The organism is Vibrio coralliilyticus ATCC BAA-450 (assembly GCF_000176135.1).
GTDB lineage: Bacteria > Pseudomonadota > Gammaproteobacteria > Enterobacterales > Vibrionaceae > Vibrio > Vibrio coralliilyticus.
In genome coordinates this window covers 1-56,131 of record NZ_ACZN01000020.1, presented here as the reverse complement: position 1 = coordinate 56,131, position 56,131 = coordinate 1, and the positions used below count along the sequence as shown (strand labels likewise).

Sequence of the window (56,131 nt, the reverse complement as noted above, 5' to 3'; positions counted from 1 at the left end):
AACCAATCTCGCCGGAGTCAGTTGGCAAACCAGCTTAGTCATCGGTATGGGGCTGGCGCTGTCATCGACCGCCATTGCGCTGAAAGTGATTGAAGAGCGAGGTCTGGCAGGGAGCGAAGCGGGTCAGTCAGGGTTTGCCGTGTTGCTTTTCCAAGATATTGCGGTGATTCCGATGCTGGCGATTTTGCCTGTGCTGGCAGGGAATACGGCAGGCGATTGGCTCGATGCGATGTGGATGCTTGGTGGTGTGATTGGCCTTCTGGTCGGCGGTCACTTTTTACTTCGCCCACTGTTTCGCTATGTAGTCCTTAGCGGTGTTCGCGAGCTGTTTACCGTTGCTGCGTTGTTATTGGTCATTGGAATTGCGCTGCTAATGCAGCAACTTGGTCTCTCTATGGCACTAGGGACTTTCCTTGCTGGTGTCCTCCTTGCAGAGAGTGAGTATCGTCATGAGCTGGAAATTGCCATCGAGCCGTTCAAAGGGCTACTCCTAGGTTTATTCTTTATTGCGGTCGGTATGGCGGTGAACTTAGGCTTGCTCGCACTGGAGCCATGGAATGTACTGATGGCGGTGTTCGGGCTAGTGGCTGTCAAGGCGGTCATTCTTTACTTCTTAGCCCGCTTGGCAGGCAGTAAACCCAAAGCTCGTAGTAAGATGGCGGCCATTCTTAGTCAGGGTGGTGAGTTCGCGTTTGTAATTTTTACCGCCGCAAGCGCGGAAGGTTTATTGGCACAGGAACAAACCGCTTTCCTACTGGTTGTGGTGAGTTTGTCTATGGTCACCACTCCGCTGTTATTGATGGCGCAAAGTAAGTGGTATGCCCGTGGTTTGAACTTTGATGAATCAGGAGCGTTACGCACTGATGTGGTTAACCGTGAACCAAGAGTGATTATTGCCGGATTTGGTCGTTTTGGTCAGATTGTTGGCCGACTGATGTACGCCAACAAAATTCGCGTGACGGTACTTGAAAGTGACGCCAGTCAAATCCAATTACTTAGGAAGTATGGTTACAAGGTATTTTATGGTGATGCCACGCAGCTAGACTTACTGCGCGCTGCTGGAGCGGATAAAGCGGAAGCTATGGTGATCTGTACCGACTCGCCGGATGAGATCATGAAGATCGTCGATTTGTGTCAGTACCATTTCCCGCATCTTAAATTACTGGCGCGGGCACGAAGTCGGGTTGAAGCCTATCAGCTTCTGAGCCACGGGGTAGATAACTACTCAAGGGAAACTTTCCTTGGGGCGTTGGACCTAGGCCGTCAAGCGTTAACCGAGCTCGGTATGCACCCATATCAGGCCAAGCGAGCCGAAGCGCACTTTAGAAAATTAGATAACGCGATGTTGAAAGAACTATTGCCTCAGCATCACGAAGACAAGCAATTGGCCATGAGAGCCAAAGAAGCCCGAAAAGAACTGGAAGAAATTTTTGGTCGCGAGATGGAAAAAGATCAGCAATCAAAGAACTTCTGGGATTAAATCCAAACCTTCCCAGAGCATGGTAAACATTCGATGCTGGTGAAGGTTTATGTTGTGGAATGAACAAATGAAAAAAAGATTTATCGCTGGAGCGAGCTGCCCAAAATGTTCTCAGCAAGACACCTTACGCTGGTGGATAGAAAATAATATTGAGTTAGTCGAGTGTGTTGAGTGCGAATATCAGGATCAGCGTAAACCGCAGTCTGTGGAGAAAACTGAACACTCGCAACAAGAGATGATCGGTATTTTTAAGCCGGATTGATTGAGTTTCTTTATTTGATCCCCATAATACCCTACATAGAAAATTGTTATTCGGAGCAATTCAATTGCTCCGTTTCTTTATCTCCTTGGAGTCATTATGAAAATTGAAAAGAACGTAGTAGTAAGCCTTGCTTACCAGGTGAAACTGGAAGATGGCGCAGTGGTTGATCAGTCAACAGCAGAAGCACCACTGGATTACCTACACGGCAACAACAACCTGATCACAGGTCTTGAAACTGCACTGGAAGGTAAAGAAGCGGGCGCTCAGTTTTCAGTAACAGTGTCTCCAGAAGAAGCGTACGGCGATCATAACGACGCGCTTGTTCAACGTGTACCAGCGAATGTTTTCCAGGGTGTTGACCAGATTGAAGTGGGCATGCGTTTTCTAGCGGATACAGACCAAGGTCCAATCCCAGTAGAAGTGACAGAAGTTGACGGTGATGAAGTTGTGGTTGACGGCAACCACATGCTTGCAGGCCAAACGCTGACATTTGACGTTGAAGTTGTTGCAACACGTGAAGCGACAGCAGACGAAATCGAACATGGTCATGTTCACCAAGCTGGTGCACACGATCACGAAGGTGGCTGTTGTGGCGGTGACCATGACCACGCTGAAGAGAAGAAAGATGGCTGCTGTGGTGGCGGTAGCTGCGGTTCTCACTAACAGAGAGCAGGCCACCTGAGTACTGTGCTCAGGTGTTGATTTTAAAGCGCAAGCTAAGTGATTAGCTTGCGCTTTTTGTTTATCTAAGGTGTGATGAGAGCAAAGCACACTGCAAAGGAGTAAGACGTGAGCAAACCATTTTCAATCGCGATTCATGGCGGCGCAGGAACAATTTTACGTGAGCAGATGAGTGACGAGTTAAAGGCGGACATTCTCAACGATTTAGAAAAGTCCGTTCGTGCTGGTCATGATGTTCTTGCTCTTGGTGGTGATGCGATAGATGCGGTCGTTGCTGCGGTGAAGGTGCTGGAGGACTCAGTCAACTTTAACGCTGGCCGAGGTTCAGTGTTAACGCACAAGGAAATCGTCGAAATGGATGCTTCTGTTATGCACGGCAGAGAGGCTAATGCAGGTGCTGTTGCAGGCGTGCGCCATATTCGTAACCCGATTGAGCTCGCTCGTGACGTGATGACAGACAGTAACCATGTACTGTTGATCGGAGATGGGGCCGAAGAGTTTGCCTTTGAGCAGGGCCATCAATACACCGAACAAGATTACTTCGTCACTGACCGACGCTATGACCAACTGCAGTCGATGAAAGAGAAAGGCCTATTTGCCTTATCCGAGTCGAAATACCCGGATGACAAGAAATACGGCACAGTCGGTGCTGTTGCGCTGGATAAGCAAGGCAATTTAGCGGCAGCCACCAGTACTGGTGGTGTGACCAACAAAAAGTACGGTCGAGTGGGGGATTCTTCCATCATTGGCGCGGGTACGTTTGCCGAAAATGGTAACGTGGCGGTATCGACCACCGGAATGGGGGAATACTTTATTCGCAAGACTGTCGCGAGTGATGTGGCAGCACGGATGCGTTATCTCAAGGAAGATGTTCATACGGCCTGCGAGACTGTGATCCAAGGCGAGTTGAAGACCATGGGCGGCGAAGGGGGGCTGATCGCCATTGACGGTGATGGACGTGTTCACTTTGCAATGAACAGCAGTGGTATGTACCGAGCGAGCATTGGCGCAGATGGCAGCCTGCTAGTGAAGATTTATGCCGATGAGTAGGGTCAAAACGACCCCTAATAGTAGCACTAACAAAGGGTTAGTGCTTCATTACACTTCTATGATTAAAAAATGACTGCAAGAAGTGTGATTCAGTGCTAGAATCCATTTTTAACTAGCAATCAGACTTGGAAAGATGGGAAATAACGTAGTCGTTCTGGGCACCCAATGGGGTGACGAAGGTAAAGGTAAAATCGTAGACCTTTTAACTGAAGATGCAAAATACGTGGTTCGCTACCAAGGCGGTCACAACGCAGGTCACACTCTAGTCATTGACGGTGAAAAAACCGTTCTTCACTTAATTCCATCAGGTATTCTTCGCGATAACGTAAAATGTGTTATCGGTAATGGCGTAGTACTATCGCCTGAAGCTCTCCTTAAAGAAATGAAGCCTCTTGAAGAGCGCGGTATTCCAGTACGCGAGCGTCTTTTCGTTTCTGAAGCTTGTCCTCTAATTCTTCCGTACCACATCGCTATCGACAACGCACGTGAAATCGCTCGTGGCGCGAAAGCTATCGGTACAACGGGTCGTGGTATCGGTCCAGCTTACGAAGATAAAGTGGCTCGTCGCGGTCTACGCGTTGGTGATCTTTTCGATAAAGAAATGTTCGCTGAGAAACTAAAAGAAGTGATGGAATTCCATAACTTCCAGCTGGAGCACTTCTACAAAGCAGAAACAGTAAGCTACGAAGAAGTACTTGAGCAGTGCATGGGTTACGCAGACCTTCTTACTTCAATGGTAATGGACGTAACCGACGAACTAGACGCAGCACGTAAGCGCGGCGACAAGATCATGTTCGAAGGCGCTCAAGGTACACTACTTGATATCGACCACGGTACTTATCCATACGTAACGTCTTCTAACACGACGGCTGGTGGTGTTGCTGCAGGTTCTGGTTTTGGCCCTCGTCATATCGGTTACATCCTTGGTATCACTAAAGCGTATTGTACTCGTGTTGGTTCAGGTCCTTTCCCAACAGAGCTTTACGATGGTCAAGACAAGCAAGATCCAGTTGGTAAACACCTAGGTGATGTTGGCCACGAGTTTGGCGCAACAACTGGTCGTCTACGTCGTACTGGTTGGTTTGATGCAGTGGCAATGCGCCGTGCAATCCAAATCAACTCACTAACAGGCATGTGTCTGACTAAACTTGACGTTCTTGATGGTCTGAAAGAGATCAAGATCTGTACTGGTTACAAGATGAAAGATGGCGCTATCCTAGAAGTTTCTCCAATGGCAGCTGAGTCATTCGAAGAAGCAACGCCAATCTACGAAACAATGCCAGGTTGGTCTGAGACAACATTTGGTGCTAAGTCTATCGACGCGCTTCCACAAGCAGCTCTAGACTACATCAAACGTATCGAAGAGCTAACGGGTGTTCCAGTGGATATTATCTCTACTGGCCCAGACCGTAACGAAACAATCATCAAGGTTCACCCTTACGAAGCTTAATTCTGATTGTTATCAATGATTGCAAAAACCAGCGCATTAGCGCTGGTTTTTTTATGCTCAATTTTCATGCATTATCTATACTGACAGTGGCAAGTTTTTGCCAGTCGTCGGCAATTTTGATTAAAGAGTTAGCAGCCGTTGCCGATACAGGTATCAAGATTGCCGTTTGTTTGGTTAATCCTAAAGATACAGGTTGCTAAGAACCCAGCTTGTATAACCTGTCTTGGTGAGTAGACAGGTGGAGACATTATCGAAGTCAAAGAGTGCAGACAATGAAGCTAAGAAAGTTAGCTGCTTCGATGGTATTTTTGTTTGGGGCTTCTGTGGCTAATGCCAATGAGCTTGCTGAAATCGGTGAGCCTATTCCCATATATACCGAAGCTGAACTGATAAAACTGATCAACGAAAACAAACATTTAGAACAAGTTAAAGCAGACAGTTGCCAATTAGTTGAAGATATCGTCGCTCGAGCGACCCGGATCAGCCTGCCATCCTACGAGTTTTTGTATGGTGACATGCTGGCGTGGGGGGTCTGTGTCGAGCAGGATGTCGAACTGGGCTTGTACTATATGGAAAATGCGGCGCACCAGGGGTTACCTGCAGCGTTGGAGCAGCTTGGTCGCTATTACTCGCGCGGAACTTTAGTTCAGCAGGACAAAGAGCGTGCGATCCCTTACCTGCGCGAAGCGGCTGCAATGGGCAACCTGAATGCTCGCATTCATTTGGCAGAACTGCTACTACGTGATTATGGCAGCCCGTTGGATTATGAAGATGCGTATCGCTGGCTGTATAACTCCGTGACGGCGGATCAGCGCACGCACAAACGAATTTCAATTCTGCGGCAAGGCTTAGAGCGGAGAATGCCACAGAATATTATCGCCAGAGCCAAAAAACGCGATACTTTCTGGTAAAGCGATAATCTGACTGCACTCAGGTTATACAACAACGCCCAGCATATGTTGGGCGTTGTTACTTCTAGAGCAGGTGATTATTGAACCACTTCACCTGATTCAATCACGGTTTCACGTACGACTTTGGTAAACTCCAGCGCTTCTTTGCGAATCGCGTCTTCATCGACTGTGAGCATGTCGCGGTCTTTCATCAGGATTTTCCCATCAACGATGGTGTGACGAACGTTGCCGGAGTTCGCTGAATAAACCAAGGCAGAGTATGGGTTGTAGACTGGAACCATATTAGGTGCTTTGGTATCAACAACGATGATATCTGCCAGCTTGCCCGCTTCTAGAGAACCAATCTTATCTTCCATATGCAGTGCTTTCGCGGCGCCCATGGTCGCCATATCGATGACTTTAATCGGTGGCATTGCTGCACGGTCTTTGTTGACCAACTTGTGAACCTTAGCAACTTGGTTGAACTCATCAATCGTGCTTAGAGTGTTGCCCGACATTGGACCGTCAGTACCTAAACCGATACGAACATTTTCATCGTACATCTTAAGCGCTGGTGATACGCCTTTTGCTGACTTGATGTTGGCACTCATGTTATGGGCAACGCCCATATCCGATTGCTTAACCAGTTCAATGTCTTTGTCATCGACCAGAATCATATGTGCGCCAACCAAGTTCTTGTTGAGAGCACCAATGCTATCCATGTACTCAACGGGAGACATGCCTTCAGCTCGCTCTGCAATTTTTTCTTCTTCACGATGCGATTCTGCAAGGTGAATCATGACCGGCACATCCTTTTCCAATGACAGCTTGGCAATCTTCTGCAGAGTTTCAGTCGTATTGGTGTAAGGGGCATGCGGTGCGAAAGCGGGTGTAATACGTGGGTGGTCTTTGTATTCTTCAATAAAGTTGAGTGCGTATTGAATCCCTTCTTCTGCATTAGCCGCATCAGCAACAGGGAATTTAATCACTGTTTCACCAAGAATGGCTCGCATACCGATTTTATCGACAGTCTTAGCCACTTCATCCTCAAAGTAGTACATGTCGGCATAAGTTGTTACGCCTCCTTTGACCATTTCGACGTTACCGAGGTTGGCACCAATGCGCACCATATCGCGAGAGACAAGCTTAGCCTCCAGCGGGAAGATATAACGATGTAAACGATCGGGTACATCATCCGCAAGTGAACGGAATACCGTCATTGAAACATGGGTATGGGTGTTGATTAGCCCCGGCATCACAATGTCGCCATCCACATCAAGCGTTTTCTTTGCTTGGTACTGCTTTTCAAGCGACTGGTCACCAACGGCTAGGATCTGGTTACCTTTGATGACAACCGTACCTTTCTCGAACACTTGTTTATCCTGGTTCATGGTCAGAACCATGGCATCTGTGATCATTAAATCGGCTTTTTCAGCCGCAGAAACAGAAAAAGAACATAACCCAGCGATTGTGGCAGCGAGTAAAGAACGTTTAATACTCATAACGAAACCTAAATATGGACAGTAAAATTTGACTGAATAATAAAGTTAAACTTTACCATTGCAATCGTTTGCTTTGTCATTTTCACTAATGTGTGATCTTTAACGTACGTTGTAAAAGATTGTGATCATAGATGGTAAGTTATGAAAATAGAGCGAGAATTTGGCTTTTTAATCTAACTCTCCTGTAGCTTAGTAAGTGAGTCGGATATACTAGCTTTAATTACCTTCCTTGTTTAATTAGGCGCGCCTATGTCAGAAAGCACCCCAAACGATCCATTTGCAGCTCGCGAATCAGAGAACTATGAAAACCCTGTTCCAAGTCGAGAGTTCATTCTTGAATTTCTTGAACAAGCTGGTGTTCCTTTGAATCGCAATGATCTGTTTGAAGCTCTACATCTAGAAGGTGAAGAGCAGTATGAAGGTTTACGCCGCAGATTAAGAGCGATGGAGCGTGACGGTCAACTGGTGTTCACGCGTCGTCAGTGCTATGCCTTGCCAGAAAAACTCGAAATGGTGAAAGGTTACGTTATCGGACACAAAGATGGTCATGGCTGGGTGCGACCTGAAGGGAGTGTGGGCAAAGATAACGATGTAGTACTGCCTCACCATCAGATGAAAAGTGTTCTGCATGGTGACTATGTTTTAGTCCAGCCAACACAGAACTCGAAGCGAGGAAGAAAAGAAGGTCGTTTAGTTCGGGTACTTGAGGAGCGTCAGACGCAAATCGTGGGTCGCTTCTTTATGGAGTATGGCTATTCCTACGTTGTGCCAGATGATTCTCGTATCAGCCAAGATATTCTCATCCCCAATGAGCTGCGTGCAGGTGCTCGAATGGGCAATGTCGTTGTGATTGAAATCACCGAGCGCGGTTCTCGTTCGCGTGGCATGATGGGCAAAGTGATCGAAGTTCTGGGCGAGAATATGGCGCCGGGAATGGAAACACAGATCGCGATTCGCACTCACCAAATTCCTCACGAGTGGCCTGAAGAAGTGGATAAGCAAATCGAAGGGCTCGGTGAAGAAGTGCCAGAAGAGGCCAAGCAAGGTCGTGTCGATTTGCGTGAACTTCCGCTTGTCACTATTGATGGTGAAGATGCGCGTGACTTTGATGATGCGGTTTATTGTGAAGCGAAGAAAAGCGGCGGCTGGCGCCTTTGGGTTGCGATTGCCGATGTGAGTTACTACGTCCGCCCAGATTCTGCATTGGATAAGGAAGCCATCAATCGCGGTAACTCGGTCTATTTCCCATCACAAGTGGTGCCAATGTTACCGGAAGTGCTGTCTAACGGCTTGTGTTCGCTAAACCCACAAGTTGACCGCCTGTGTATGGTGTGTGAAATGACCATTTCTGAGTCAGGTAAGCTCTCCGGATATAAGCATTACGAAGCAGTGATGAACTCGCATGCGCGCCTGACCTACAACAAAGTGCACCATATTCTTGAAGGTGACGAAGAGCTACGTCAGCGATACCAACCTTTGGTTCCTCATCTTGAAGAACTGCACAAGATGTACAAAGTGCTTAAGCATGCGCGGGACAACCGTGGCGCCATTGAGTTTGAAACTGTTGAAACCAAATTCATCTTCAATGCAGAGCGTAAGATCGACAGTATTGAACCAGTGATTCGCAATGACGCTCATAAGATCATTGAAGAGTGTATGATTCTGGCTAACATCGCGTCAGCGTCGTTGGTTGAAAAAGCCAAAGAGCCGGCACTATATCGAATTCACGAATCTCCAGGCGAACAGCGCTTGACAGGGTTCCGTGATTTTCTCAGTGAGCTTGGGTTAGACCTGAAAGGTGGCTTGGAACCATCACCAACAGATTACGCCGATTTAGTTAGACAGATTGGCCAACGCCAAGATAAAGAGTTGATCCAGACTATGCTGCTTCGCTCAATGAAGCAGGCGGTGTACAACGCCGATAACTGTGGTCACTTCGGTCTGGCATTGAAACGCTATGCGCACTTTACTTCACCTATTCGTCGTTACCCTGACCTTTTACTTCATCGTGCGATCAAATATTTAATCGCAAAAGAGAATGGAACGCTGAAAGACCGTTGGACACCTACGGGCGGCTTCCACTATTCCTTTGATGACATGGATTTCTACGGTGAGCAGTGTTCGATGACTGAACGTCGTGCCGATGATGCGACGCGGGAAGTGTCTGATTGGCTCAAATGTGAGTACATGCAAGACCACGTTGGTGAAGAGCTGGAAGGCGTGATTGCTAATGTGACTGGCTTTGGCTTCTTTGTCCGATTAACCGAACTGCATATTGACGGGCTAGTGCATATTTCTACACTGGCAAACGACTACTACCAGTTCGACCCAATTGGACAGCGATTGATCGGTGAGAGCTTCGGTGCCATCTATCGTCTAGGTGATGCAGTGAAAGTGAAAGTGCTGTCTGTAAATCTAGATGATCGACAAATTGACTTTGAATTAGTCGAAACTAGTCGTAAGCTACGCGGCAAAGGAAAAACAGCCAAAAAACGCGCAGCCGAGGCACAGAAAAAAGCTAAGGCGAAAAAAAACGCGGCAGCGAATGGTCGACGTTCAGTAGACAAAGCTAAGCCTATGGTCGAACCAACTAAACGCCCGGATGGCAGCCAGGAAGAAGGTAAAGGCAGTAAAGCCTCGAAGAAACCTTCAGATAAAGCGCGTAAGAAAAAACCACGCAATAAAGTGAAGAAAGCGCGTGGTAAAAAACAGTAATCGGATAAATTAATGAGTAATGAATTTATTTACGGCATTCACGCAGTAAAAGCGGTACTGGCAAAAGAGCCTGAGCGCTTTGTTGAAGCCTTTGTATTAAAGGGTCGTCAAGATGACCGTTTAATGCCAATCCTAAATGAACTCCAGATGTGTGGCGTGTCGATTCAGCAAATGACACGTAAGACTCTGGATGATAAAGCTCGTGGCGCTAACCACCAAGGTATTATGGCCAAGGTGAAGCCTGCCAAGCAGCTGAATGAAAATGACCTCGATGACATCCTTGCCCAACATTCCGCACCATTATTGCTGGTATTGGATGGAGTCACCGATCCGCATAACTTAGGTGCGTGTCTACGTAATGCCGATGCCGCGGGTGTGGCTGCGGTGATTGTTCCCAAGGACAAATCCGCGAACATTACGGCTACGGTAAGCAAAGTCGCATGTGGCGCAGCAGAAACGGTGCCTTTGGTTCGTGTAACCAACCTTGCTCGTACTATGCGTGCGTTGCAAGAGCAGGGGATCTGGTTTGTCGGTACGGCCGGGGAAGCGACACATGACATCTACCAAGCTAAGTTAACTGGGCCTCTTGCGATCGTCATGGGAGCTGAAGGCGATGGCATGCGTCGCCTGACACGTGAAACTTGTGATGACCTAATCAAGATCCCAATGGCAGGCAGTGTTTCGAGCTTGAATGTGTCAGTCGCATCGGGTGTGTGTCTGTTTGAGGCCGTTCGCCAGAGACTTGCTTAGTTAGTCATTTGGTTTGATTGACAGGAAGCGCAGGCTGTTTGTTCAGCCTGCGCTTTTTATTTGTCAGTAAGCCACAGCATGACAAATGAGTCAGCTTGAGCTCTCTTCGTTTATTTTTCACACAGCCCTTGCATGTCAAACTGTGATCTGTATAATGCAGCGCACTGGTTAAGCCAGTTGTGAACCAATGAGCGAAGAGGAGCTGATTTATCTCTTTGATATTTCAGGTAATGTAGACTCAGCTTATGTTCGCGGTTAATACAATTAGCTACTTATTCTTCGGAATAACTATCCCCAGACGTGATTCTGGTATGTAGGGGTAGTTAATCGAAAATTAACTGACAATACTTCCTAATCTTGGAAGTTACGGTTTCACATAAATCAATCGGCATTCTCTCGCTTTTGCGAGTGTGAGTGGCGATATTGTTTGTGTAATTTTTAATATTGGAGCTCTGTCTCATGCAGAACCAACGTATCCGTATCCGCCTAAAAGCTTTCGATTACAAACTAATCGATGCTTCTACAGCGGAAATCGTTGAAACAGCTAAGCGCACTGGCGCACAGGTTCGTGGTCCAATCCCACTACCTACTCGTAAAGAGCGTTTCACAGTTCTTATCTCTCCACACGTTAACAAAGATGCTCGTGATCAGTACGAAATCCGTACTCACAAACGTCTAATCGACATCGTTGAGCCAACAGACAAAACTGTTGATGCTCTGATGCGTCTAGACCTTGCTGCGGGCGTTGACGTACAAATTAGCCTAGGTTAAGGGAGATTAGAAGAATGATTGGTCTAATCGGTCGTAAAGTGGGTATGACCCGCGTATTTACTGAAGAAGGCGTTTCTATCCCAGTAACAGTTGTTGAGGTTGAAGCTAACCGTGTTTCTCAAGTTCGTACACTTGAAACTGACGGCTACGCAGCAATCCAGGTAACTACTGGTGCTAAGAAAGCTAACCGTGTTTCTAAGCCAGAAGCTGGCCACTTTGCGAAAGCAGGTGTTGAAGCTGGTCGCGGTCTTTGGGAATTCCGTTTGGAAAACGGTGAAGAGTTTGAAGTTGGTGCTGAACTAACTGTTGAACTGTTCAACGAAACTAAGAAAGTAGACGTTACTGGTACATCTAAAGGTAAAGGCTTCCAAGGCGCTGTTAAGCGTTGGAACTTCTCTACTCAAGATATGACTCACGGTAACTCATTGTCTCACCGTGCTCCTGGTTCTATCGGTCAATGTCAGACTCCAGGTCGCGTATTTAAAGGCAAGAAAATGGCAGGTCACATGGGTGCTGAGCGTGTAACGACTCAAAACCTAGAGATCGTACGTGTTGACGCTGAGCGCAACCTGCTTCTTATTAAAGGTGCAGTCCCTGGCGCAACTGGCGGTAACGTGATCGTTAAACCAGCTGTTAAAGCATAACGTCTCAGGAGTAAGTAATGGAACTAATGGTTAAAGGTGCTGATGCACTAACTGTTTCCGAAACTACTTTCGGACGTGAGTTTAACGAAGCTCTTGTACACCAAGTAGTTGTTGCGTATGCAGCAGGTGCTCGTCAAGGTACTCGTGCTCAAAAAACACGTTCAGAAGTTGCTGGCGGTGGCGCTAAGCCATGGCGTCAAAAAGGTACTGGCCGTGCACGTGCTGGTACAATCCGTAGCCCAATCTGGCGTACAGGTGGTGTTACTTTTGCTGCGAAACCACAAGATCACAGCCAAAAAGTAAACAAAAAAATGTACCGTGGTGCTATGAAGAGCATTCTTTCTGAGCTTGTTCGTCAAGAGCGTCTAATCGTTGTTGATAACTTCTCAGTAGAAGCACCAAAGACTAAAGAGCTTGTAGCTAAGCTTAAAGAGCTTGAGCTAACTGACGCGCTTATCGTGACTAGCGAAGTAGATGAGAATCTATTCCTAGCTGCTCGTAACCTATACAAAGTTGACGCACGTGACGTTGCTGGTATCGACCCAGTATCGCTAATCGCGTTCGACAAGGTTGTAATTACTGCTGAAGCAGTTAAGCAAGTTGAGGAGATGCTAGCATGATCACTGAAGAGCGTATCCTAAAAGTTCTACGTGCTCCGCACATCTCTGAAAAAGCAACTATGGCAGCTGAGAAAGCGAACACTATCGTTTTCAAAGTAGCTAAAGATGCTACTAAAAAAGAGATCAAAGCAGCTGTAGAAAAGCTATTTGAAGTTGAAGTTAAGTCTGTAAATACTCTTATCACTAAGGGTAAGACCAAACGTCAAGGTCTACGCCAAGGTCGCCGCAGCGACGTTAAGAAAGCGTACGTTACTTTGAAAGAAGGTCAAGATCTTGACTTCGTTGGCGGCGCGGAATAACAGGAGTAGTTGAGAAATGGCTATTGTTAAATGTAAGCCGACTTCCCCTGGTCGTCGTCACGTTGTTAAAGTTGTTAACGCTGACCTACACAAGGGCAAGCCATACGCACCTCTTCTAGAGAAAAACTCTAAGAACGGTGGTCGTAACAACAACGGTCGTATTACAGTACGTCACATCGGCGGTGGTCACAAGCACCACTACCGTGTAATTGACTTTAAACGTACTAAAGACGGTATCCCAGCGAAAGTTGAACGTCTAGAATACGATCCAAACCGTAGCGCTAACATCGCTCTAGTTCTGTACGCAGACGGTGAGCGTCGTTACATCCTAGCACCTAAAGGTGTTCAAGCTGGTGATGCTATCCAGTCTGGTGCAGACGCACCAATCAAAGCTGGTAACGCACTTCCAATGCGTAACATCCCAGTAGGTTCAACTGTACACAACGTTGAACTTAAGCCTGGTAAAGGTGGTCAGCTAGCTCGTTCGGCTGGTGCATATGCTCAAATCGTTGCTCGCGACGGTGCATACGTAACTATCCGTCTACGTTCTGGCGAAATGCGCAAAGTACTTTCTGAAGGCCGTGCAACAATCGGTGAAGTTGGTAACTCTGAGCACATGCTACGTGAACTTGGTAAAGCTGGTGCTAGCCGCTGGCGTGGTGTTCGTCCAACCGTTCGTGGTGTTGTGATGAACCCAGTAGACCACCCACACGGTGGTGGTGAAGGCCGTACTTCTGGTGGTCGTCACCCAGTTTCACCATGGGGTCAGCCAACTAAAGGCTTCAAGACTCGTAAGAACAAACGCACCGACAAGTACATCGTACGTCGTCGTAACAAGTAATCTATATAAAGAGGAATCGCCATGCCACGTTCTCTCAAGAAAGGTCCATTTATTGACCTACACTTGCTGAAGAAGGTAGAGAAAGCGGTGGAAAGCGGAGACAAAAAGCCTATTAAGACTTGGTCCCGTCGTTCAATGATCATCCCTACGATGATCGGTTTGACCATCGCTGTCCATAATGGTCGTCAGCACGTACCAGTTTTCGTTACCGAAGAAATGATCGGTCACAAACTGGGTGAATTTGCACCAACTCGTACTTACCGCGGCCACGTCGTGGATAAGAAAGCTAAGAAGCGTTAAGGAGTAGATGATGGAAGCACTAGCTAAACATAACTTTGCTCGCATTTCGCCTCAGAAAGCTCGCTTAGTTGCGGATCAAATCCGTGGTAAATCAGTTGACCAAGCTCTAGAAATCCTAACTTTCAGCAACAAAAAAGCTGCTGACCTAGTTAAGAAAGTTCTTGAGTCAGCTATCGCGAACGCGGAGCACAATGAAGGTGCAGATATTGACGATCTAAGTGTCGCAAAGATCTTCGTAGATGAAGGCCCTATCATGAAGCGTATTATGCCTCGTGCTAAAGGTCGTGCGGATCGTATCTTGAAGCGTTCAAGCCACATCACTGTTGTTGTAGCAGATCGCTAAGAGACTAGGAGAGTAAGCAATGGGTCAGAAAGTACATCCAAATGGTATTCGTCTTGGCATCGTTAAGCCTTGGAATGCTACATGGTTTGCTAACACCAAAGATTTCGCTGACAACCTAGACGGCGACTTCAAGGTACGTCAGTTCCTTACAAGTGAACTGAAAAAAGCGTCTCTATCACGCATCGTTATCGAGCGTCCTGCTAAGAGCATCCGTGTGACTATTCACACTGCTCGTCCAGGCGTTGTTATCGGTAAGAAAGGTGAAGACGTTGAGAAGCTACGCGCAGCAGTAGCTAAAATTGCAGGTGTACCAGCGCAAATTAACATCGCTGAAGTACGTAAGCCTGAACTAGATGCGCAACTTGTTGGTGACAGCATCGCGTCTCAGCTAGAGCGTCGTGTGATGTTCCGTCGTGCTATGAAGCGCGCGGTACAAAACGCTATGCGTCTAGGTGCTAAAGGTATCAAAGTAGAAGTAAGTGGTCGTCTAGGCGGCGCTGAAATCGCACGTTCAGAGTGGTACCGTGAAGGTCGTGTACCTCTACACACTCTACGTGCTGACATTGATTACGCAACTTCTTCGGCTCACACTCAATACGGTGTAATCGGCATTAAAGTTTGGATCTTCAAAGGTGAGATCCTAGGCGGCATGCCAGCAGCTAACGCTGTAGAGCCTAAAGGCGACAAGCCTAAGAAGCAGCGCAAAGGCCGTAAGTAAGGAGTCGACAGATGCTACAACCTAAACGTACTAAGTTCCGTAAGGTTCAGACTGGTCGTAACCGTGGTCTAGCTAAAGGTACTGATGTAAGCTTCGGCGAATTCGGTCTTAAAGCAACTGGCCGTGGCCGTCTAACTGCTCGTCAAATCGAAGCGGCACGTCGTGCAATGACACGTCACGTTAAGCGTCAAGGTAAAATCTGGATCCGTGTGTTCCCAGACAAACCTATCACAGAAAAACCACTTGAAGTTCGTCAAGGTAAGGGTAAAGGTAACGTTGAGTACTGGGTAGCCCAAATCCAACCTGGTAAGGTTATGTACGAAATGGGTGGTGTACCTGAAGAATTGGCTCGTGAAGCGTTCCGTCTAGCGGCGCGTAAACTGCCATTCAAAACTACGTTTGTAACTAAGCAGGTGATGTGATGAAAGCACAAGATCTACGCGAAAAAAGCGTTGAAGAGCTTAACGCTGAGCTATTGAATTTGCTACGCGAACAGTTCAACTTGCGCATGCAAGCTGCAACTGGTCAGCTACAGCAAACTCATACTCTGAAAGCTGTACGTCGTGATATCGCACGTGTGAAAACCGTATTGACTGAGAAGGCAGGCGCATAATGAGCGACAAAATTCGTACTTCATTTGGTCGTGTAGTTAGCAACAAGGCTGACAAGTCTATCACTGTTGCTATCGAGCGCATGGTTAAACACCCAATTTACGGCAAGTTCGTAAAGCGCACGACTAAAGTTCACGCACATGACGAGAACAACGAGTGTGGCCTAGGCGATACTGTTGAGATTCGTGAATGTCGTCCACTGTCTAAGACTAAGTCTTGGACTCTGGTAAAAGTTGTAGAAAAAGCGAAAGGCTAATCCTTAGCTAATTCTATGATGTTAAACGGCTCCAAAATTATTTTGGGGCCGTTTATTTTTTGACTACCCAATCACAAAAAAGGGTGGTACAATTCGCGTCCCTTTTAAAGAGGCAGCCCGACCCGTGATGGGTCTAGTTATTAATATTTAGCGGAGCACTAACAATGATCCAAATGCAAAGTACACTTGACGCAGCTGATAACTCTGGCGCGCGCAAGGTAATGTGTATTAAGGTCCTGGGTGGCTCACACCGCCGTTATGCACATATCGGTGACGTCATCAAAGTTACTGTTAAGGAAGCAATTCCTCGCGGTAAAGTTAAGAAAGGTGATGTTCTGAAGGCGGTTGTCGTGCGCACTCGCAAAGGCGTTCGTCGTCCAGACGGTTCTGTCATTCGCTTCGACCGTAATGCTTGCGTATTGTTGAACGACAACACTGAGCAACCAATCGGTACACGTATCTTTGGCCCTGTGACACGTGAACTTCGTGGCGATAAGTTCATGAAGATCGTTTCACTGGCTCCAGAAGTTCTGTAAGGAGCACGTAGAAATGGCAGCTAAAATCCGTCGTAACGACGAAGTAATCGTTCTTGCTGGTAAAGATAAAGGCAAGAAAGGTAAAGTAACTAAGGTTCTAGCAACTGGTAAAGTTATCGTTGAAGGTATCAACCTTGTTAAGAAGCACCAAAAGCCGGTTCCGGCTCTAGGTCAACAAGGTGGCATCGTTGAACAAGAAGCAGCTATTGATGCTTCTAACGTTGCAATCTTTAACGCAGCTACTGGTAAAGCTGACCGTATCGGTTTCCGTTTTGAAGATGGTAAGAAAGTTCGTTTCTTTAAATCTAACAACGAAATCGTTTCTAACTAATAGAAGTAATTTGGAGTTCTACTATGGCGAAACTGCATGATTACTACAAGTCGTCTGTAGTCGCTGAACTGACCAAACAGTTTAGCTACACAAGCGTCATGCAAGTCCCTAGAATCGAGAAAATCACCCTAAACATGGGTGTTGGTGAAGCAATCAACGATAAGAAACTGCTAGAAAACGCAGCTGCTGATATGGCAACGATCTCTGGTCAAAAGCCACTTATCACTAAAGCGCGTAAATCTGTTGCAGGTTTCAAAATCCGCGAAGGCTACCCTATCGGTTGTAAAGTAACCTTGCGTGGCGAACGTATGTGGGATTTTCTTGAGCGTTTAATTAACATCGCTCTTCCACGTGTACGTGACTTCCGTGGCGTTAGCGCTAAGTCTTTTGACGGACGCGGTAACTACAGCATGGGCGTTCGCGAGCAAATCATCTTCCCGGAAATCGACTTTGATAAAGTTGATCGAGTACGCGGTCTAGACATCACTATTACGACGTCTGCTGGTACTGATGAGGAAGGCCGTGCTCTGCTGGCTGCCTTTAACTTCCCATTCCGTAAGTAAGGTGAAGGGTTACTGTTATGGCTAAAAATTCAATGAAAGCACGTGAAGCAAAACGTGCGAAGCTAGTAGCTAAGTTCGCTGAAAAGCGTGCTGCGCTTAAAGCTATCATCAGCGATGTAAACGCATCTGAAGAAGATCGTTGGAACGCAGTTCTTAAATTGCAATCTCTTCCACGTGATTCAAGTGCATCACGTCAGCGCAACCGTTGTAACCAAACTGGTCGTCCACACGGTTACCTACGTAAGTTCGGTCTAAGCCGTATCAAAGTTCGTGAAGCTTGCATGAAAGGCGAGATTCCAGGACTTCGTAAGGCTAGCTGGTAATTGCCACTTAATCATTTGGAGTAAATCATATGAGCATGCAAGATCCGATTTCGGATATGCTGACCCGCGTTCGTAACGGTCAGGCAGCAAACAAAGTTGCTGTTAAAATGCCTTCTTCAAAGCTTAAAGTTGCAATTGCTGCACTACTAAAAGCTGAAGGTTACATCACTGACTTCGCTGTTGAAGGCGAAGCAAAACCTGAGCTAGAAGTTACTCTTAAGTACTTCCAAGCTAAACCAGTAATCGAGCAACTTAAACGTGTTTCTCGTCCAGGTCTACGTGTTTACAAGAAGAAAGATCAACTTCCTTCTGTAATGGGTGGTCTTGGTGTTGCAATCGTTTCAACTTCCAAGGGTCTTATGTCAGACCGCGCTGCACGTAAAGCAGGTCTTGGTGGTGAAATCATCTGTTACGTAGCTTAATAGGAGTAGACTATGTCTCGTGTTGCTAAAGCACCTGTCGCTATTCCAGCTGGCGTAGAGGTGAAACTAAACGGCCAAGAAATCACTGTAAAAGGTGCTAAAGGCGAACTATCTCGCGTTCTTAACGCTGCGGTAGTTGTTGCTCAGGAAGAAAACAATCTTACTTTCGGTCCTCGCGAAGGTGTTGTTAACGCATGGGCACAAGCAGGTACTGCTCGCGCTCTAGTTAACAACATGGTTGTTGGCGTTACTGAAGGCTTTACTAAGAAGCTAACTCTTAAGGGTGTTGGTTACCGTGCTGCTATCAAAGGCAACGCTGTAGGCCTAACTCTTGGCTTCTCTCACCCAGTTGAGCATGAATTGCCAGCGGGTATTAAAGCTGAGTGTCCAAGCCAAACTGAAATCGTGATCACTGGTTGTGACAAGCAATTAGTTGGTCAGGTTGCGGCTGACATTCGTTCTTACCGTGAGCCTGAGCCTTATAAAGGTAAAGGTGTTCGTTACGCAGATGAAAATGTGCGTACTAAAGAAGCTAAGAAGAAGTAAGGTAACACTATGGATAAGAAAGCATCTCGCATCCGTCGTGCTACACGCGCACGTCGTAAGATTGCAGAACTGGGTGCAACTCGCCTAGTAGTACACCGTACTCCTCGTCACGTGTACGCTCAGGTTATCGCATCAAACGGCTCTGAGGTTATCGCAGCAGCTTCTACTGTAGAAAAAGCGATCCGTGAGCAAGTTAAGAACACTGGTAACATCGATGCAGCTAAAGCAGTAGGTAAAGCTGTTGCAGAACGCGCTATTGAAAAAGGCGTAGATTCAGTTGCATTTGATCGTTCTGGTTTCCAATACCACGGTCGAGTGGCGGCGCTAGCAGAATCTGCTCGCGAAGCTGGTCTGAAATTCTAAGGTAGGGTTGGAAGATGGCTAAAGAACAACAAGTTCAAGCGAATGATTTGCAAGAAAAGCTAATCGCAGTTAATCGTGTTTCTAAAACGGTTAAAGGTGGTCGAATCATGAGCTTTACTGCACTAACAGTAGTTGGTGACGGTAACGGTCGCGTAGGTTTCGGTTACGGCAAAGCTCGTGAAGTACCTGCAGCGATTCAAAAAGCAATGGAAAAAGCGCGTCGTAACATGACTACTATCGCGCTTAACGAAGGCACTCTTTTCCACCCGGTTAAAGGTCGCCACTCGGGCTCTAAAGTTTACATGCAGCCAGCTGCAGAAGGTACAGGTGTTATCGCAGGTGGTGCGATGCGTGCAGTACTAGAAGTAGCAGGTGTACACAACGTACTATCTAAAGCATACGGTTCTACGAACCCTATCAACATCGTTCGTGCTACGATCGATGCACTAGGTAGCATGAAGTCGCCAGAAATGGTTGCTGCTAAACGTGGTCTAACTGTTGAATCTATTTCGGAGTAAGAACACCATGGCAACTATTAAAGTTACTCAAACTAAAAGCTCAATCGGTCGCCTACCTAAGCACAAAGCGTGTCTAAAGGGTTTGGGCCTTCGTAAAATCAACCATACTGTAGAACTTGAAGATACTCCGTGTGTACGCGGCATGATCAACAAGGTTTTCTACATGGTTAAAGTTGAGGAGTAATCAGAATGCGTTTGAATACTCTATCACCGGCTGCGGGTTCTAAGCCTTCTGCGAAGCGCGTAGGTCGTGGTATCGGTTCTGGCCTTGGTAAAACCGGTGGCCGTGGCCACAAAGGTCAAAAGTCACGTTCTGGCGGTTCAGTTCGTCCAGGTTTTGAAGGCGGTCAAATGCCTCTGAAACAACGTCTACCAAAATTCGGTTTCACTTCTCGTAAGAGCCTAGTGTCTGCTGAAGTTCGTCTAGCTGAGCTAGCGAAAGTTACTGGTGACGTGGTTGATCTAAACAGCCTTAAAGCTGCTAACGTTATCACTAAGAACATCGAATTTGTTAAAGTTGTTCTATCTGGTGAAATTAACAAAGCAGTGACTGTTAAAGGTCTACGTGTGACTAAAGGCGCTAAAGCTGCAATCGAAGCTGCAGGCGGTAAAATCGAGGAATAATCTCGAGGAACGAGGTACAGATGGCTAAGAAACCAGGACAAGATTTTCGTAGTGCTCAGAGCGGCTTAAGTGAACTAAAGTCGCGCTTGTTATTCGTAATTGGTGCACTTTTAGTATTCCGAGCAGGCTCTTTTGTGCCGATTCCTGGTATTGACGCTGCTGTACTTGCCGATTTGTTCGAACAGCAAAAAGGTACCATCGTAGAAATGTTTAACATGTTCTCCGGTGGTGCTCTTGAGCGTGCATCTATATTAGCGTTGGGCATCATGCCGTATATTTCGGCATCGATTGTTGTCCAACTGCTAACTGTAGTTCATCCAGCGTTAGCTGAACTCAAAAAAGAGGGTGAAGCAGGCCGTCGTAAGATCAGCCAATATACACGCTACGGCACGCTTGTACTTGCAACATTCCAAGCTATTGGTATTGCAACGGGCTTACCAAACATGGTCGACAATCTGGTTGTTATCAACCAAACCATGTTTACGCTCATTGCTACCGTAAGTTTAGTAACCGGCACCATGTTCTTAATGTGGTTAGGTGAACAAATTACAGAGCGTGGAATTGGTAACGGTATTTCGTTACTAATCTTTGCAGGTATTGTTGCTGGATTGCCTTCTGCAATCGGTCAAACAATCGAGCAAGCGCGTCAAGGTGAATTGCATGTACTTCTTCTGCTGTTGATTGTTGTACTTGCTTTTGCAGTTATCTACTTCGTTGTTTTCATGGAGCGTGGTCAGCGTCGAATCGTTGTCAATTACGCGAAGCGTCAACAAGGTCGTAAGGTATTTGCTGCACAAAGCACTCATTTGCCACTTAAAATTAATATGGCAGGTGTTATTCCAGCAATCTTTGCATCAAGCATTATCCTGTTCCCAGGAACACTGGCACAATGGTTTGGTCAGAATGGTGAGAGCAGCACGTTCGGTTGGTTAACTGACGTGTCATTGGCTCTTAGCCCAGGTCAACCTTTGTATGTAATGCTTTATGCTGCAGCGATTATTTTCTTCTGTTTCTTTTACACGGCGTTGGTATTCAACCCGCGTGAAACAGCAGATAACCTGAAGAAGTCTGGTGCATTCGTACCCGGCATCCGCCCAGGTGAGCAGACAGCGAAATATATTGATAAAGTAATGACGCGTTTAACCCTAGCCGGTGCGCTTTACATTACCTTTATCTGTCTGATTCCGGAGTTCATGATGGTCGCGTGGAACGTACGTTTCTACTTCGGCGGTACATCACTACTTATCGTAGTTGTTGTAATTATGGACTTTATGGCACAGGTACAGACTCATCTGATGTCTCAACAGTATGATTCTGTGTTGAAAAAGGCAAACCTGAAAGGCTACGGCCGTTAATTCAGGTTTCATTTACGGAGTTTAGCAATGAAAGTTCGTGCTTCCGTTAAAAAAATCTGCCGTAACTGTAAAGTTATCAAGCGTAACGGTGTTGTTCGCGTGATTTGCAGTGAGCCAAAGCACAAGCAGCGCCAAGGCTAATTAGCAGAAATTTTTACTTGAAATATAAGGTAGCGTCGAGTATATTCCTCGGCCTACCTTTTGCGTGCAAAAGAAGTAGTATTCCGCAGCGTATCCATAACGGGCTTTGCTGCGGCTAATTCTTTTATGAAACACTAGGAGTGAATAATGGCCCGTATTGCAGGCATTAACATTCCTGATCAAAAACATGCTGTAATCGCACTTACTGCGATCTACGGTATCGGTAAAACTCGCTCTCAAGCTATCCTAGCTGAAGTGGGTATTGCTGAAGATGTTAAGATCAGTGAACTAACTGAAGAGCAGATCGATCAACTGCGTGATGGTGTAGCTAAGTACACTGTAGAAGGTGATCTACGTCGTGAAGTATCTATGAACATCAAGCGTCTTATGGACCTTGGCTGTTACCGTGGTCTTCGTCATCGTCGCAGTCTACCACTACGTGGACAGCGTACTAAAACCAATGCTCGCACCCGTAAGGGTCCGCGTAAGCCGATCAAGAAATAATCGGGAAGGTAGAGTACAATGGCTAAACAACCAACTCGCGCTCGTAAGCGCGTACGCAAGCAAGTTGCAGATGGCGTTGCGCACATCCATGCATCTTTCAATAACACAATCGTAACCATCACTGACCGTCAAGGTAACGCTCTTGCATGGGCTACTGCCGGTGGTTCAGGTTTCCGTGGTTCTCGTAAGTCTACTCCGTTCGCTGCACAGGTTGCTGCTGAGCGTTGTGCTGAAATGGCTAAAGAGTACGGTCTAAAGAACTTGGAAGTTATGGTTAAGGGTCCAGGTCCAGGTCGTGAATCTACTGTTCGCGCACTGAACGCTGCTGGTTTCCGCATCACAAACATTGTTGATGCTACACCAATCCCTCATAACGGTTGTCGTCCACCTAAGAAACGTCGCGTATAACGTTTTTTAGATTACTGGAGAAAGATCATGGCAAGATATTTGGGTCCTAAGCTGAAGCTTAGCCGTCGCGAAGGTACTGACTTATTCCTTAAGTCTGGTGTACGCGCGATCGATACCAAGTGTAAAATTGATAACGCACCAGGTGTACACGGCGCTCGTCGCGGTCGTCTATCTGAGTATGGCGTTCAGCTTCGTGAGAAGCAAAAAGTTCGTCGTATGTACGGCGTTCTAGAAAAACAATTCCGTAACTACTACAAAGAAGCTGCTCGCCTAAAAGGCAACACTGGTGAAAACCTACTTCAGCTTCTTGAAGGTCGTCTTGATAACGTAGTTTACCGCATGGGCTTTGGCGCAACTCGCGCAGAAGCACGTCAGCTAGTTAGCCACAAAGCTATCCTAGTTAACGGTAAAGTTGTAAACGTTCCTTCTTTCAAAGTTGCGGCTAACGACGTTGTTTCTATCCGTGAGAAAGCTAAACAGCAATCTCGCATTAAAGCGGCTCTAGAAGTTGCTGAACAACGCGAAAAACCAACTTGGATTGAAGTAGATGGTGGTAAGATGGAAGGTACGTTCAAGCGTTTGCCTGAGCGTTCAGATCTATCTGCTGACATCAACGAACAACTGATCGTCGAGCTTTACTCTAAGTAAGGTTTAAACTAAAGAGAGGACACAATGCAGGGTTCTGTAACAGAATTTCTTAAGCCACGTCTTGTTGACATCGAACAAGTTAGCACGACACACGCAAAAGTAACTCTTGAGCCATTAGAGCGTGGCTTTGGTCACACTCTAGGTAATGCACTTCGCCGTATTCTTCTATCTTCTATGCCAGGTTGCGCAGTTACAGAAGTAGAAATTGAAGGCGTTCTACACGAATACAGCACTAAAGAAGGTGTTCAAGAAGATATTCTTGAAATTCTTCTAAACCTTAAAGGTTTGGCTGTGCGCGTTGCCGAAGGCAAAGATGAAGTGTTTATTACGCTTAACAAATCAGGCTCGGGCCCTGTGGTTGCAGGTGACATCACCCATGATGGTGATGTAGAGATCGCTAACCCAGAACACGTTATTTGTCATCTAACAGATGACAACGCTGAGATCGCAATGCGTATCAAAGTTGAACGTGGTCGTGGTTACGTTCCAGCTTCAGCTCGTATCCATACTGAAGAAGATGAGCGTCCTATTGGTCGCCTACTGGTTGACGCTACGTACAGCCCAGTAGACAAGATTGCTTATTCTGTTGAAGCAGCTCGTGTAGAGCAGCGTACAGACTTAGACAAACTTGTTATCGACATGGAAACGAACGGTACTCTAGACCCTGAGGAAGCAATCCGTCGCGCAGCTACTATTCTAGCTGAGCAATTGGATGCGTTCGTAGATCTTCGTGATGTACGTGTACCTGAGGAGAAGGAAGAGAAGCCAGAATTCGATCCGATCCTACTGCGTCCTGTAGACGATCTTGAACTAACAGTTCGCTCTGCTAACTGTCTGAAAGCAGAAGCGATTCACTACATCGGTGATCTTGTACAGCGTACTGAGGTTGAGCTACTTAAAACGCCTAACCTTGGTAAAAAATCTCTTACTGAGATTAAAGACGTACTTGCATCACGTGGTCTGTCTCTGGGCATGCGCCTAGAAAACTGGCCACCAGCGTCTATCGCTGAAGATTAATCGATACTAGTTAGAAGGATTAGGTCATGCGCCATCGTAAGAGTGGTCGTCAACTCAACCGCAATAGCTCACATCGCAAAGCGATGTTCAGCAACATGGCTAGCTCTCTAGTACGTCATGAAGTTATCAAGACTACTTTGCCAAAAGCTAAAGAGCTACGTCGCGTAGTTGAGCCTTTGATTACACTAGCTAAGACTGACAGCGTTGCTAACCGTCGTCTAGCATTTGCACGTACTCGTGACAACGAAGTAGTTGCAAAACTATTTAACGAACTAGGTCCACGTTTTGCTGCTCGTCAGGGCGGTTATACTCGTATCCTAAAAGCTGGTTTCCGTGCTGGCGATAAAGCTCCAATGGCTTACATTGAGCTTGTAGATCGCCCAGCGGCTGAAGAAGCTGCTGAGTAATCAGGTTCGTACGAACGAAAAAGCCGAGCATTAGCTCGGCTTTTTTGTATCTGCTGTTTATTCAATTCTTATTATTCTTTCCACAGCTCTTCAAGAGATGTCGTTAGTCCCGAGCTGGCTCCTTGTCCCGATAAGTACTCTAGTATGACTGGAGTAAACTGGCTGATCATTGATGGATCTAGCCCTATCTTCGCGAAAACATCATTCACTGCACTCATTGAATCTACTTGACCCGCTATCCCACCCAGTGAGGATAAACTCGATAAACCTGGTATAGCACCTGTTAATTCTTTGCTTTGATTTGCAGGTAGTTGATTTTGAGCCAAAGATAGCAGCGCTGCCGAGCCTGTTGCGGCTTGTTCTCCGCTGATCGATAGGTTGCTGGTTAATGCATCACTCAGTGGTGATTGGCTTTGTGTGTTCGATAACTCTTCGCTGATGACGCTAGTTAACGCGCTCGAGTCGGGGCTCTCTTTTCCTAGATTGAGAAACGCGTAACTTGAGAAACTTGTTGAGAGGAGAAGGGGGAGCAGTAGTAGGGCTTTAGTCATAGTGATTCCTTAAGGGCAAAGCGAAACACTACCAGTGTAGACAAAAAAAGCGACGCAATGCGTCGCTTTATTAAGAATTGTGGTTTCGTTTCGAATTACAGAATGTCTAGTAGTTCTACTTCGAATACAAGTGCTGCGAACGGAGGAATCGCTGCACCTGCGCCGCGCTCGCCGTATGCTAGGTCTTGAGGGATGTATAGTTTCCACTTAGAACCAACAGGCATTAGTTGAAGTGCTTCAACCCAGCCTTTGATTACGCCAGTTACAGGGAACTCTGCTGGTTGACCGCGAGATACTGAGCTGTCGAATACAGTGCCGTCAGTCAGTTCACCGTGGTAATGAACACGTACTTGTTTGTCTGACGTAGGGATTTCACCAGTACCTTCTGTGATAACTTCGTACTGTAGACCTGACTCAAGAACCGTTACTTCTGGGCGAAGAGCGTTGTCTTTTAGGAACGCTTCACCGTCAGCAGCAGCTGCTTTAGCTGACTCTTGACGAGCAGATTCTGCACGTTGGTGTAGGTCTTGAAGTGCAGAGTTGATTTCGTCGATTTCAATAGCTGGCATGTCGCCTACTAGAGCAGTCGCGATACCCGCTGCAATTGCGTCAACGCTCAGGCCTTCTAGACCAGAACCAGCCAGTTGCTGACCCATCTGTAGACCAATGCCGTAGCTTGCTTTTTGTTCTACAGTTTCAAATTTAACTTCAGACATGATGTCTCTCTATTTTTGATGTATTCAGGTGGCACAGGATACCAGTATTAGTGCTGGGATGAAATGGTCCCGCTTTGAAGCAACAACAAGTGTTGCAATGTGAGATTTACGTCTTACTTTTAAGCGGAGATTGACAAATTTGACCTGTACATCACTTAACACATTGAAAACTCCTATACTACAGTGCGCTTCGTTTTTATACTTGTAGTCGTGGACCCTGGGAGACCTCGCGTAATGAATCGCAGAAAGAAAAAAGTAAAACAGGTAGATTATGCAGAACTGGTACAGCAGAAGTTTTCGCAGGTAGATTGGAAGGGCATCGCCGATCAAGCAAAGCAGGCCTGGGCTCATCTGCCTAAGTTGCATCAGCGTGCATTGATGGTACTCGTGCCAGTCGTTTTGCTTTTATTGGTTATCCCAACACCAGAGCCGACAGTCGAACAGCCTTCGTCCCCTCAAACAGCAAAACAGCGCGTTCAAGTTAATATCAATACTACTGGATTGAGTGAGCAGCCTTCTCAGCAACAGGAAAGTTTAAAGTCGGAGGTCTGGCAGGAATATACAGTGAAGAGAGGTGACACCTTGGCGCAAGTCTTCCGCAACAATAATCTAGCAATGGCTGATTTGAATGCGTTAGTGCGCGTTGAAGGTAGCGACAAGCCGCTTAGCTATATTAAGGCTGGCCAGTTGGTTCGTTTCAAACTCGCGGATGATGGCAGCTTAGATATTCTCCAGCTCGAGAAAAGCGCCAAATCCGTTATGTTCTTCCGTCTATCGGATGGTGGATTTGGACGCAGTAAGTAGTTAACTGTTTACAATACGCTGTCGAAATCGCCTTCTGATTGGTAATAAAGGGGCGATGATCAGCATGATACCCATGGCAGTAATCCAATCCGGAATTTCGTTAAACCACCAGATTCCAAACAGAGTGACAAACACTAATCCAGAATACTCTGCTAAGCCTATCTCCCCAGCTGGCGCTTTTCGGTAAGCCAGAACAGCTAAACCATTATAAACAAGAATCAAAAGTGCTCCGGCAGCGATTAGTCCCAATTGGGAGGCGTTGATTGGTTGCCATGACCAAACAGCCAGAGTGCCTGCAACGGGAAGTGATAGCAGTGAAGTCCAAAACAAGGTACTGATCATGGATTGTTGCTCGGGCAGTTTACGTGCTGAAACATTAAACAACGCCAGCGTGGTTGCCGTACCGAGTGCAAAAAAGGCAGCCCAATGAAATTGTGAAGGTCTGAGAACAATCAGCACACCAACAAAGCCTAATAGTGTGCCGAGCACTTTGGAACGAGAAGGCTTTTCTCCCATCATCAACACTGAAATGGGCAGCATTAACAAAGGTGCGGCATAGAACACAGCATTCGCACTGGCCAAAGTCATATGAGTGATGGCAACCACCATGCAACCACTGCCAATCAAAACCAGATGAGCGCGAAAGACATTAAGGCCAGGTGAGCGTAGTTGACGTGTAGATTGTGTTTCTTTTCTCCACAGTGGGTAGATTACCGCAACTGAGATTAACTGACGGATAAAAATGTACTGAAACGGGCTCACGCTGCCATCAAGCAATTTGACCATCACATCTGACAGTGATGCCGTGAGATTACCTGCAATGAGTAACCACAGAGCAATGGCTTGAGGAGAGAGCCCGGTCATAGCTAACGACTAAACTTCATGTCGATGTGTGGAATATCGTCCTCTAGGTACATCTCTGAGGTGCGCTGAAAACCATGGCGGTTGTAATACGTTTCTAGATGCTCCTGAGCACCAATCTCAATATCTTGTCCCGGCCACAGCTTGTCGCACTCTAATAAGGCTTGTTCGAGCAATTGATGGCCTAACCCGTCACCGCGATGGGCTTGCGCGGTAGCCACTCGACCAATACTGACTGAAGGGTAGCTGACGTTTTGCGGCAGAAGTCGCGCGTAAGCAACCAGTTCGTCGTCTTTGTAGCCCATTAAATGATGCACGTTCTCTAAGCTATCCTTGCCATCCAGTTCAGGGTAGGGGCAGATTTGTTCGACGACAAACACATCAACACGCAGTTTGAGGAGTCGGTATAGCTGAGGGGTAGACAATTGGTCAAAAGGAAGAAGTTGCCAGGTGATCATAGTGTTGCTCGGTTTCGTTCTTATGAAGACCTAAGTTAACAGTGATGAACCCTGACAGCATTAACAAATGTTAACTTTGCATTCGCTTTTTAATTCGGCTCAGGCTAATCGGTGTAATCCCTAGATAGGCGGCTATCTGATAGTCGGTTAGCCTTTCGGGTAAGTGCGGGTAATGCTGGCAGAACAGCTCATAACGTTCTTCCGGGGTGTACAACAACATAAAGCGTTCTTTGTTCTCTTTGTACATCAACTGAGTTTCGAGCAGCTTGAGATACACGCTATGTTTTTGACTACGCCATTGACGAAGTGTTTCTACTGGAAGTGAGAAGAGCACACAAGAGGTCAGAGATTCGAGCAGGTAGGGTGACGGTTGCTGCTTGATTAAACTTTCAAAGCCGATGATCCAGTCGTGTTCCCAGTAAAATTCCTTGCTGAATTCTTTACCCTTATCAGTGAGGTAGGCGGAGTGGCAAATCCCTTCGATGAGGAAAAATATCTCGTCGGCGAGCTGACCTTGATGAAGCAATATATGTCGGGTCGGGAGCTCAATAAGCTGAGCAGAGTCAAGCAATTGGGCTATTTCATCGTGATTGAAGCCTGTGGCTTGGAGCTGTTCCATAAAGCGTTCGGTGGGCTGCATGAACTTTTTATCATCAACTAAAACATGCTTAGAATTCTAAACCGATCAAGTGTGATTCGCTAACTTGTGATGAAAAAAAGCCGCGATAAATATCGCGGCTTAAAAACTATATCACATGCCTACTTTTGTAGGTCGATCTGATAAACCGCGAAACCGACATCGTCAGTTGCGACTTGTTTCATCGGATACTGGCCTTTCTTCTCAATGAAGGCTGCAGCTTTCTCACTTGGTGAGGTTTCAAAGCGGATGTCCAGTTTGTTGTCAGACTTAATTGGAGCGAATGTCCAGTTGTTGTCTGCGCTTGGTGTTACTTCGCCTTTTTCTTTACTTACTCGGCTGATGTAAGACGCAATAACAGAGCGGTTTTCGTCTGGAGAATCAAACGCCACAAACTCACTACCAGTGCCTGGGAATTTGTTGCTGTATGCACGGTAGTTGTTGGTCGCGATCAGGAAGTCTTGTTCCATATCGATTGGCTTACCTTGGTAAGTCAAACCAACAATACGTTCAGCGTCTTCGTTGACTAGCTTACAGTCACCATCGTATTTCGCTGGCTGAGTTACATCAATCTGGTACTCAACACCGTCAATGACGTCGAAGTTATAAGTACGGAAGCCATCCCAGTCGATCAGCTGCTGTGGTGCAGTGCTGTTAACATCAATCTGTTGGAATTGACCAGCAGTACACTCTAGCCACTCTTTTACTTCCTTACCCTTGACCTTCATTGCGACAAGCGTGTTCGGGTAAAGGTAAAGGTCTGCAGCATTACGGAAGGTCAGCTGGCCGGATTCGACTTCAGTAAAGTTTGCTGGATCGTTCTTACGACCACCAGCTTTGAAAGGAGCGGCTGCAGAAAGGACTGGAATATCTGAAAGATCAGGGTCTCCTTGAATAAAGCGTTCCACGTAATCTTTCTGTGCAAGGTTAACGATTTGTACGGTTGGATCATCCTGTACTAGAGCAAGGAAGCTGTACATCACGTCGTTTGCTTTACCAATTGGCTGGTTAACGAAATCGCGCGTACCTTTATGGTCTACTTCTAACGCTTTCACCATGTCAGGATCGGCTTTAGCAAGAGATTTCTTAGCCACTTTGTCATAGATAGGACGGGCTTCTGCCTGACCTTTCACAACTGACCACTTGCCATCTTGTTCTTTCAATTCTAGGTCGATAACACCAACGTGGCTGCCCCAGCGTCCAGGCATAACCGAAGCGACACCGTTAATGGTACCTTTTTGGTTATCGACACCTTGGATGTTGTCAAAACCTTTACCCGGGAAGACAGCATGTGAGTGACCAAAGGCGATTGCATCAATGCCTTCGACTTCTGATAAGTAGTAAGTTGAGTTTTCTGCGCCTGCTTTGTAAGGGTCAGATGCTACGCCAGAGTGTGGAATGGCAACGATGACATCAGCGCCTTCCTTTTTCATCTGCGGGACAAGCTCTTCTGCTGTCTCTTTGATGTCCTTCGCAAATACCTTACCTTCAAGATTTTTCTTATCCCATACCATGATTTGTGGTGGAACGAAGCCGATGTAACCCACTTTAATTTCATGTTCTACACCTTCAACATCTTTGAAAGTGTGAGTTTTGATGATGTATGGCTTGAAGTAGTGCTTGCCTGTTTTCTTATCAAACACGTTGGCGCTGATGTATGGGAAGTCTGCGTCATTGATGGTTTCTGCAAGGAACTCCAGACCGTAGTTAAACTCGTGGTTACCAATGTTACCGACATCGTAGTTTAGCTGGTTCATTGCTTTGTAGACGGGGTGTACTTCACCTGGTTTGATGCCTTTGTCGGCCATGTAGTCACCCATAGGGCTACCTTGGATAAGGTCACCATTATCAACCAGTACGCTGTTCTCTACCTCGGCCTGAGCTTGCTTAACCAGCGTTGCTGTGCGTGTCAGACCGGTTTTTTGAGTCGGTTTATCTTTGTAGTAGTCGTAGTCCATGACGTTAGTGTGAATATCCGTGGTTTCTACGATACGTAATTTGATCGTTTCTGCCATTGCTGGGCCAGCCATAGTTAGCATGCCACCCAGTACAGCAAGCGAAAGGGGTTTCACTGCGACTTTCATTTTGTAAGCTCCGATAGCGTTATTTTGAGACGTTGCATAATGTAGCAAAACGCCGTGCAACAGATATTTCGCTCAGTAACAAACTGTGACCTAGAACAATTACTTTATACCGTTCTGCTCAGTAGATCTCATCTGTGTTCAACCATTAACCACATTGCATTCTACTCTTATCAGAAAAAGGTATAAAAAATGAAATTTTAGAATTTCAGGTAATATATATAGAGCGCCATAATGCTTTCAACGACAGGAAAGGAACAACATGATGGCGAGCAAGGATACAATTTCTCAATTTCCACTTCACAACCCGCGAGCGGCACAAGCGCAGTCTTCTACCGCCGAGAGTATTGGTAAGAGTGTTTTGAACTCAGGTGAAGTGGCTCTTATTGGTGCTGGTCCGGGTGACCTTGAATTGCTGACCATCAAAGCACTGCGCTTTTTACAGCAGGCGGATGTTGTTCTCTACGACTATTTAGTCTCCGATGAAATCATGGCACTGGTACCGAGCGATACGATCTTAGTCTGTGTCGGCAAGCGTGCTGGTCATCATAGTGTTCCTCAAGAAAAAACCAATCAGCTACTGGTGGACTTTGCTCAACAAGGACATCGCGTTGTACGTATCAAAGGTGGCGATCCATTTATCTTTGGCCGTGGTGGTGAAGAACTGGAAGTCTTGGCTGATGCGGGCGTTTCGTTCCACGTTGTGCCTGGAATTACCGCTGCTGCTGGTGCTACCGCCTATGCAGGCATCCCATTGACGCACCGCGATTATGCGCAAACAGCGATGTTTATTACTGGTCATCTTAAAGCTGAAAGTGACCAAATGGACTGGTCAACGCTGGCTCGCGGTAATCAGACTTTGGTGATTTATATGGGGCTAATGAAGTCTGAGTACATTCAAGGTCAGTTGATTGAACATGGCCGCTCACCAGACACTCCGATTGCGATCATCGAGCGCGGAACACAATCCTGTCAGAAAGTTTTTAAAGGTCAGCTGTCACAGCTGGCAACTCTTGCTCAAGATGCCGAGTCGCCGTCACTGATTGTGATTGGGGAAGTGGTGTCTTTGTCAGAAAAATTAACGTGGTTTGGAGCACAGCAAGAACCATTACAACAGCGCCAATTCGCGTAATGCCCATTTATTTAGAATTTGTCAGACGCTCCCAGTGAGCCGCAAAGGAAGCACTAACATGGACCAAGAACGTTTAACCCATCTCAAGCAGCTTGAAGCGGAAAGTATTCATATTATCCGCGAAGTTGCCGCAGAGTTTGATAATCCGGTGATGATGTACTCCATCGGTAAAGACTCCTCAGTCATGCTGCATCTTGCTCGTAAGGCTTTTTACCCGGGTAAGATCCCGTTTCCTCTACTTCACGTCGATACCGACTGGAAGTTTAAGGAGATGATCAAATTCCGCGACAAAACCGCAGAAAAATACGGCTTTGAGCTTTTGGTTCATAAGAACCCAGAAGGTCTTGCGATGGGATGCAGCCCATTCGAACATGGCTCGTCCAAGCATACTGACATCATGAAAACTCAAGGTCTTAAACAAGCGCTGAATAAGTATGGTTTTGATGCAGCGTTTGGTGGTGCGCGTCGCGATGAAGAGAAATCTCGTGCGAAAGAGCGTGTCTATTCTTTCCGTGACAAGAACCATACATGGGACCCTAAGAATCAACGTCCTGAGTTATGGCGTACTTACAACGGCCAGATCAATAAAGGTGAAAGCATTCGAGTGTTCCCACTATCCAACTGGACTGAGCTGGATATCTGGCAATACATCTATCTAGAGAACATCGAAATTGTTCCACTTTACCTAGCTGATAAGCGGCCAGTCGTTGAGCGTGATGGCATGCTCATCATGGTGGACGATGAGCGAATGAAGCTTCAGCCAGGTGAAGTGATTGAAGAGAAAAACGTCCGTTTCCGTACTTTAGGATGCTACCCGCTGACCGGTGCGATTGAATCAGACGCCAATACACTAACGGGCATTATTGAAGAAATGCTGGTTGCGACATCGAGCGAACGACAAGGCCGTGCGATCGACCACGATCAGTCGGGATCGATGGAATTGAAGAAACGACAAGGTTATTTCTAAAGGATCTAAGGAAAGATTATGAACAGTGCAGTTGAAGCTCAATTAGCTGAACTTGGTATCGAAGGTTACCTGACTCAGCATCAACACAAATCGCTACTTAGATTCCTCACATGTGGTTCAGTAGATGATGGTAAAAGTACATTGATTGGTCGTCTACTCCACGACTCAAAGCAAATTTATGAAGATCAGTTGGCCGCCGTTCATTCGGATAGTCAGCGCGTCGGCACCACCGGCGAACGTCCAGACCTAGCGTTGTTGGTTGATGGTTTGCAGGCTGAACGTGAGCAGGGGATTACGATTGATGTCGCGTATCGCTATTTCTCTACCCAGAAGCGTAAGTTCATCATTGCCGACACGCCGGGGCATGAGCAGTACACACGTAACATGGCGACAGGCGCTTCGACCTGTGATCTTGCGGTCATTTTGATTGATGCGCGTAAAGGGGTATTGGATCAAACTCGCCGTCACTCTTTCATCTCAAACTTGCTTGGCCTTAAGCACTTTGTGGTGGCAGTGAACAAGATGGATCTGGTTGAGTATTCACAACAACGCTTTGAAGAGATCCGTGACGAATACCTGTCGTTTTCAGAAAACCTACAAGGTGAAACCGATATTCAGATCATTCCACTGTCTGCGCTAGAGGGTGACAATGTGGTGGAAGCGAGTGATAACCTGAGTTGGTTTGAAGGGCCGTCTCTACTCGATCTTCTAGAAAACGTCGATGTTGACCAGGTTAAAGAAGAGGGGGATTTCCGTTTCCCTGTCCAATATGTCAATCGTCCAAACCTCGACTTCCGTGGTTTTGCGGGCACGATTGCCTCAGGCAATGTCAAAGTGGGTGACCGCATTAAAGCTTTGCCTTCAGGTAAGAGTTCGAAAGTGGCGCGTATTGTGACTTTTGATGGCGACCTAGAACAAGCTCAAGCAGGCCTAGCGGTGACGCTGACATTGGAAGATGAGATCGATATCAGTCGTGGTGACCTGATCGTGCTTGAACATGCTCAAGTTGAGTCAAGTAACCGACTGCTTGCTGATGTGGTGTGGATGACAGAGCAGCCATTGCAGGCTGGCCGTGATTACGATGTGAAGATTGCGGGCAAGAAGACTGTAGGTCGCGTTGAAGCCATTCGTCACCAGTACGACATCAACAACCTGTCTATGCACAAGGCAGAAGAGCTACCACTGAATGGTATTGGTTTGTGTGAGTGGACACTGAATGAGTCGGTCGCCATCGACAACTACGATGCCGTCCAGGATACCGGTGGTTTCATCATCATCGATCGCCTGACTAACGTGACCGTAGGTGCAGGTTTGGTGCGTGATGCTCTGGCTGAGCGTCAGCGTTCTCCTCAGGAGCGCATGGGTGCTTTTGAAACTGAGCTAAAAGCTCTGATTCTTAAACACTTCCCTGAGTGGGATGCGAAAATCTAACCGAGCGGAGCAGGTAGAGTATGATGTGGCAGCAAGGGTTCGTGTTGGCAGTGTTGTTGGGTATCGTTACGTGCCTGATCACAACACGAATTAAGCCAAGTTTTATATTTGCAGGGGCGGCGTTCATAGCGTTTCTCGCTGGCATGATTGAACTTGGCGATGTTGCCACTAACTTTACTAATTCCTCTCTGTTAACGCTGGTGTTGCTGATTCTTGCCTCCAGCGCGTTGGAGAAAACCAGACTGATCAGCTGGGTCAGTCGTTCTTTATCGACGGGCAAGCTTGGTACAGTTGTTGCGAAGCTTGGTTTGTCGACAGCATTCCTATCGTCGTTCACCAACAATACCGCTGTGGTTGTCTCTTTGATCGGCGCTATCAAGCGTAACCAGTCCCATGCTCCTTCTAAGCTACTTATCCCACTCTCTTATGCGGCAATTCTTGGCGGCACATTGACCTTGATCGGTACGTCAACCAACTTGATCATTAACAGCTTTGTAGAAGATGCAGGACTCCCGAGTCTTGGCTTTTTTACTCCAACTATGATCGGATTGTCTGTGCTGGTAGCAGGTCTGTTGATCTTGATCCCTCTGAGCTATTTACTTCCGAACTATGAAGATCAAAATCAGGAAGAGTTGCCTTATTTTCTTGAAGCGATTGTGGAGCCAGGCTCACCTTTGGTGGGGCGGAGTATCAGTGAAAACAACCTACGTGCGTTGAGAAAACTGTTCCTAGCGGAAGTGATACGTGGTGGTAAAACCATGGCATCGGTGGAACCGGATTTTGTTTTGCAGGCCAAAGACCGCTTATTGTTCTGTGGTGATATTGAAAGCGTTGCCACACTTCAGGAAATTCAAGGCCTGACGCTGTTTGGTCAGCACCACCTTAACGGCCAGAGCTTTGTTGAAGTGGTGGTGAGCTCTTCAGCTAGCTTTTGTAACAAGACCCTCAAATCCAGCCATTTTCGTGATCGCTTTGATGCAGTTGTGGTCGCGATTCGTCGTGGCCACGAAAGGTTGCAGGGTGGATTGGGTAATATAGAACTCAATGCCGGTGATACCTTAGTCTTGGTACCAGGCAAACGTTTTGAGCAGGAGCGCAAGGCACACCGCAAAGAGTTTGTTTTGGTGAATGACTTGGATTCGAGCGCTCGCCTTGATGCGAATAAATCTAGTCTAGTGCTGATCGGGTTTGCAGGCGTAATTGCTGCTGCATTGCTGAACGTCTTCCCACTGATTAAAGGTTTGTCGGTTTTCCTTCTTGCGGCGCTGTTTTTTGGTGTCATCCAGATGGGAGAGCTTAGACGTCGTTTTCCTGTCGATATCGTTGTGATCGTCGGCTCTGCTTTATCCATCGCCCAGCTGATGATGTCCTCTGGTTTATCCGCCACATTGGGCGCGATGTTTATGGAAACATTCAATGGTTGGGGGGCATTTGGAGCTTTGGTTGCAACTTACCTCTTTACTCTAATACTGACCGAGCTGGTGACCAATAATGCAGCTGCTGCGCTCGCGTTTCCACTTGGCTACAGTATGGCTATTGGGTATGGCGTCGACCCAATGCCATTTATTATGGCGGTACTGTTTGGTGCAAGTGCCAGCTTTATTTCGCCTTATGGTTACCAGACCAACTTGCTCGTATACAGCGTAGGTAACTATAAGCTTGCAGACTACGTCAGAGTCGGTATTCCAGTCTCCATCGTTTACTCGGTGCTGGTATTGGCTTTGATTCCTCAATTTTTCCCGTTTTAAGGACAGAATTATGACCACGGAAACGCCGGCCAAAGATGAAAACATTGTTTGGCATCAGCATAATATTGATAAGGCTTTCAGAGCCGAACTAAAGCAACAAAAACCGGTTGTGCTTTGGTTTACAGGTTTATCTGGCGCAGGGAAATCAACGGTTGCAGGAGCTTTGGAAAACAAACTGGCAGAGCAGGGTTATCACACTTATCTACTCGATGGTGACAATGTGCGTCATGGTTTGTGTAGCGATCTAGGCTTCTCCGAGCAAGATCGCCGTGAGAACATCCGACGTATTGGTGAGCTAGCCAAACTGATGGCTGATGCGGGCTTAATTGTTTTGTCGGCTTTTATTTCACCGCATCGTGCAGAGCGTCAACTGGTAAGAGATTTACTGCCAGACGGAGAGTTCCTCGAAGTCTTCGTCAATACATCATTGGAAGTGTGTGAACAGCGTGATCCTAAAGGGCTATACAAAAAAGCTCGAGCGGGAGAGATCGCTAATTTCACTGGGATTGATTCTGAGTACGAAGCGCCACTAGCCCCTGAGATTGACTTACTTGCGGGTGAGAAATCCATTGATGCGCTGGTGGAAGATTGCTTAACCGCGCTCAAGCAAAGAAACATCATCGCATAAAGCAAAAAAGCTTCCCAAGGGAAGCTTTTTCTTTGTCTGTAAGGAGCGAGTTATTCGAAACAAATTTCGATAAACGCGTTACCCCACTGAGATGTGAATGGCATGATGATGATCGCGCCTTCACATTTGTGGCGGATAGTGTGGCCCTTACCTGATACTACGATTGGCGTTGCCATATCGAAATCGAAGCCGCTTTCAGAAAGGATACGTTTTGCGCCACCAGCGACCATGTTAGTGATTTCACCCACCATGTCGGTAATTTCGTCATTTAGACCGTTAGGGCGTTCACCTAACATGTTCTGCATGATTTCCAGAGCCAGATTTTCATCAAATGTGATAGACATAGAACCGCGTGTCTGCTGACCTACCATCCCAATTAAACCTGAAACATCACCGCGAGCAATCTCATCTTTTTTCACTCGAGGTTTCTGTGGCTTCAATTCCAGAGAAGCCATCGTTTTTAGAACGTTCATCAGAGAAGCTAAAAACGGGTTTACAAATTCAGCGCGCATAATCTTCTTCTATTCTTATTCCGTCTGTTCATTTGAACATGACTGACAAACTCCATGAGATTCAATCACGTGGTTTGTGATCGTAAAGCCATGTTTTTCAGCGTTATTCTTCAGTAAGGCTACCAAACTATCATCTTGAAGTTCAATAACATTGCTGCACTTGTCGCAAATCAGTAAATGTGAGTAGTGCTTATGAGCATTGCAAGAGCTGCATTGAATAAAACTGTTGGTGGATTCAACACGATGGATAAACCCTTGCTCTAAGAGAAAGTCGAGTGCGCGATACACTGTTGGTGGCTTCGCTTGCGGTTCACTTTTCTTTAGCTCTTCCAGTAATTCGTATGCACTTGATGCTTTAGGGCTGGAACAAATTAGCTCAAAAACCCTCTTTCTTTGAGGAGTTAGTCTTACTCCCCGCGCTGCACACATTTCTTCAATCTGCTTTATTAGCTTGTGGTCCAAATTTTTCACCATAACCATTGGACTTTAGTAATAATATACCATTTCTTGATGGATTTCGTTTATCAAGAGGCATTTTCTGATAATACAGTCAGTGAGTTAACCTATCGAATCGTGGTTACGGTAACTGGATCTGCCTTGAGTGTTATAAGTTACCTTATCTGTTAATAAAACGATACTGCTACGGCGCATTGGTATTACTCACTTTGTGCGCTCTGTTGGATAAAATCTCCTGCCCTAAGTCAAAATCAAACTCTTCCAACGCATTATTTAGCTGGGCGAAGTCAGATTCAGACAACCCAACCGAAGAGCTTGATGTAATATCTTCCATAATAGACAGTGCCTGAGTGTCGTTTTCATCTACGGCTTGTTTGAGCTGATCAAACAAATCCTGATTGAAAATACCATTTGCAGAAGATACTGCAGGCTTTTCACTGTGGAGTTCGCTGGCGTGGATATTCTCGACCAGTGCGGTGAGTGATTTAAGCATTCTTTGGCGTAAGTCTTGATTTGTGCTGTCGTGCTCCAGCTCTTGGCAAAGCTCGTGCAGCGAAGTCGCTCCTATATTGCCTGCGACCCCTTTGAGAGAGTGAATATTGCGTTTGCGTGTTGCACTGTCTTCGTCGGTGACAGCGGCTTCTACAGCGTTGGTATCGGCATAAGTGCTGGCAAAGCGCAGAATGAGTTTGGTGTACAAATCGGCATTACCACTCGCACGGGTTAGGCCTGAAGTAATATCAAGACCGGTAATATTGGGGACTTGCCCAGTAGAGTGTTCCGCTCCTGCCACCAGTTGTTGTGGATGTTTAGGTGTAATCCATTTCGCCAAAGTACTGAACATCGCACCGACATCAATCGGTTTAGCGATGATGTCATTCATACCCGCATTCTTTGCTTTTTCTTTATCGCGCTCCATGACGTTAGCCGTCATAGCGATGATTGGAATTTGTTTATCATCCAGTTTTTGACGTATAAATTCCGTGGCTTCATAGCCATCCATGACTGGCATCTGACAGTCCATTAAAATGCCATCGAAGTCATGGCTCTTATAAAGATCAATCGCTACCTGACCATTTTCAGCGATTGTGACGTGTACTTGTTGGCCTTCAAGTAGCTCAGTGGCCAGCTCTTGGTTAATCTCATTGTCTTCGACCAGCAATAACTGAGCACCAGCCAGTTGTTGGGCATTGGCAAGTTGTGTCTGCTCTTCGACATCGCTCCGGCTTACACGACTGCCTTCAACGCCATAAAGTGTCACTATGGCATCGAACAGATGTGAAGAGGTGACTGGCTTATCGAGGATTGATGGTGGCGTTAACTGGCGATTGATAAAGGCATCGGTCAGCTCTTCACGGCCATAAGCCGTCAGCATTAAGAGTTTTGGTTGCTCACGCTCTGCCAGTCTGTCCCACATGATTTCAGCTAAATCGATGCCGTCTTTGACCGGCATCTGCCAGTCAGAAATCACCAAATCATAAGGTTGTTTGTTGGTGATGGCTTCTTCTAACTCATCAAGCGCACTATCAACATTGGTAACGCTGGTGGTTTCAAACTGTAGGGATTCGAGAATATCTTCCACAATAAGCCTTGCGCTGGCATTATCATCGACCACCAGAATTTTCAGCTGACCGAGTTCTTTCGGGACCAACAATTGCTCTTGCTTTAACGCGTGGCTTACGCCTAATTGAACGGTGAAGCTGAACGTTGATCCTTTACCTTGTTCGCTTGTGACACCAATGTCACCGCCCATCAACTGACAAAGCTCTTTGCTGATCGCCAACCCAAGTCCGGTACCGCCATATTTGCGTGTGGTTGAACTATCGGCCTGAGTAAACTTGTTGAATAGCTTATTGCACTGCTCTGGTGTCATGCCAATACCGCTATCAGTCACCGAGAATTTGAGGGTGATATCGTTACCGTCTTTCTTTTCCAGAGCAATGCTAACTTTGATCTCACCTTGTTCAGTAAATTTCACCGCGTTGTTGGCTAGGTTAATTAGGATCTGCCCCAGACGCAGAGGATCGCCAACTAGCGCAGTTGGTACGTCGCGATCAATATGGATCAATAATTCCAGCCCGCGTTCAGATGCGCGTAAACCAACGAGATTGGAAATATTGTCGAGAACATTCTCTAGGTGGAAGTCGACGTTTTCGATATCCAGTTTGCCCGCTTCGATCTTTGAGAAGTCTAAGATATCGTTGATCAAACCGAGCAGGGAATCGGCGGAAAGCTTCACTTTCTGAATGTAATTACGTTGAGCCTTGGAAAGGTCCGTTTTGAGTGCAAGATAGCTCATGCCGATAATGGCATTCATTGGTGTGCGGATCTCGTGGCTCATGTTAGCCAAGAAGTCTGACTTTGCTTTGTTTGCTGCATCGGCGTCATCTCTTGCTAATGCCAGCTTATCTGCAAAACGCTCTAGTGCTGCGTGAGATTTATTTGCGAGTAAACCCAGCAGCAGTAAAGTCACCACAAAGATACCGCCACCAATCGCCAGATAGCTGGCAATCGCACCGGAATTTTCTACCGTATTGAGCTGTTCTTGGTAAACGGGCTGAATGAACGACTGTAGCTGCTCGTATGTTGTTTCCAACTGGGCGATCTGCTGTGAGGTAATACTGCGTGCTGAAGTTAATTGATTGAACAGCGTGTAGTAGCTGTTAGTCAGTGTTTGTATTTTGTCGACATTGATCTTTTCTTCATCGGTCGGTACTTGAGCTGACAGGCTATCGAGAAGGCGCAATGAGTATTCCAGATAATCATTTACTTGGTCAGCAATCGCCTGCTGGCGCGTTGGTGAAAGTGACAGTGAATAGTCGCGATCGAGTTGTTGTGCTTCACTGATTGAAGATTGAAGAACAAGTAGATTAGAGCTGACAGCCAGACGCTCACTAATAGCGATTTGAGTACTGGAAACGGCTTGCTGCGATGCTCGGAGAATATCCTGAAGATGATTACGTAAGTCGGTGGCTGAGCGTGCCAACTCGTCCCCAGAACGATTTACTTGATTGAGAATGCTTTGCTGGAGCTTTTCACCAATATTAGACCAGCTTCTTAGCTGGACGAGTGAGGTGAGATAACGATTTTTAGCATTGTTGACCAGAATCAGTTTATTCACACTGGTTTGTTCGGTCAGCTTGCCATCGAGTAAGGTGATGAGTTGGTCGATTTTCTTCAGTTCAAACTGTGCTTGGTTAAGCTCCTGTTGGTCTTTACTAAGCACGTATGATTTCTGGTGGTTTTGTGAGTTTGCTATTAGTCCAACAAGCCAGTGGGCACGAATCGCGTTATCAGAATCTTCATCTACTTGCTCTCTAAGCTCCTCAATACTCATGATACCGTTTTCAACGAAGTCTTCATGCAACTGCTGAATGACATCAATGGTATCGGAAGCCTCCTCGGCAATGATGGTCATTTCTTCACGAGTCGTGGTTTCACTCTGACTGAGCGCTATGTACTGGGTAAAGTCCTGACGATAATCCGCAAGCAAGTCGGTAATCTGTGCATCAATACCATTGGCGATGACAACGTCTGATAACGTCTGAGCTTTATCTATCTGGCGATAAATGTCATCAGAGACCTCATCCTGAGGCAGACGAATATAACTTTGCTCGAGCATCTTAACGCTGTCTAAGGTCGATAATAGCTGGGCATTACTCGCGTACTGATCGACTGTATTAAAGCGCTGGTTAAGGCTCATCCAGCCAATGCTACCGGCAATCAGTAACATCACGGAAGCAATAACAAAGCCGGTAAGAATGCGCTTAGAGTCGAGCGCATAGTTCTGTACTTGATTCATTCTCTACCTTAGCCGAAGCACTTAAAATTCGTCTTTAAAGGATTCTTTGATTTTGAGGATTTCATCTAGCTGACTGATGAAAATGGGCACTAAGTTGGGGTCAAAATGCGCGCCTGCACCTTCTTCAAGCAGTGCCACGGCATCTTCAACTGGCCACGCTTTTTTGTATGGGCGTTCACTGGTTAGGGCATCGAACACGTCCGCAATGGCCACAATGCGAGCACTTAAAGGGATCGCTTCTCCTTGAGTACCATGAGGGTAGCCACTGCCATCCCACTTTTCATGGTGATAAAGAGCAATCTCTTTCGCCATTTGCAACAGGAGTGAATCACTTTCTCCGATAATGTCTGCGCCGAAGTTGACGTGTTTTTGCATCACCGTCCATTCATCACCATCTAGCTTACCGGGCTTGCCTAAAATGTTATCGGGGATACCGATTTTTCCGATGTCATGCATGGGAGATGCTTGGAAGACAAGTTCGACCCAGCGTTTACTGACATCCAACTGCTCAGCAAGAATACGTGAATAATGACTCATGCGAACAACGTGCATGCCTGTCTCATTGTCTTTATATTCAGCAGCTCGGCCTAAGCGTTGAATGATTTCGAGGCGGCTGCGCTCCAATTGTTCGGTTCTTTGTTTTACTTGAACCGATAACGCCAAATTTTGATCGTACAGTGCGATGTGTGTTTTCACCCGAGCCTTAACGATTGGTGGGCTGACAGGTTTGGTAATGTAGTCGACTGCTCCCATCTCGAAGCCTTTTTGCTCATCGACCACTTCTGCCTTGGCTGTTACAAAGATCACGGGGATATCGGAAGTCAAAGGGTTGGACTTTAGAATCGAGCACACTTCGTAGCCGTCCATTTCCGGCATCATGATATCGAGCAAGATCAAATGAGGACGAGGAGAGCTGTTGGCAATCTTGAGAGCTTTCGCGCCGCTGGTGGCTGCTTTGATTTTAAATTCATCGGAAAGAATGCCAGACAAAGTATGGATATTGTCTGGGATATCATCGACCACCAGTATGGTTGGTTTGTCTAATGGATCAGAGGCCATACGCGTAAATCCTTCTACTATGCGCTCTTAATATGTTTCAACAGATAGAATAGTGAATATTTATAAATAGTTGCAGCGTTAATCTGCTAATCAGATGAGTCTAATCATTGAACAGTGATGTACGTACAAGTTTGCTGATCAAAGTCTTGTTCAGAGTTTGGAAGATTACCTTATTAGTACACTTTCCATTTTCGAGCTTACGAAATGCGTAGAGAACAGCTCAAAAGTGGTTATTTCTCAAGGCCTTAATAGATAAGTTTGTTTATATTAATCTAATGTTTTCAATCAGTTAAATACCACCTGATTTGTGTGATGAGTAGTGAAAACGGCAAAAACATCGTTTCTGAACTAAATATCCTCTCATGTGCACTTGAGTTAGTATTTTCCTTACCGTATGGTTGCATCTGTCCTTAACCGGGACGATATGAAACTGTAACATTCATGTATCTTTCATTTTCAATTCAAACATTTACGCTGGCTGCCAACTCCAAGGGCCAGCTTTTTTTTGCGTGAATTTTAAACATAGTTTGGATTGAACCAGATCACATATCGAAAGTGGTGAGTGTGGGCTAATTACTCTAAACCTAGGGGCGGCACGCAAAAGCTTGCGATGTGTACAGGAAAAATAAAATATGAAATTGATTTCATATTTTATTCATCTACGATAAAAGTCCCTATGGGTAATTTGTCAATCATTTCATTTGCTTCATGGAACGGTGCTGGCCTCCAACTCACTTTTGGGCCAGCTTTTTTTTGTCTTGAATAATTTGAGTAAAGAATGCTTTACAGTCTCTAATTTTTACTGGATATGTGTATTGTTGCTTATTCACCTTATTGTTCTAAGTTTTGATGGTCACAGGATGACAAACAAACTTAATTATTCTCAACTCGAGGCTAGGTTATGAAACAAGTAATTGGAAAAGTATCTTACAACGGTGATGTTGAAATTGGTCAGGGCTTTCAAGCTGAACGACATAGTGCAGGCTTATTTAAGGTGTACTTCGATAGTAATTTGTTTGACTCCACACCAGTTGTAGTTGTCACACCTGATACGTCTCGCGAGTCAAGTGAAACCTATACGGTGGCAACTTCTTTGAAGAATGTTTCTGAAAGTGGCTTTACGTTGAGTATTGAAAATCTAAGTGCTGATACGTACGACGCAACATTCAACTTTATTGCAATCACTCAATAATCTTCAACTCTTAGTTGCTTTCTGTTCAATGAGGCTTACTGTGCGTGCAGTAAGCCTTTTTTGTGATCTATTATTCCACACAAATTTACTATCGGTATTAGTGTTCGATTGGCAATCCAGTGCTTTCGTAATGGCCGCCTAATACTGGGTGGCTTTATACATAGCTGGTTTAACACCAAAGACGTTACTGGTTATCCTGAGCTGACTATCGCGAGTGTTACGGCTGAAGGATTTCATTACGGTGACATCACCTGTACAGCCATTCCGTATATTGGTGCGAATTTTGGCTGAAAGTTGTTGGCTCTTCAGGTTCCTGGACGCGTTTGTATCTATAGCTTCGAGCGAGTTCTTTTTTCCTGAATGTTTTCGATTCTCTGTGTATAATCGCCGGATTATTTTTGACCACTCCATGATGAGTATCGCAGTAGCGCAAGATTGCTATGATCTGTGGGCGTGAATATTCATATATAGCTGTGGTAGTAAGATTTCGAGTAACACCTTATGAAACCTGACAATACTAGTAAATATGCGGCCAACCGCTTTTCCATAGCACCCATGCTCGATTGGACTGACAGACATTGTCGTTACTTCCATCGACTGCTGACGAGCGAAACTTTGCTCTATACCGAAATGGTGACGACGGGTGCGATTATTCACGGTAAAGGTGATTTTCTTGCGTATAACCAGGAAGAGCACCCAGTGGCACTTCAGTTAGGTGGCTCAAACCCTCAGGATTTGGCAACGTGTGCGAAATTGGCGCAAGAGCGTGGCTACGATGAAATCAACCTCAACGTTGGCTGTCCGTCTGACCGTGTACAGAACGGTCGCTTTGGTGCATGTCTGATGGCAGAACCACTGCTGGTGGCAGAATGTGTTGCGGCAATGCGCGACGTGGTGGATGTGCCAGTTACGGTGAAAACCCGTATCGGTATTGATGACCAAGACTCGTATGAGTTTCTGACCGACTTTGTATCGATTGTTTCCGAGAAGGGGGGCAGTGATCAATTTACTATTCACGCACGCAAAGCTTGGCTTTCTGGCTTAAGCCCGAAAGAGAACCGTGAGATTCCACCTCTCGATTACCCGCGTGCCTACCAGCTGAAGAAAGATTTTGCGCACCTTAATATTGCTATTAATGGTGGCGTTAAGACACTTGATGACACCAAAGAACATTTGACGCACCTTGATGGCGTTATGGTTGGCCGTGAAGCCTATCAGAATCCTTATATTCTGGCGGAGGTTGATCAACAGATCTTTGGATTAGACAAGCCTGTTAAGAAGCGTACTCAAGTTGTGCAAGAGATGTATCCGTACATTGAAAGCCAGCTGGAGAAAGGGGCGTATCTTGGTCACATTACTCGTCATATGTTGGGCTTGTTCCAGAATATGCCGGGGGCGCGTCAATGGCGTCGTTACATTAGTGAGAATGCTCACAAGCCTGGCTCTGGTATCGAAGTGGTAGAGACGGCGCTGAGTAAAATTCCTAAAGAGCTGAATGTGTAAATTTCACCACCTAATAGTATTTGGTTGGTGAATTTAACCAACTAAGATAATCAATAAAAGAGACGCTTTATAAAGTGTCTCTTTTTTATTTTATTAAAATCAGATGCTTATGTTTTTTTCTTTAACTTGGCTTACTTTCTGCAAAGCGAAAGGTAACTAAGGAGAAAGATATGTTTGAACTCATCTTTGTATTGGTCTTTATTGCAACGCTGCTGGTGACGGGGCTTACTATGTTCACGGTGTTTGCTGCGGCGGGTTTTGCTTTGATGGTGATGGTTTTACTCGGTATGGTCGGGGCGGTGATTAAACTTATCCCGTGGTTGATTGTTATTGCTGTGGGTATTTGGTTTTTCAAAAACTACGTGTATAGCCACCGTTAATCCGAGCAGGAATTTGACATTAACCGCTGTGCAGAATGTGATACTATCGCTCCAACATCTCGAACCTCAATGAGCTCAGGAGCTAAATTAGATGAACAAATCAGCACTGGCGGTTATGACTGCAGCTGCGATGTCGATGGCAAGTTCAGCAGCAATGGCAGAAGATTCTGTAGTTGCAAAAGTAGGTGCTGAAGCATGGTGGGTGGACACAGAAGTGAATGAAATCCGCCGTGATAAAGAAGTTACTCCAAGTATTTATGCGGCGATCGAGCACGATATTAAGTATGTGCCGAATGCACGTATCAGAACAGCCAGCGTTGATAACGAGTTCATGGCATTTGATAAGCTGGATCTGACGCTCTACTACCAAATGATGGAACACGATCTATTGCACTTTGATGCGGGTATTACCTTTAGCGATATGAGTAATACAAAGTACAAGGATGCAGAAACTGGCCAAACTAAAGATTTTAACGAGCTGCTGTGGGCATTCTATGGTTACGCTGAAATCACAGTGCAAGACACTAACTTTGATATCATCGGTGAAATGAACTTTGGTGATAGCAGTGGTATTAAGAGCACCGACCTGATGGCAGGTATGCAATATAGAATGCCACTGAATAATTCCACAGTCACTTTCCGTGGGGGCTACCGAGTGATTGATCTTGAGTCTGATGAATTTAAGCCAACCCTTGAAGACAGCACGCTAGGCAAGCCTTTTATTATGGCGAACGGTTTCTTCCTTGGTGCTGAATACAGTTTCTAAACTGCAAGAGTCTTTCCAAAAAACGCTGCGTAATATCGTGGCGTTTTTTTATGCCTATTCGTTATATCTTCATTTTTCTTTTAGCAGTTTTTTGTCTTTCGACCATGCTTATTAAGGGTTCTTATCAATAACTTCAGAGAAAGGATTCTCATGACTATCAATGAACTTAGAAATCTTTATAGAGAAAATCAGTTAGTTGAAGCCATCATTGAACCTTCTGCTCAGGAAGGGAGTTGGATTGTTGAGTTTCGCCATGCTCGTGGTGGTTTTGTGCTATTAACTGATTCTCATGGGGAAGAGTGCCACTATCTGGATCTGGATTTGGCCTCAAAGTCCGCGATGGCTGTTGGCTTCAGGCAGGTACGTGTCGAGGCTAAGTAGCCAAACTTGCTTAAACTTTCGGCTTTCTTTAATTCCAAAAGTTATAAAACATTCATTTCTATTCTTTCTTGTTATTAAAGGGAGTGGTTAATCTATCATCACGCAATGAATAGGGATGTCGAGACCATGTCTTTGAACAAGAACGTGTCCTCTCAAGGAAACACACCACAAGAACTACCGTCAATCGCAGCTCCTTTAAATGATCAACAACTGAATACGCTACAACAAACAGTCTCAGAACTGTCACCTCAACAGTTAGCGTGGGTCAGCGGTTATTTTTGGGGGCTATCTCAAGCTCAGCCTCAAACGACTGGTGCTGCTGCACCTATTAGTCAGGCAGCTGCGGCTGTTGCCGCAAAATCGGCAGGCAAGCTTTCTATTATCTTTGCTTCTCAGACGGGTAACGCGAAAGGCGTTGCTGAAGCTCTGGAGCAAGAAGCCAAGGCCCAAGGAATCGCTGTCGAGCTGTTTGATGCCAGCGATTACAAAGGAAAGAACCTCGCCAAGGAAACGCACGTCATTATTGTTGCCTCTACCAACGGTGAAGGTGAAGCACCAGATAATGCGATTGAGCTGCATGAATTCCTTCAGTCTAAGAAGGCGCCTAAGTTACCAAACCTGAAATACGGTGTGATTGGTCTAGGTGACTCGAGTTATGAATTCTTCTGTCAGACAGGTAAAGATTTCGATTCTTACCTATCTAAACTTGGCGCGACCTCATTTATTGAACGTATTGACTGTGATGTTGATTACGAAGCGCCAGCGAGTGAGTGGCGTCAAAACGCACTGGATAAAGTCAAAGAAGCGTTAGCATCAGGTACTGAAGCTGAAGTCGTTCAACTACCAGTCGGTCAAGCGGCACCGGGCCATTCGCCATACAATAAGCAAAACCCTTACACAGCAACCTTGCTCACGAGCCAGAAGATTACTGGTCGGGATTCAGGTAAAGATGTCCGCCATGTCGAGATCGATTTGGATGGCTCAGGTCTGACATATCAGCCGGGTGATGCACTTGGTGTGTGGTTCGAGAACAGCTCAGACCTTGCGAATGCGATCTTAGCCAAAGCAGGCTTGTCAGGTGTGGAAAGTATTGATGTTGATGGTGAGAGCATTTCCATCCACAGTGCGCTAGTAAGTAAGTACGAGATAACGTCAGCAAACCCTCAGCTTGTCACTAAATTTGCAGAGCTATCGGGTAGCAAGAAACTACTCAAACTGGTGGAAGATAAAGACAAGCTACGCGAATACGCGACCAACACCCAAGTGGTCGATGTTTTGGCTGAAAAGAAAACCAAACTATCCGCTGAAGAACTGGTTGGTTTGCTGCGCCGATTGACCCCTCGCCTCTATTCTATTGCTTCTAGTCAGAGTGAAGTGGACGAAGAAGTCCATCTAACGGTTGGCCTTGTTGAATATGACAAGGGAGATGAAAAGCGTTTTGGTGGTGCGTCTAGCTTCCTTTCTCATCGTTTAGAAGAAGGCGGCGAAGTGAAAGTGTTCGTTGAGCACAACAATAACTTCAAACTACCGCAGGATGACAATACCTCTGTCATCATGATTGGCCCAGGTACTGGTATTGCCCCGTTCAGAAGCTTTATCCAAGAGCGTGATGACCGAGGAGCTGATGGTAAGAACTGGCTATTCTTTGGTGACCGCACCTTTACCCAAGATTTCCTCTATCAGGTTGAATGGCAGAAGTACCTGAAGTCAGGCTTGCTGAATCGTCTTGATGTGGCCTTTAGCCGTGACCAAGCAGAAAAAGTCTACGTGCAACATCGCATTCTGGAAAACGCTGAACAAGTATGGCAATGGATTCAGGAAGGGGCATACATCTATGTCTGTGGTGATGCGACACGGATGGCGAAAGATGTCCATGAAGCGCTGATTCATGTCGCAGAGCAGCACGGCAAACTATCACGTGATGATGCCGAAGAATTTATCAATGAACTCCGCAAAGCGAAACGTTACCAAAGGGATGTTTACTAATGAGTGCTTCTACCGAAAATAATAAACAGGTTGTCTTGGGCGAAGAGTTAGGGCCCCTTGCGGATAACGAGCGTCTGAAAAGAGAAAGTAATTTCCTACGTGGCACGATTGAGCAAGATCTGCAAGATCGTATTACCGGTGGCTTTACTGCAGATAACTTCCAGCTGATTCGTTTCCATGGCATGTATCAGCAGGACGATCGTGATATCCGCAATGAGCGTACCAAACAGAAATTGGAACCACTGCATAACGTGATGTTACGTGCACGTATGCCAGGCGGGATTATCAAACCGGAACAGTGGTTAGCGATTGATAAGTTCGCAACAGATCACTCTCTGTATGGAAGTATTCGTCTAACGACGCGTCAGACGTTTCAGTTCCACGGTGTGTTAAAGCCAAATATCAAATTGATGCACCAGACGCTTAACAGCATTGGTATCGACTCCATTGCAACAGCGGGTGACGTGAATCGTAATGTACTGTGTACCACAAACCCGGTTGAATCGGAGCTACACCAAGAAGCGTACGAGTGGGCGAAGAAGATCAGTGAGCATCTTTTGCCTAAGACCAAAGCGTACGCAGAAATCTGGTTGGATGGCGATAAGGTAGAGACGACTCAGGATGATGAACCAATTCTGGGTAGCAACTACTTACCACGTAAGTTCAAAACTACCGTTGTGATACCGCCACAAAATGATGTCGATGTACACGCGAATGACCTTAACTTTGTCGCGATTGCTGAAGATGGCAAGCTGGTGGGCTTTAACGTATTGGTGGGCGGTGGCCTAGCCATGACTCATGGTGATACATCTACTTATCCAAGACGTGCCGATGATTTCGGATTTATCCCTCTGGAGAAAACGCTAGATGTTGCAGCAGCAGTCGTCACTACCCAGCGGGATTGGGGTAATCGCTCAAATCGTAAAAATGCCAAAACCAAATACACGCTCGATCGAGTGGGCAGCGATGTTTTTAAAGCAGAGGTGGAAAAACGTGCTGGAGTGGCATTTGAAGAAAGCCGTCCGTATGAATTTACTGAACGTGGCGATCGAGTCGGCTGGGTCGAAGGGATCGACGGAAAGCATCACCTGACTCTATTTATAGAAAACGGTCGCTTGCTGGATTATCCGGGTAAGCCTCTTAAAACAGGTGTGGCTGAGATAGCGAAAATCCACAAAGGGGATTTCCGCATGACGGCGAACCAGAACCTGATTGTTGCTGGAGTCTCCAAGAACAACAAAGCGAAAATTGAGAAAATCGCTGTTGAGCATGGTTTGATGGAAGAAACCGTTAGTGAGCAGCGTAAGAATTCAATGGCGTGTGTTGCGTTCCCAACCTGTCCGCTGGCAATGGCTGAAGCTGAACGATTCTTGCCAGAGTTTGTTACGGACGTTGAAGGTATTCTCAAAAAGCACGGCTTACCAGAAGAAGACAACATTATCTTACGTGTGACAGGCTGTCCGAATGGCTGTGGCCGTGCGATGTTGGCGGAAATTGGTCTGGTAGGTAAAGCACCTGGCCGTTACAACTTGCACCTAGGTGGTAACCGTGGCGGTACACGCGTACCTAAGATGTATAAAGAAAACATTACTGATAAACAGATTCTTGAAGAAATCGATCAGCTAGTCGGTCGATGGGCCAAAGAGCGTAACGACGGTGAGTGCTTTGGTGACTTCACGATCAGAGCTGGCATTATCGATGAAGTATTTGTTTCCAAGAGGGACTTTTATGCTTAACTCTGTGGCTTCAAAACCGAAGTTAGCAGAGCTCTTAACGGCAACGAAGACGGAGCAAATTCTTCGTCTTGCGGAAATTAACATAGAGCTCGAAAAGCTAACGGCTCAGGAAAGAGTCTCTTGGGCGATAGAAAATCTGGAAGGAACACACGCTGTTTCCTCAAGTTTTGGCATGCAGGCTGCGGTGATGTTGCATTTAGTCACGCAGGTTAAGCCTGATATCCCGGTCATATTGACAGATACTGGCTATCTTTTCCCTGAAACTTACCGGTTTATTGATGGCCTCACGGAAAAGCTTAACCTTAACCTGCAAGTCTATCGTGCAAAACAGAGCGCCGCATGGCAGGAGGCAAGTTACGGTAAATTGTGGGATCAAGGTATAGAGGGAATTGAAAAGTACAATCGCTTAAACAAAGTGGAACCTATGCGTCGCGCTTTGGATGAACTTAGAGTGGGTACTTGGTTTTCAGGACTGCGCCGTGAGCAATCTAAGTCTCGAGCAAACCTGCCAATCCTGACGATTCAAAATGGCGTGTTTAAGTTTCTGCCGATCATTGATTGGACAAACAAAGACGTACACTACTATCTAGAGCAACATGGTTTGCCTTACCACCCATTACGTGATGAAGGGTATTTGTCGATTGGCGACACTCATACAACCAAAAAATGGGAACCTGGAATGAGTGAAGAGGAAACTCGGTTCTTTGGTCTTAAACGAGAATGTGGGCTCCATGAGGATGACAGCGAGCAAGATGGCTCAGGTATTTAGCTTTATTTTGAAGCATTAGTGTAGAAAGACCGCTTTGGCGGTCTTTTTTATGCGCCTTAGGCTATGTTATGTGGATAACTCTGTGGTTAAGCTATGAGCATATTATGAGTAAATAGGGATAAATAAAGCTTTGGATGAATATTGGGCGGTTAAGCGTTATTTTTGCAATTTTTTCAAAATATCGCTTGCCAATGTGATGCCGATCTCTATAATGCCTCCTTGTCGACAGGGCAAGGGCTCACAAGGGTTCCAAGCCAAATCGATAGGCCAAAAAGAAAATGAAATAAATTTTAAAAAAGTGTTTGACACTTCAGTTTATCTCGCTAGAATGGCCGCCTCTTCCGAAGTGATGTGAGTCACAAAGAAGAACGCTCTTTAAAAATATAAACCTATCAATCTGTGTGGGCACTCGTTGATGATAATCCAATTCGATATTTCGGTATCAAATTAGGTTTCAATGATACGAAGTGACCATTGAATCTTCGGATTCAGCACAGTCAATTCAAACATTACTTATGTAATGTTCAGTATTCATTGAGCCGACAAAATCTTAAATTGAAGAGTTTGATCATGGCTCAGATTGAACGCTGGCGGCAGGCCTAACACATGCAAGTCGAGCGGAAACGAGTTGTCTGAACCTTCGGGGAAGGATAACGGCGTCGAGCGGCGGACGGGTGAGTAATGCCTGGGAAATTGCCCTGATGTGGGGGATAACCATTGGAAACGATGGCTAATACCGCATAATAGCTTCGGCTCAAAGAGGGGGACCTTCGGGCCTCTCGCGTCAGGATATGCCCAGGTGGGATTAGCTAGTTGGTGAGGTAATGGCTCACCAAGGCGACGATCCCTAGCTGGTCTGAGAGGATGATCAGCCACACTGGAACTTAGACACGGTCCAGACTCCTACGGGAGGCAGCAGTGGGGAATATTGCACAATGGGCGCAAGCCTGATGCAGCCATGCCGCGTGTATGAAGAAGGCTCTCGGGTTGTAAAGTACTTTCAGCAGTGAGGAAGGCGGGTGTGTTAATAGCGCATTCGTTTGACGTTAGCTGCAGAAGAAGCACCGGCTAACTCCGTGCCAGCAGCCGCGGTAATACGGAGGGTGCGAGCGTTAATCGGAATTACTGGGCGTAAAGCGCATGCAGGTGGTTTGTTAAGTCAGATGTGAAAGCCCGGGGCTCAACCTCGGAATTGCATTTGAAACTGGCAGACTAGAGTACTGTAGAGGGGGGTAGAATTTCAGGTGTAGCGGTGAAATGCGTAGAGATCTGAAGGAATACCGGTGGCGAAGGCGGCCCCCTGGACAGATACTGACACTCAGATGCGAAAGCGTGGGGAGCAAACAGGATTAGATACCCTGGTAGTCCACGCCGTAAACGATGTCTACTTGGAGGTTGTGGCCTTGAGCCGTGGCTTTCGGAGCTAACGCGTTAAGTAGACCGCCTGGGGAGTACGGTCGCAAGATTAAAACTCAAATGAATTGACGGGGGCCCGCACAAGCGGTGGAGCATGTGGTTTAATTCGATGCAACGCGAAGAACCTTACCTACTCTTGACATCCTCAGAAGAGACTGGAGACAGTCTTGTGCCTTCGGGAACTGAGAGACAGGTGCTGCATGGCTGTCGTCAGCTCGTGTTGTGAAATGTTGGGTTAAGTCCCGCAACGAGCGCAACCCTTATCCTTGTTTGCCAGCGAGTAATGTCGGGAACTCCAGGGAGACTGCCGGTGATAAACCGGAGGAAGGTGGGGACGACGTCAAGTCATCATGGCCCTTACGAGTAGGGCTACACACGTGCTACAATGGCGCATACAGAGGGCGGCCAACTTGCGAAAGTGAGCGAATCCCAAAAAGTGCGTCGTAGTCCGGATTGGAGTCTGCAACTCGACTCCATGAAGTCGGAATCGCTAGTAATCGTAGATCAGAATGCTACGGTGAATACGTTCCCGGGCCTTGTACACACCGCCCGTCACACCATGGGAGTGGGCTGCAAAAGAAGTGGGTAGTTTAACCTTCGGGGGGACGCTCACCACTTTGTGGTTCATGACTGGGGTGAAGTCGTAACAAGGTAGCGCTAGGGGAACCTGGCGCTGGATCACCTCCTTATACGATGATTATTCACGATAAGTGTCCACACAGATTGATGGTTTATATAAATTAAAGAGGGGCTATAGCTCAGCTGGGAGAGCGCTTCGCTGGCAGCGAAGAGGTCATCGGTTCGATCCCGATTAGCTCCACCAATGATTTCTATTAAGAAATTCTTAGTGTCCCGTTCGTCTAGAGGCCTAGGACACCGCCCTTTCACGGCGGTAACAGGGGTTCGACTCCCCTACGGGATACCATCTTTAAATGTTCTTGCAAAAGAATCTTTAAAAATGGTTCATTTATGAATCTAGCTCTTTAACAATTTGGAAAGCTGACGAATAACAACAATCCCCATCTCTATGAGATGCGTTGTTATTCAATAAAAGTTCTCAAATCCTAATTCTTAGCTATTTGTTACTAAGAACTAGGTACCAACACACATTCAAGTGTTCTTGGAAATTTGAGTCCGGCAAAATCGAGTCTGCATCATGTTTAAATAATGGCAGACAACTTTGGTTGTTTGACGTAAAGACCCTTTGGGGTTGTATGGTTAAGTGACTAAGCGTACACGGTGGATGCCTTGGCAGTCAGAGGCGATGAAGGACGTATTAACTTGCGATAAGCCCAGATTAGACAGTAAAAGTCATTTGAGTCTGGGATTTCCGAATGGGGAAACCCACCTGCATAAGCAGGTATCATTATCTGAATACATAGGGTAATGAGGCGAACCGGGGGAACTGAAACATCTAAGTACCCCGAGGAAAAGAAATCAACCGAGATTCCGAAAGTAGCGGCGAGCGAAATTGGATTAGCCCTTAAGCCTTTAATGCGTCAGGTGAAAGTTCTGGAAAGTTCTGCGATACAGGGTGATAGCCCCGTAACCGACAGCGCATTTTAGGTGAAATCGAGTAGGGCGGGACACGTGATATCCTGTCTGAATATGGGGGGACCATCCTCCAAGGCTAAATACTACTGACTGACCGATAGTGAACCAGTACCGTGAGGGAAAGGCGAAAAGAACCCCTGTGAGGGGAGTGAAATAGAACCTGAAACCGTGTACGTACAAGCAGTAGGAGCACCTTCGTGGTGTGACTGCGTACCTTTTGTATAATGGGTCAGCGACTTATATTCAGTAGCAAGGTTAACCATCTAGGGGAGCCGTAGAGAAATCGAGTCTTAACTGGGCGTCGAGTTGCTGGATATAGACCCGAAACCAGGTGATCTAGCCATGGGCAGGTTGAAGGTTGAGTAACATCAACTGGAGGACCGAACCGACTAATGTTGAAAAATTAGCGGATGACTTGTGGCTAGGGGTGAAAGGCCAATCAAACCTGGAGATAGCTGGTTCTCCCCGAAATCTATTTAGGTAGAGCCTCGGACGAATACTACTGGGGGTAGAGCACTGTTAAGGCTAGGGGGTCATCCCGACTTACCAACCCTTTGCAAACTCCGAATACCAGTAAGTACTATCCGGGAGACACACGGCGGGTGCTAACGTCCGTCGTGGAGAGGGAAACAACCCAGACCGCCAGCTAAGGTCCCAAATTACAGCTAAGTGGGAAACGATGTGGGAAGGCTTAGACAGCTAGGATGTTGGCTTAGAAGCAGCCATCATTTAAAGAAAGCGTAATAGCTCACTAGTCGAGTCGGCCTGCGCGGAAGATGTAACGGGGCTAAGCTGTAAACCGAAGCTGCGGCAATGCATTTTATGTATTGGGTAGGGGAGCGTTCTGTAAGCCGTTGAAGGTGAGTTGTAAAGCTTGCTGGAGGTATCAGAAGTGCGAATGCTGACATGAGTAACGATAAAGGGGGTGAAAAACCTCCTCGCCGGAAGACCAAGGGTTCCTGTCCAACGTTAATCGGGGCAGGGTAAGTCGACCCCTAAGGCGAGGCCGAAAGGCGTAGTCGATGGGAAACGGGTTAATATTCCCGTACTTCTTACAATTGCGATGGGGGGACGGAGAAGGCTAGGTGGGCCTGGCGACGGTTGTCCAGGTTCAAGTGCGTAGGCTTGAGAGTTAGGTAAATCCGGCTCTCTCTAAGGCTGAGACACGACGTCGAGCACCTACGGGTGTGAAGTCATTGATGCCATGCTTCCAGGAAAAGCCTCTAAGCTTCAGATTGTAAGGAATCGTACCCCAAACCGACACAGGTGGTCGGGTAGAGAATACCAAGGCGCTTGAGAGAACTCGGGTGAAGGAACTAGGCAAAATGGTACCGTAACTTCGGGAGAAGGTACGCTCCTGTCGGTGAAGTCCCTTGCGGATGGAGCTAACGGGAGTCGCAGATACCAGGTGGCTGCAACTGTTTATTAAAAACACAGCACTGTGCAAAATCGTAAGATGACGTATACGGTGTGACGCCTGCCCGGTGCCGGAAGGTTAATTGATGGGGTTAGACGTAAGTCGAAGCTCTTGATCGAAGCCCCGGTAAACGGCGGCCGTAACTATAACGGTCCTAAGGTAGCGAAATTCCTTGTCGGGTAAGTTCCGACCTGCACGAATGGCGTAATGATGGCCACGCTGTCTCCACCCGAGACTCAGTGAAATTGAAATCGCTGTGAAGATGCAGTGTACCCGCGGCTAGACGGAAAGACCCCGTG

61 protein-coding genes, 2 tRNA genes, 2 rRNA genes and 1 pseudogene (1 of these 66 cut by a window edge) are annotated in these 56,131 nt (G+C 46.4%); 54 read left to right on the top strand and 12 right to left on the bottom strand.

Translation table 11 applies throughout. From position 1 onward, the window contains the following. From kefB to motX, 6 genes are all read left to right on the top strand, one after another. On the top strand, window positions 1-1,480 hold the 3' portion of the coding sequence (gene kefB, locus VIC_RS25165; protein WP_006963229.1) for a glutathione-regulated potassium-efflux system protein KefB. 317 nt of this gene lie to the left of the window's left edge; the window shows 1,480 of its 1,797 coding nt (coding positions 318-1,797); the start codon falls outside the window, past its left edge; its stop codon occupies window positions 1,478-1,480. A 67-nt stretch (window positions 1,481-1,547) separates the two neighbouring features. Continuing rightward, window positions 1,548-1,742: a YheV family putative zinc ribbon protein gene (locus VIC_RS25160; RefSeq protein ID WP_029236219.1), complete on the top strand. Its 195-nt coding sequence runs from the start codon at window positions 1,548-1,550 to the stop codon at window positions 1,740-1,742. A gap of 96 nt (window positions 1,743-1,838) precedes the next feature. Continuing rightward, entirely contained in the window at window positions 1,839-2,405 is a 567-nt protein-coding gene (gene slyD / locus VIC_RS25155; protein ID WP_006963227.1) for a peptidylprolyl isomerase, read from the top strand. Window positions 2,406-2,531: 126 nt separating this feature from the next. Beyond that, complete coding sequence (locus VIC_RS25150) at window positions 2,532-3,473, top strand: isoaspartyl peptidase/L-asparaginase family protein (protein WP_006963226.1); 942 nt, start codon at window positions 2,532-2,534, stop codon at window positions 3,471-3,473. Between the two features lie 133 nt (window positions 3,474-3,606). Beyond that, on the top strand, window positions 3,607-4,923 hold the full coding sequence (locus tag VIC_RS25145; RefSeq protein ID WP_006963225.1) for an adenylosuccinate synthase: 1,317 nt from the start codon (window positions 3,607-3,609) through the stop codon (window positions 4,921-4,923). 272 nt (window positions 4,924-5,195) lie between these two features. Beyond that, entirely contained in the window at window positions 5,196-5,834 is a 639-nt protein-coding gene (gene motX, locus VIC_RS25140; RefSeq protein WP_006963223.1) for a flagellar protein MotX, read from the top strand. A gap of 77 nt (window positions 5,835-5,911) precedes the next feature. Here motX and VIC_RS25135 read toward each other — a convergent pair whose 3' ends face one another. Beyond that, the gene (locus tag VIC_RS25135) at window positions 5,912-7,315 is read right to left on the bottom strand and encodes an amidohydrolase (RefSeq protein WP_006963222.1); all 1,404 of its coding nucleotides are present in this window, start codon (window positions 7,313-7,315) and stop codon (window positions 5,912-5,914) included. Between the two features lie 249 nt (window positions 7,316-7,564). Between VIC_RS25135 and rnr the strand changes: the two genes are divergently transcribed. From rnr to rplQ, 30 genes are all read left to right on the top strand, one after another. Next, window positions 7,565-10,030: a ribonuclease R gene (gene rnr, locus VIC_RS25130; RefSeq protein ID WP_006963221.1), complete on the top strand. Its 2,466-nt coding sequence runs from the start codon at window positions 7,565-7,567 to the stop codon at window positions 10,028-10,030. Between the two features lie 12 nt (window positions 10,031-10,042). Continuing rightward, window positions 10,043-10,780 (top strand): 23S rRNA (guanosine(2251)-2'-O)-methyltransferase RlmB, encoded by a 738-nt coding sequence (gene rlmB, locus VIC_RS25125; RefSeq protein WP_006963220.1) that lies wholly within the window; start codon window positions 10,043-10,045, stop codon window positions 10,778-10,780. Window positions 10,781-11,239: 459 nt separating this feature from the next. Beyond that, entirely contained in the window at window positions 11,240-11,551 is a 312-nt protein-coding gene (rpsJ, locus tag VIC_RS25120; RefSeq protein ID WP_001181007.1) for a 30S ribosomal protein S10, read from the top strand. A 14-nt stretch (window positions 11,552-11,565) separates the two neighbouring features. Beyond that, complete coding sequence (rplC, locus tag VIC_RS25115) at window positions 11,566-12,195, top strand: 50S ribosomal protein L3 (RefSeq protein WP_006963219.1); 630 nt, start codon at window positions 11,566-11,568, stop codon at window positions 12,193-12,195. A 17-nt stretch (window positions 12,196-12,212) separates the two neighbouring features. After that, window positions 12,213-12,815 carry a 50S ribosomal protein L4 gene (gene rplD / locus VIC_RS25110; protein ID WP_006963218.1) on the top strand — a complete coding sequence of 201 codons (603 nt, stop codon included), beginning with the start codon at window positions 12,213-12,215 and terminating at the stop codon, window positions 12,813-12,815. Continuing rightward, a complete protein-coding gene (rplW, locus tag VIC_RS25105) occupies window positions 12,812-13,114 on the top strand; it encodes a 50S ribosomal protein L23 (protein WP_004398471.1) in 303 nt (100 codons plus the stop codon). The genes rplD and rplW overlap by 4 nt, the downstream gene beginning before the upstream one ends. 16 nt (window positions 13,115-13,130) lie before the next feature. Next, entirely contained in the window at window positions 13,131-13,955 is an 825-nt protein-coding gene (gene rplB, locus VIC_RS25100; RefSeq protein ID WP_006963217.1) for a 50S ribosomal protein L2, read from the top strand. A 21-nt stretch (window positions 13,956-13,976) separates the two neighbouring features. Beyond that, on the top strand, window positions 13,977-14,255 hold the full coding sequence (gene rpsS / locus VIC_RS25095) for a 30S ribosomal protein S19 (RefSeq protein ID WP_004745876.1): 279 nt from the start codon (window positions 13,977-13,979) through the stop codon (window positions 14,253-14,255). Window positions 14,256-14,265: 10 nt separating this feature from the next. Beyond that, window positions 14,266-14,598, top strand: a complete 333-nt coding sequence (gene rplV / locus VIC_RS25090; protein WP_006963216.1) for a 50S ribosomal protein L22 — start codon at window positions 14,266-14,268, stop codon at window positions 14,596-14,598. Window positions 14,599-14,617: 19 nt separating this feature from the next. Next, window positions 14,618-15,316, top strand: coding sequence for a 30S ribosomal protein S3 (rpsC, locus tag VIC_RS25085; RefSeq protein ID WP_005471060.1), 699 nt, complete (start codon window positions 14,618-14,620; stop codon window positions 15,314-15,316). A gap of 11 nt (window positions 15,317-15,327) precedes the next feature. Then, complete coding sequence (gene rplP / locus VIC_RS25080) at window positions 15,328-15,738, top strand: 50S ribosomal protein L16 (RefSeq protein ID WP_004410459.1); 411 nt, start codon at window positions 15,328-15,330, stop codon at window positions 15,736-15,738. Next, the gene (rpmC, locus tag VIC_RS25075; protein ID WP_004410456.1) at window positions 15,738-15,929 is read left to right on the top strand and encodes a 50S ribosomal protein L29; all 192 of its coding nucleotides are present in this window, start codon (window positions 15,738-15,740) and stop codon (window positions 15,927-15,929) included. The genes rplP and rpmC overlap by 1 nt, the downstream gene beginning before the upstream one ends. Beyond that, window positions 15,929-16,183, top strand: coding sequence for a 30S ribosomal protein S17 (gene rpsQ / locus VIC_RS25070; RefSeq protein ID WP_006963213.1), 255 nt, complete (start codon window positions 15,929-15,931; stop codon window positions 16,181-16,183). Before rpmC ends, rpsQ begins: the two co-directional genes overlap by 1 nt. Before the next feature lie 164 nt (window positions 16,184-16,347). Next, on the top strand, window positions 16,348-16,719 hold the full coding sequence (gene rplN, locus VIC_RS25065; protein ID WP_004745883.1) for a 50S ribosomal protein L14: 372 nt from the start codon (window positions 16,348-16,350) through the stop codon (window positions 16,717-16,719). Window positions 16,720-16,732: 13 nt separating this feature from the next. After that, complete coding sequence (rplX, locus tag VIC_RS25060; protein WP_004745885.1) at window positions 16,733-17,050, top strand: 50S ribosomal protein L24; 318 nt, start codon at window positions 16,733-16,735, stop codon at window positions 17,048-17,050. 23 nt (window positions 17,051-17,073) lie between these two features. Then, entirely contained in the window at window positions 17,074-17,613 is a 540-nt protein-coding gene (rplE, locus tag VIC_RS25055) for a 50S ribosomal protein L5 (RefSeq protein WP_004745887.1), read from the top strand. 17 nt (window positions 17,614-17,630) lie between these two features. Then, complete coding sequence (gene rpsN, locus VIC_RS25050; RefSeq protein WP_006963211.1) at window positions 17,631-17,936, top strand: 30S ribosomal protein S14; 306 nt, start codon at window positions 17,631-17,633, stop codon at window positions 17,934-17,936. Window positions 17,937-17,965: 29 nt separating this feature from the next. Further along, window positions 17,966-18,358, top strand: a complete 393-nt coding sequence (gene rpsH / locus VIC_RS25045) for a 30S ribosomal protein S8 (protein WP_004745890.1) — start codon at window positions 17,966-17,968, stop codon at window positions 18,356-18,358. 12 nt (window positions 18,359-18,370) lie between these two features. Further along, window positions 18,371-18,904: a 50S ribosomal protein L6 gene (gene rplF / locus VIC_RS25040; protein WP_006963210.1), complete on the top strand. Its 534-nt coding sequence runs from the start codon at window positions 18,371-18,373 to the stop codon at window positions 18,902-18,904. A gap of 9 nt (window positions 18,905-18,913) precedes the next feature. After that, window positions 18,914-19,267: a 50S ribosomal protein L18 gene (rplR, locus tag VIC_RS25035; protein ID WP_006963209.1), complete on the top strand. Its 354-nt coding sequence runs from the start codon at window positions 18,914-18,916 to the stop codon at window positions 19,265-19,267. Between the two features lie 14 nt (window positions 19,268-19,281). Then, window positions 19,282-19,785 carry a 30S ribosomal protein S5 gene (gene rpsE, locus VIC_RS25030; RefSeq protein ID WP_006963208.1) on the top strand — a complete coding sequence of 168 codons (504 nt, stop codon included), beginning with the start codon at window positions 19,282-19,284 and terminating at the stop codon, window positions 19,783-19,785. A 7-nt stretch (window positions 19,786-19,792) separates the two neighbouring features. Next, the gene (gene rpmD / locus VIC_RS25025) at window positions 19,793-19,969 is read left to right on the top strand and encodes a 50S ribosomal protein L30 (protein WP_006963207.1); all 177 of its coding nucleotides are present in this window, start codon (window positions 19,793-19,795) and stop codon (window positions 19,967-19,969) included. Window positions 19,970-19,974: 5 nt separating this feature from the next. Beyond that, window positions 19,975-20,409: a 50S ribosomal protein L15 gene (rplO, locus tag VIC_RS25020; RefSeq protein WP_006963206.1), complete on the top strand. Its 435-nt coding sequence runs from the start codon at window positions 19,975-19,977 to the stop codon at window positions 20,407-20,409. Window positions 20,410-20,429: 20 nt separating this feature from the next. Next, complete coding sequence (gene secY, locus VIC_RS25015) at window positions 20,430-21,764, top strand: preprotein translocase subunit SecY (protein WP_006963205.1); 1,335 nt, start codon at window positions 20,430-20,432, stop codon at window positions 21,762-21,764. Window positions 21,765-21,791: 27 nt separating this feature from the next. Beyond that, window positions 21,792-21,905, top strand: a complete 114-nt coding sequence (gene rpmJ, locus VIC_RS25010) for a 50S ribosomal protein L36 (RefSeq protein WP_000868186.1) — start codon at window positions 21,792-21,794, stop codon at window positions 21,903-21,905. 147 nt (window positions 21,906-22,052) lie between these two features. After that, window positions 22,053-22,409 (top strand): 30S ribosomal protein S13, encoded by a 357-nt coding sequence (gene rpsM / locus VIC_RS25005; RefSeq protein WP_005450559.1) that lies wholly within the window; start codon window positions 22,053-22,055, stop codon window positions 22,407-22,409. Window positions 22,410-22,427: 18 nt separating this feature from the next. Next, a complete protein-coding gene (rpsK, locus tag VIC_RS25000; protein ID WP_001118870.1) occupies window positions 22,428-22,817 on the top strand; it encodes a 30S ribosomal protein S11 in 390 nt (129 codons plus the stop codon). Between the two features lie 27 nt (window positions 22,818-22,844). Continuing rightward, entirely contained in the window at window positions 22,845-23,465 is a 621-nt protein-coding gene (rpsD, locus tag VIC_RS24995; RefSeq protein ID WP_006963204.1) for a 30S ribosomal protein S4, read from the top strand. Between the two features lie 24 nt (window positions 23,466-23,489). Then, entirely contained in the window at window positions 23,490-24,482 is a 993-nt protein-coding gene (locus VIC_RS24990; RefSeq protein ID WP_004410407.1) for a DNA-directed RNA polymerase subunit alpha, read from the top strand. A 26-nt stretch (window positions 24,483-24,508) separates the two neighbouring features. Continuing rightward, window positions 24,509-24,889, top strand: a complete 381-nt coding sequence (gene rplQ / locus VIC_RS24985; RefSeq protein WP_005383141.1) for a 50S ribosomal protein L17 — start codon at window positions 24,509-24,511, stop codon at window positions 24,887-24,889. Between the two features lie 71 nt (window positions 24,890-24,960). Here the strand turns inward: rplQ and VIC_RS24980 are convergent, their stop codons facing one another. Beyond that, window positions 24,961-25,440: a DUF2780 domain-containing protein gene (locus VIC_RS24980; RefSeq protein ID WP_006963203.1), complete on the bottom strand. Its 480-nt coding sequence runs from the start codon at window positions 25,438-25,440 to the stop codon at window positions 24,961-24,963. Window positions 25,441-25,535: 95 nt separating this feature from the next. Next, window positions 25,536-26,156 carry an FKBP-type peptidyl-prolyl cis-trans isomerase gene (locus VIC_RS24975; protein WP_006963202.1) on the bottom strand — a complete coding sequence of 207 codons (621 nt, stop codon included), beginning with the start codon at window positions 26,154-26,156 and terminating at the stop codon, window positions 25,536-25,538. A 234-nt stretch (window positions 26,157-26,390) separates the two neighbouring features. On the opposite strand from VIC_RS24975, the gene VIC_RS24970 reads away from it, so the two are divergent. After that, entirely contained in the window at window positions 26,391-26,960 is a 570-nt protein-coding gene (locus VIC_RS24970) for a LysM-like peptidoglycan-binding domain-containing protein (protein ID WP_006963201.1), read from the top strand. On the opposite strand, the gene VIC_RS24965 is transcribed toward VIC_RS24970, so the two are convergent. From VIC_RS24965 to cpdB, 4 genes are all read right to left on the bottom strand, one after another. Continuing rightward, on the bottom strand, window positions 26,961-27,824 hold the full coding sequence (locus tag VIC_RS24965) for a DMT family transporter (RefSeq protein WP_006963200.1): 864 nt from the start codon (window positions 27,822-27,824) through the stop codon (window positions 26,961-26,963). A 2-nt stretch (window positions 27,825-27,826) separates the two neighbouring features. Beyond that, entirely contained in the window at window positions 27,827-28,279 is a 453-nt protein-coding gene (locus tag VIC_RS24960) for a GNAT family N-acetyltransferase (RefSeq protein WP_006963199.1), read from the bottom strand. 70 nt (window positions 28,280-28,349) lie between these two features. Then, complete coding sequence (locus VIC_RS24955) at window positions 28,350-28,898, bottom strand: Crp/Fnr family transcriptional regulator (RefSeq protein WP_086026975.1); 549 nt, start codon at window positions 28,896-28,898, stop codon at window positions 28,350-28,352. Window positions 28,899-29,038: 140 nt separating this feature from the next. Beyond that, window positions 29,039-31,000 (bottom strand): 2',3'-cyclic-nucleotide 2'-phosphodiesterase, encoded by a 1,962-nt coding sequence (gene cpdB, locus VIC_RS24950; protein ID WP_006963196.1) that lies wholly within the window; start codon window positions 30,998-31,000, stop codon window positions 29,039-29,041. 262 nt (window positions 31,001-31,262) lie between these two features. Here cpdB and cobA point away from each other — a divergent pair, with 262 nt between their 5' ends. The 5 genes from cobA to cysC are packed head-to-tail and all read left to right on the top strand — an operon-like array spanning window position 31,263 to window position 36,903. Continuing rightward, a complete protein-coding gene (cobA, locus tag VIC_RS24945; RefSeq protein WP_039952694.1) occupies window positions 31,263-32,129 on the top strand; it encodes a uroporphyrinogen-III C-methyltransferase in 867 nt (288 codons plus the stop codon). 34 nt (window positions 32,130-32,163) lie between these two features. Then, entirely contained in the window at window positions 32,164-33,096 is a 933-nt protein-coding gene (cysD, locus tag VIC_RS24940; protein ID WP_227495665.1) for a sulfate adenylyltransferase subunit CysD, read from the top strand. 18 nt (window positions 33,097-33,114) lie between these two features. Further along, on the top strand, window positions 33,115-34,527 hold the full coding sequence (gene cysN / locus VIC_RS24935; protein ID WP_006963193.1) for a sulfate adenylyltransferase subunit CysN: 1,413 nt from the start codon (window positions 33,115-33,117) through the stop codon (window positions 34,525-34,527). A 23-nt stretch (window positions 34,528-34,550) separates the two neighbouring features. Continuing rightward, window positions 34,551-36,275 carry an SLC13 family permease gene (locus VIC_RS24930; protein ID WP_039952692.1) on the top strand — a complete coding sequence of 575 codons (1,725 nt, stop codon included), beginning with the start codon at window positions 34,551-34,553 and terminating at the stop codon, window positions 36,273-36,275. Window positions 36,276-36,285: 10 nt separating this feature from the next. Beyond that, window positions 36,286-36,903: an adenylyl-sulfate kinase gene (gene cysC, locus VIC_RS24925; RefSeq protein ID WP_006963191.1), complete on the top strand. Its 618-nt coding sequence runs from the start codon at window positions 36,286-36,288 to the stop codon at window positions 36,901-36,903. Between the two features lie 50 nt (window positions 36,904-36,953). On the opposite strand, the gene VIC_RS24920 is transcribed toward cysC, so the two are convergent. The 4 genes from VIC_RS24920 to VIC_RS24905 all read right to left on the bottom strand — a co-directional run bounded on the left by VIC_RS24920 (window position 36,954) and on the right by VIC_RS24905 (window position 42,732). Then, window positions 36,954-37,415 carry a chemotaxis protein CheX gene (locus tag VIC_RS24920; RefSeq protein WP_006963190.1) on the bottom strand — a complete coding sequence of 154 codons (462 nt, stop codon included), beginning with the start codon at window positions 37,413-37,415 and terminating at the stop codon, window positions 36,954-36,956. A gap of 15 nt (window positions 37,416-37,430) precedes the next feature. Continuing rightward, window positions 37,431-37,889, bottom strand: coding sequence for a zinc uptake transcriptional repressor Zur (zur, locus tag VIC_RS24915; protein ID WP_029236218.1), 459 nt, complete (start codon window positions 37,887-37,889; stop codon window positions 37,431-37,433). Window positions 37,890-38,055: 166 nt separating this feature from the next. Continuing rightward, window positions 38,056-41,673: a response regulator gene (locus VIC_RS24910; protein ID WP_006963188.1), complete on the bottom strand. Its 3,618-nt coding sequence runs from the start codon at window positions 41,671-41,673 to the stop codon at window positions 38,056-38,058. Between the two features lie 21 nt (window positions 41,674-41,694). Further along, entirely contained in the window at window positions 41,695-42,732 is a 1,038-nt protein-coding gene (locus tag VIC_RS24905; RefSeq protein WP_006963187.1) for a response regulator, read from the bottom strand. Window positions 42,733-43,633: 901 nt separating this feature from the next. Between VIC_RS24905 and VIC_RS24900 the strand changes: the two genes are divergently transcribed. Then, window positions 43,634-43,924, top strand: coding sequence for an H-type lectin domain-containing protein (locus VIC_RS24900; protein ID WP_006963186.1), 291 nt, complete (start codon window positions 43,634-43,636; stop codon window positions 43,922-43,924). A 277-nt stretch (window positions 43,925-44,201) separates the two neighbouring features. Here the strand turns inward: VIC_RS24900 and VIC_RS27105 are convergent. Then, window positions 44,202-44,330: pseudogene (locus tag VIC_RS27105) on the bottom strand (site-specific integrase); the annotation flags it as partial. Between the two features lie 95 nt (window positions 44,331-44,425). On the opposite strand from VIC_RS27105, the gene dusA reads away from it, so the two are divergent. The 11 genes from dusA to VIC_RS24840 all read left to right on the top strand — a co-directional run. Beyond that, window positions 44,426-45,427 carry a tRNA dihydrouridine(20/20a) synthase DusA gene (dusA, locus tag VIC_RS24895; protein ID WP_039952691.1) on the top strand — a complete coding sequence of 334 codons (1,002 nt, stop codon included), beginning with the start codon at window positions 44,426-44,428 and terminating at the stop codon, window positions 45,425-45,427. 170 nt (window positions 45,428-45,597) lie between these two features. After that, the gene (pspG, locus tag VIC_RS24890) at window positions 45,598-45,807 is read left to right on the top strand and encodes an envelope stress response protein PspG (RefSeq protein WP_006963183.1); all 210 of its coding nucleotides are present in this window, start codon (window positions 45,598-45,600) and stop codon (window positions 45,805-45,807) included. A gap of 91 nt (window positions 45,808-45,898) precedes the next feature. Continuing rightward, window positions 45,899-46,573, top strand: a complete 675-nt coding sequence (locus tag VIC_RS24885) for a TIGR04219 family outer membrane beta-barrel protein (RefSeq protein ID WP_006963182.1) — start codon at window positions 45,899-45,901, stop codon at window positions 46,571-46,573. 150 nt (window positions 46,574-46,723) lie between these two features. Then, the gene (locus VIC_RS24880; RefSeq protein WP_006963181.1) at window positions 46,724-46,954 is read left to right on the top strand and encodes a hypothetical protein; all 231 of its coding nucleotides are present in this window, start codon (window positions 46,724-46,726) and stop codon (window positions 46,952-46,954) included. 126 nt (window positions 46,955-47,080) lie between these two features. Further along, window positions 47,081-48,940: an assimilatory sulfite reductase (NADPH) flavoprotein subunit gene (locus VIC_RS24875; protein WP_006963180.1), complete on the top strand. Its 1,860-nt coding sequence runs from the start codon at window positions 47,081-47,083 to the stop codon at window positions 48,938-48,940. Continuing rightward, window positions 48,940-50,676, top strand: coding sequence for an assimilatory sulfite reductase (NADPH) hemoprotein subunit (gene cysI / locus VIC_RS24870; protein WP_006963179.1), 1,737 nt, complete (start codon window positions 48,940-48,942; stop codon window positions 50,674-50,676). Before VIC_RS24875 ends, cysI begins: the two co-directional genes overlap by 1 nt. Next, window positions 50,669-51,445 carry a phosphoadenylyl-sulfate reductase gene (locus tag VIC_RS24865; RefSeq protein WP_006963178.1) on the top strand — a complete coding sequence of 259 codons (777 nt, stop codon included), beginning with the start codon at window positions 50,669-50,671 and terminating at the stop codon, window positions 51,443-51,445. Before cysI ends, VIC_RS24865 begins: the two co-directional genes overlap by 8 nt. 552 nt (window positions 51,446-51,997) lie before the next feature. Further along, window positions 51,998-53,550 (top strand): 16S ribosomal RNA (locus VIC_RS24855). A 58-nt stretch (window positions 53,551-53,608) separates the two neighbouring features. Continuing rightward, window positions 53,609-53,684 (top strand) — tRNA-Ala (locus VIC_RS24850). Between the two features lie 26 nt (window positions 53,685-53,710). Continuing rightward, window positions 53,711-53,786 (top strand) — tRNA-Glu (locus VIC_RS24845). Between the two features lie 291 nt (window positions 53,787-54,077). After that, a 23S ribosomal RNA gene (locus VIC_RS24840) occupies window positions 54,078-56,131 on the top strand; the annotation flags it as partial.

Bases quoted from the DNA above. Each gene is read 5' to 3' on its own strand.
- VIC_RS25160 (WP_029236219.1), top strand. From the start codon at position 1,548: ATGAAAAAAAGATTTATCGCTGGAGCGAGCTGCCCAAAATGTTCTCAG.
- slyD (WP_006963227.1), top strand. From the start codon at position 1,839: ATGAAAATTGAAAAGAACGTAGTAGTAAGCCTTGCTTACCAGGTGAAA.
- VIC_RS25145 (WP_006963225.1), top strand. From the start codon at position 3,607: ATGGGAAATAACGTAGTCGTTCTGGGCACCCAATGGGGTGACGAAGGT.
- motX (WP_006963223.1), top strand. From the start codon at position 5,196: ATGAAGCTAAGAAAGTTAGCTGCTTCGATGGTATTTTTGTTTGGGGCT.
- VIC_RS25135 (WP_006963222.1), bottom strand. From the start codon at position 7,315: ATGAGTATTAAACGTTCTTTACTCGCTGCCACAATCGCTGGGTTATGT.
- rnr (WP_006963221.1), top strand. From the start codon at position 7,565: ATGTCAGAAAGCACCCCAAACGATCCATTTGCAGCTCGCGAATCAGAG.
- rlmB (WP_006963220.1), top strand. From the start codon at position 10,043: ATGAGTAATGAATTTATTTACGGCATTCACGCAGTAAAAGCGGTACTG.
- rpsJ (WP_001181007.1), top strand. From the start codon at position 11,240: ATGCAGAACCAACGTATCCGTATCCGCCTAAAAGCTTTCGATTACAAA.
- rplC (WP_006963219.1), top strand. From the start codon at position 11,566: ATGATTGGTCTAATCGGTCGTAAAGTGGGTATGACCCGCGTATTTACT.
- rplD (WP_006963218.1), top strand. From the start codon at position 12,213: ATGGAACTAATGGTTAAAGGTGCTGATGCACTAACTGTTTCCGAAACT.
- rplW (WP_004398471.1), top strand. From the start codon at position 12,812: ATGATCACTGAAGAGCGTATCCTAAAAGTTCTACGTGCTCCGCACATC.
- rplB (WP_006963217.1), top strand. From the start codon at position 13,131: ATGGCTATTGTTAAATGTAAGCCGACTTCCCCTGGTCGTCGTCACGTT.
- rpsS (WP_004745876.1), top strand. From the start codon at position 13,977: ATGCCACGTTCTCTCAAGAAAGGTCCATTTATTGACCTACACTTGCTG.
- rplV (WP_006963216.1), top strand. From the start codon at position 14,266: ATGGAAGCACTAGCTAAACATAACTTTGCTCGCATTTCGCCTCAGAAA.
- rpsC (WP_005471060.1), top strand. From the start codon at position 14,618: ATGGGTCAGAAAGTACATCCAAATGGTATTCGTCTTGGCATCGTTAAG.
- rplP (WP_004410459.1), top strand. From the start codon at position 15,328: ATGCTACAACCTAAACGTACTAAGTTCCGTAAGGTTCAGACTGGTCGT.
- rpmC (WP_004410456.1), top strand. From the start codon at position 15,738: ATGAAAGCACAAGATCTACGCGAAAAAAGCGTTGAAGAGCTTAACGCT.
- rpsQ (WP_006963213.1), top strand. From the start codon at position 15,929: ATGAGCGACAAAATTCGTACTTCATTTGGTCGTGTAGTTAGCAACAAG.
- rplN (WP_004745883.1), top strand. From the start codon at position 16,348: ATGATCCAAATGCAAAGTACACTTGACGCAGCTGATAACTCTGGCGCG.
- rplX (WP_004745885.1), top strand. From the start codon at position 16,733: ATGGCAGCTAAAATCCGTCGTAACGACGAAGTAATCGTTCTTGCTGGT.
- rplE (WP_004745887.1), top strand. From the start codon at position 17,074: ATGGCGAAACTGCATGATTACTACAAGTCGTCTGTAGTCGCTGAACTG.
- rpsN (WP_006963211.1), top strand. From the start codon at position 17,631: ATGGCTAAAAATTCAATGAAAGCACGTGAAGCAAAACGTGCGAAGCTA.
- rpsH (WP_004745890.1), top strand. From the start codon at position 17,966: ATGAGCATGCAAGATCCGATTTCGGATATGCTGACCCGCGTTCGTAAC.
- rplF (WP_006963210.1), top strand. From the start codon at position 18,371: ATGTCTCGTGTTGCTAAAGCACCTGTCGCTATTCCAGCTGGCGTAGAG.
- rplR (WP_006963209.1), top strand. From the start codon at position 18,914: ATGGATAAGAAAGCATCTCGCATCCGTCGTGCTACACGCGCACGTCGT.
- rpsE (WP_006963208.1), top strand. From the start codon at position 19,282: ATGGCTAAAGAACAACAAGTTCAAGCGAATGATTTGCAAGAAAAGCTA.
- rpmD (WP_006963207.1), top strand. From the start codon at position 19,793: ATGGCAACTATTAAAGTTACTCAAACTAAAAGCTCAATCGGTCGCCTA.
- rplO (WP_006963206.1), top strand. From the start codon at position 19,975: ATGCGTTTGAATACTCTATCACCGGCTGCGGGTTCTAAGCCTTCTGCG.
- secY (WP_006963205.1), top strand. From the start codon at position 20,430: ATGGCTAAGAAACCAGGACAAGATTTTCGTAGTGCTCAGAGCGGCTTA.
- rpmJ (WP_000868186.1), top strand. From the start codon at position 21,792: ATGAAAGTTCGTGCTTCCGTTAAAAAAATCTGCCGTAACTGTAAAGTT.
- rpsM (WP_005450559.1), top strand. From the start codon at position 22,053: ATGGCCCGTATTGCAGGCATTAACATTCCTGATCAAAAACATGCTGTA.
- rpsK (WP_001118870.1), top strand. From the start codon at position 22,428: ATGGCTAAACAACCAACTCGCGCTCGTAAGCGCGTACGCAAGCAAGTT.
- rpsD (WP_006963204.1), top strand. From the start codon at position 22,845: ATGGCAAGATATTTGGGTCCTAAGCTGAAGCTTAGCCGTCGCGAAGGT.
- VIC_RS24990 (WP_004410407.1), top strand. From the start codon at position 23,490: ATGCAGGGTTCTGTAACAGAATTTCTTAAGCCACGTCTTGTTGACATC.
- rplQ (WP_005383141.1), top strand. From the start codon at position 24,509: ATGCGCCATCGTAAGAGTGGTCGTCAACTCAACCGCAATAGCTCACAT.
- VIC_RS24980 (WP_006963203.1), bottom strand. From the start codon at position 25,440: ATGACTAAAGCCCTACTACTGCTCCCCCTTCTCCTCTCAACAAGTTTC.
- VIC_RS24975 (WP_006963202.1), bottom strand. From the start codon at position 26,156: ATGTCTGAAGTTAAATTTGAAACTGTAGAACAAAAAGCAAGCTACGGC.
- VIC_RS24970 (WP_006963201.1), top strand. From the start codon at position 26,391: ATGAATCGCAGAAAGAAAAAAGTAAAACAGGTAGATTATGCAGAACTG.
- VIC_RS24965 (WP_006963200.1), bottom strand. From the start codon at position 27,824: ATGACCGGGCTCTCTCCTCAAGCCATTGCTCTGTGGTTACTCATTGCA.
- VIC_RS24960 (WP_006963199.1), bottom strand. From the start codon at position 28,279: ATGATCACCTGGCAACTTCTTCCTTTTGACCAATTGTCTACCCCTCAG.
- VIC_RS24955 (WP_086026975.1), bottom strand. From the start codon at position 28,898: ATGGAACAGCTCCAAGCCACAGGCTTCAATCACGATGAAATAGCCCAA.
- cpdB (WP_006963196.1), bottom strand. From the start codon at position 31,000: ATGAAAGTCGCAGTGAAACCCCTTTCGCTTGCTGTACTGGGTGGCATG.
- cobA (WP_039952694.1), top strand. From the start codon at position 31,263: ATGGCGAGCAAGGATACAATTTCTCAATTTCCACTTCACAACCCGCGA.
- cysN (WP_006963193.1), top strand. From the start codon at position 33,115: ATGAACAGTGCAGTTGAAGCTCAATTAGCTGAACTTGGTATCGAAGGT.
- VIC_RS24930 (WP_039952692.1), top strand. From the start codon at position 34,551: ATGTGGCAGCAAGGGTTCGTGTTGGCAGTGTTGTTGGGTATCGTTACG.
- cysC (WP_006963191.1), top strand. From the start codon at position 36,286: ATGACCACGGAAACGCCGGCCAAAGATGAAAACATTGTTTGGCATCAG.
- VIC_RS24920 (WP_006963190.1), bottom strand. From the start codon at position 37,415: ATGCGCGCTGAATTTGTAAACCCGTTTTTAGCTTCTCTGATGAACGTT.
- zur (WP_029236218.1), bottom strand. From the start codon at position 37,889: ATGGTGAAAAATTTGGACCACAAGCTAATAAAGCAGATTGAAGAAATG.
- VIC_RS24910 (WP_006963188.1), bottom strand. From the start codon at position 41,673: ATGAATCAAGTACAGAACTATGCGCTCGACTCTAAGCGCATTCTTACC.
- VIC_RS24905 (WP_006963187.1), bottom strand. From the start codon at position 42,732: ATGGCCTCTGATCCATTAGACAAACCAACCATACTGGTGGTCGATGAT.
- VIC_RS24900 (WP_006963186.1), top strand. From the start codon at position 43,634: ATGAAACAAGTAATTGGAAAAGTATCTTACAACGGTGATGTTGAAATT.
- dusA (WP_039952691.1), top strand. From the start codon at position 44,426: ATGAAACCTGACAATACTAGTAAATATGCGGCCAACCGCTTTTCCATA.
- pspG (WP_006963183.1), top strand. From the start codon at position 45,598: ATGTTTGAACTCATCTTTGTATTGGTCTTTATTGCAACGCTGCTGGTG.
- VIC_RS24885 (WP_006963182.1), top strand. From the start codon at position 45,899: ATGAACAAATCAGCACTGGCGGTTATGACTGCAGCTGCGATGTCGATG.
- VIC_RS24880 (WP_006963181.1), top strand. From the start codon at position 46,724: ATGACTATCAATGAACTTAGAAATCTTTATAGAGAAAATCAGTTAGTT.
- VIC_RS24875 (WP_006963180.1), top strand. From the start codon at position 47,081: ATGTCTTTGAACAAGAACGTGTCCTCTCAAGGAAACACACCACAAGAA.
- cysI (WP_006963179.1), top strand. From the start codon at position 48,940: ATGAGTGCTTCTACCGAAAATAATAAACAGGTTGTCTTGGGCGAAGAG.
- VIC_RS24865 (WP_006963178.1), top strand. From the start codon at position 50,669: ATGCTTAACTCTGTGGCTTCAAAACCGAAGTTAGCAGAGCTCTTAACG.